31 protein-coding genes and 1 pseudogene (1 of these 32 running past the window's edge) are annotated in these 57,671 nt (G+C 72.7%); 13 read left to right on the top strand and 19 right to left on the bottom strand.

What is annotated here, in order from left to right; translation table 11 throughout:
- The 12 genes from ABD329_RS26225 to ABD329_RS26170 all read right to left on the bottom strand — a co-directional run.
- Positions 1 to 575: the 5' portion of a sirohydrochlorin chelatase gene (locus ABD329_RS26225; protein WP_344316987.1), read on the bottom strand. The gene continues 178 nt to the left of window position 1, outside the view; 575 of the gene's 753 nt are visible here — the first part of the coding sequence; the start codon lies at positions 573 to 575; its stop codon lies off the left edge, out of view.
- A 109-nt stretch (positions 576 to 684) separates the two neighbouring features.
- The gene (locus ABD329_RS26220; RefSeq protein WP_246618777.1) at positions 685 to 1,671 is read right to left on the bottom strand and encodes an ABC transporter permease; all 987 of its coding nucleotides are present in this window, start codon (positions 1,669 to 1,671) and stop codon (positions 685 to 687) included.
- Positions 1,658 to 2,482, bottom strand: a complete 825-nt coding sequence (locus tag ABD329_RS26215) for an ABC transporter ATP-binding protein (protein WP_198279465.1) — start codon at positions 2,480 to 2,482, stop codon at positions 1,658 to 1,660. Before ABD329_RS26215 ends, ABD329_RS26220 begins: the two co-directional genes overlap by 14 nt.
- 72 nt (positions 2,483 to 2,554) lie before the next feature.
- On the bottom strand, positions 2,555 to 3,616 hold the full coding sequence (locus ABD329_RS26210; RefSeq protein WP_246618778.1) for an ABC transporter substrate-binding protein: 1,062 nt from the start codon (positions 3,614 to 3,616) through the stop codon (positions 2,555 to 2,557).
- Positions 3,617 to 3,913: 297 nt separating this feature from the next.
- Positions 3,914 to 5,281 carry a sulfate adenylyltransferase subunit 1 gene (locus tag ABD329_RS26205; RefSeq protein ID WP_198279467.1) on the bottom strand — a complete coding sequence of 456 codons (1,368 nt, stop codon included), beginning with the start codon at positions 5,279 to 5,281 and terminating at the stop codon, positions 3,914 to 3,916.
- A 2-nt stretch (positions 5,282 to 5,283) separates the two neighbouring features.
- Positions 5,284 to 6,222 (bottom strand): sulfate adenylyltransferase subunit CysD, encoded by a 939-nt coding sequence (gene cysD, locus ABD329_RS26200; RefSeq protein WP_198279468.1) that lies wholly within the window; start codon positions 6,220 to 6,222, stop codon positions 5,284 to 5,286.
- Between the two features lie 127 nt (positions 6,223 to 6,349).
- Positions 6,350 to 6,940: an adenylyl-sulfate kinase gene (cysC, locus tag ABD329_RS26195; protein ID WP_198279469.1), complete on the bottom strand. Its 591-nt coding sequence runs from the start codon at positions 6,938 to 6,940 to the stop codon at positions 6,350 to 6,352.
- Positions 6,922 to 7,623: a phosphoadenylyl-sulfate reductase gene (locus ABD329_RS26190; protein WP_198279470.1), complete on the bottom strand. Its 702-nt coding sequence runs from the start codon at positions 7,621 to 7,623 to the stop codon at positions 6,922 to 6,924. The genes cysC and ABD329_RS26190 overlap by 19 nt, the downstream gene beginning before the upstream one ends.
- On the bottom strand, positions 7,620 to 7,805 hold the full coding sequence (locus tag ABD329_RS26185; RefSeq protein ID WP_020867772.1) for a hypothetical protein: 186 nt from the start codon (positions 7,803 to 7,805) through the stop codon (positions 7,620 to 7,622). The genes ABD329_RS26190 and ABD329_RS26185 overlap by 4 nt, the downstream gene beginning before the upstream one ends.
- Positions 7,802 to 9,496 carry a nitrite/sulfite reductase gene (locus tag ABD329_RS26180; RefSeq protein WP_198279471.1) on the bottom strand — a complete coding sequence of 565 codons (1,695 nt, stop codon included), beginning with the start codon at positions 9,494 to 9,496 and terminating at the stop codon, positions 7,802 to 7,804. Before ABD329_RS26180 ends, ABD329_RS26185 begins: the two co-directional genes overlap by 4 nt.
- A gap of 219 nt (positions 9,497 to 9,715) precedes the next feature.
- Positions 9,716 to 9,799 carry a putative leader peptide gene (locus ABD329_RS26175; protein WP_309471194.1) on the bottom strand — a complete coding sequence of 28 codons (84 nt, stop codon included), beginning with the start codon at positions 9,797 to 9,799 and terminating at the stop codon, positions 9,716 to 9,718.
- 92 nt (positions 9,800 to 9,891) lie between these two features.
- Positions 9,892 to 10,425: a GNAT family N-acetyltransferase gene (locus tag ABD329_RS26170; protein WP_198279472.1), complete on the bottom strand. Its 534-nt coding sequence runs from the start codon at positions 10,423 to 10,425 to the stop codon at positions 9,892 to 9,894.
- A 73-nt stretch (positions 10,426 to 10,498) separates the two neighbouring features.
- Between ABD329_RS26170 and ABD329_RS26165 the strand changes: the two genes are divergently transcribed.
- The 3 genes from ABD329_RS26165 (at position 10,499) to ABD329_RS26155 (ending at position 14,046) form a co-directional block, all read left to right on the top strand.
- Entirely contained in the window at positions 10,499 to 11,701 is a 1,203-nt protein-coding gene (locus tag ABD329_RS26165; RefSeq protein ID WP_344316984.1) for a helix-turn-helix domain-containing protein, read from the top strand.
- A 205-nt stretch (positions 11,702 to 11,906) separates the two neighbouring features.
- Positions 11,907 to 12,461 carry a hypothetical protein gene (locus tag ABD329_RS26160; RefSeq protein WP_138917019.1) on the top strand — a complete coding sequence of 185 codons (555 nt, stop codon included), beginning with the start codon at positions 11,907 to 11,909 and terminating at the stop codon, positions 12,459 to 12,461.
- Positions 12,462 to 12,681: 220 nt separating this feature from the next.
- On the top strand, positions 12,682 to 14,046 hold the full coding sequence (locus ABD329_RS26155; protein ID WP_309142809.1) for a YihY/virulence factor BrkB family protein: 1,365 nt from the start codon (positions 12,682 to 12,684) through the stop codon (positions 14,044 to 14,046).
- Between the two features lie 90 nt (positions 14,047 to 14,136).
- Here the strand turns inward: ABD329_RS26155 and ABD329_RS26150 are convergent.
- Together ABD329_RS26150 and ABD329_RS26145 are read right to left on the bottom strand one after the other, a co-directional pair.
- Positions 14,137 to 25,323 (bottom strand): annotated as a pseudogene (locus ABD329_RS26150) (SDR family NAD(P)-dependent oxidoreductase); the annotation flags it as partial.
- Between the two features lie 160 nt (positions 25,324 to 25,483).
- Positions 25,484 to 36,532 carry a type I polyketide synthase gene (locus ABD329_RS26145; protein WP_344316982.1) on the bottom strand — a complete coding sequence of 3,683 codons (11,049 nt, stop codon included), beginning with the start codon at positions 36,530 to 36,532 and terminating at the stop codon, positions 25,484 to 25,486.
- 410 nt (positions 36,533 to 36,942) lie between these two features.
- Here ABD329_RS26145 and rsgA point away from each other — a divergent pair, with 410 nt between their 5' ends.
- The 4 genes from rsgA to ABD329_RS26125 all read left to right on the top strand — a co-directional run bounded on the left by rsgA (position 36,943) and on the right by ABD329_RS26125 (position 44,041).
- On the top strand, positions 36,943 to 38,073 hold the full coding sequence (gene rsgA / locus ABD329_RS26140; protein WP_344316981.1) for a ribosome small subunit-dependent GTPase A: 1,131 nt from the start codon (positions 36,943 to 36,945) through the stop codon (positions 38,071 to 38,073).
- Between the two features lie 247 nt (positions 38,074 to 38,320).
- Positions 38,321 to 39,772 carry a dihydrolipoyl dehydrogenase family protein gene (locus tag ABD329_RS26135; RefSeq protein ID WP_198281993.1) on the top strand — a complete coding sequence of 484 codons (1,452 nt, stop codon included), beginning with the start codon at positions 38,321 to 38,323 and terminating at the stop codon, positions 39,770 to 39,772.
- Between the two features lie 1,391 nt (positions 39,773 to 41,163).
- Positions 41,164 to 42,189, top strand: coding sequence for a protein phosphatase 2C domain-containing protein (locus ABD329_RS26130; RefSeq protein ID WP_198278768.1), 1,026 nt, complete (start codon positions 41,164 to 41,166; stop codon positions 42,187 to 42,189).
- A gap of 109 nt (positions 42,190 to 42,298) precedes the next feature.
- Positions 42,299 to 44,041, top strand: coding sequence for a pyruvate dehydrogenase (locus tag ABD329_RS26125; protein WP_198278767.1), 1,743 nt, complete (start codon positions 42,299 to 42,301; stop codon positions 44,039 to 44,041).
- Positions 44,042 to 44,124: 83 nt separating this feature from the next.
- On the opposite strand, the gene ABD329_RS26120 is transcribed toward ABD329_RS26125, so the two are convergent.
- Positions 44,125 to 44,802, bottom strand: a complete 678-nt coding sequence (locus ABD329_RS26120; protein WP_344316996.1) for a hypothetical protein — start codon at positions 44,800 to 44,802, stop codon at positions 44,125 to 44,127.
- A gap of 171 nt (positions 44,803 to 44,973) precedes the next feature.
- Between ABD329_RS26120 and ABD329_RS26115 the strand changes: the two genes are divergently transcribed.
- The 4 genes from ABD329_RS26115 to ABD329_RS26100 all read left to right on the top strand — a co-directional run bounded on the left by ABD329_RS26115 (position 44,974) and on the right by ABD329_RS26100 (position 47,939).
- Positions 44,974 to 45,423, top strand: coding sequence for a hypothetical protein (locus ABD329_RS26115; protein WP_198278766.1), 450 nt, complete (start codon positions 44,974 to 44,976; stop codon positions 45,421 to 45,423).
- Positions 45,420 to 45,725 (top strand): hypothetical protein, encoded by a 306-nt coding sequence (locus ABD329_RS26110; protein WP_198278765.1) that lies wholly within the window; start codon positions 45,420 to 45,422, stop codon positions 45,723 to 45,725. The genes ABD329_RS26115 and ABD329_RS26110 overlap by 4 nt, the downstream gene beginning before the upstream one ends.
- A 373-nt stretch (positions 45,726 to 46,098) precedes the next feature.
- Positions 46,099 to 46,509: a glycine-rich domain-containing protein gene (locus ABD329_RS26105; protein ID WP_306420146.1), complete on the top strand. Its 411-nt coding sequence runs from the start codon at positions 46,099 to 46,101 to the stop codon at positions 46,507 to 46,509.
- Between the two features lie 545 nt (positions 46,510 to 47,054).
- The gene (locus tag ABD329_RS26100; RefSeq protein ID WP_198278763.1) at positions 47,055 to 47,939 is read left to right on the top strand and encodes a glycosyltransferase family 2 protein; all 885 of its coding nucleotides are present in this window, start codon (positions 47,055 to 47,057) and stop codon (positions 47,937 to 47,939) included.
- Between the two features lie 21 nt (positions 47,940 to 47,960).
- Here ABD329_RS26100 and ABD329_RS26095 read toward each other — a convergent pair whose 3' ends face one another.
- Entirely contained in the window at positions 47,961 to 51,158 is a 3,198-nt protein-coding gene (locus ABD329_RS26095) for an alpha-mannosidase (protein ID WP_198278762.1), read from the bottom strand.
- A 265-nt stretch (positions 51,159 to 51,423) separates the two neighbouring features.
- Between ABD329_RS26095 and ABD329_RS26090 the strand changes: the two genes are divergently transcribed.
- A complete protein-coding gene (locus ABD329_RS26090) occupies positions 51,424 to 51,840 on the top strand; it encodes an ATP-binding protein (RefSeq protein WP_198278761.1) in 417 nt (138 codons plus the stop codon).
- A 118-nt stretch (positions 51,841 to 51,958) separates the two neighbouring features.
- Here the strand turns inward: ABD329_RS26090 and ABD329_RS26085 are convergent, their stop codons facing one another.
- Complete coding sequence (locus ABD329_RS26085; RefSeq protein WP_198278760.1) at positions 51,959 to 53,119, bottom strand: DUF2637 domain-containing protein; 1,161 nt, start codon at positions 53,117 to 53,119, stop codon at positions 51,959 to 51,961.
- 347 nt (positions 53,120 to 53,466) lie between these two features.
- Between ABD329_RS26085 and ABD329_RS26080 the strand changes: the two genes are divergently transcribed.
- On the top strand, positions 53,467 to 54,159 hold the full coding sequence (locus ABD329_RS26080; RefSeq protein ID WP_198278759.1) for a GntR family transcriptional regulator: 693 nt from the start codon (positions 53,467 to 53,469) through the stop codon (positions 54,157 to 54,159).
- A 970-nt stretch (positions 54,160 to 55,129) separates the two neighbouring features.
- Here the strand turns inward: ABD329_RS26080 and ABD329_RS26075 are convergent.
- Together ABD329_RS26075 and ABD329_RS26070 are read right to left on the bottom strand one after the other, a co-directional pair.
- Entirely contained in the window at positions 55,130 to 56,011 is an 882-nt protein-coding gene (locus tag ABD329_RS26075) for a hypothetical protein (RefSeq protein WP_198281199.1), read from the bottom strand.
- Between the two features lie 217 nt (positions 56,012 to 56,228).
- Positions 56,229 to 57,671 (bottom strand): PucR family transcriptional regulator (locus tag ABD329_RS26070; protein WP_344316978.1); only part of this gene is annotated, 1,443 nt, incomplete at its 5' end.

Raw genomic sequence — 57,671 nt, 5'->3', positions numbered from 1 at the left:
GCCACCCGGGCGACGCCCTCCGCGCGCAGGGCGCGGACGGCGTCCTCGGTGCGGGGAAGAGAGGCGGAGGCGAACGCGGGTCGCACGGCGCACCATCCGGTGTGCCGCCACTCCCGCGCGATTTCAGCGATCACCGCGATCGCCTCCGGGTCGGTGGACCCCGCCGAGGCCAGGACGACCCCGGTCGAGGAGCGGTCGGCGGGGCGCAGCCCCGCCTCGTGCAGGCGGCGTTCCAGGGCGTCCACCAGCAGCGGGGACGGGCCCAGGACCTCGGCCTGGCGGACGGAGAGGCGGGGATGGCGGGCCGTGGCCTCGCGCAGCACCGCCGGGATGTCGGTCTTCGCGTGGAAGGCGCGGGTCAGCAGCAGCGGGAGAGCGATCACCTCGGTGGCGTCCTCCGCGGCGAGCCGGGCCAGCACCTGCGGTACGCGCGGCGCGTTGAACTCCAGGAACGCCGCCTCCACCCGCAGCCCCGGCCGCAGCGACCGCACCCGCGCGCGCAGCGCGTCGACGGTCGCCGCGTGGCGGGGGTCGCGGCTGCCGTGGGCGATGATCAGCAGGGTCGGGGCAGACATGGCGATGGCTTTCCGTGGCCTTCCGTTCGGTGGTCTTCGTTCAGAGCGGGTTTCGTTCAGCGTGGGTTTCGTTCAGCCGGAGTGGTTTCGTTCAGCGGGTTCGGTCCGGTCAGCGCGTGCTCGCCAGCAGGCCGCGGCTGCGCAGCACCCGGCGCTCGATCGGGGCGAAGATCAGCAGCTCGATGGCGATGCCGACGACGAGGATCAGGAGGATGCCGAGGAGCACCCCCGCCATATCGGAGTTGTTGCGCTGGTTCTCCAGGTACTGGCCAAGACCCAGGCCCAGGTCCGGGGACTTGGCGATGATCTCCGCGGCCATCAGCGAGCGCCAGGAGAAGGCCCAGCCCTGCTTGAGCCCGGCGACGTAACCCGGCAGCGCGGCGGGCAGCAGGATGTGCCGGGCGCTGACCAGGCCGCGGGCGCCGAGGGTGCGTCCGGCGCGGAGGAACAGCGGGGGCACCTGGTCGATGCCGGCCACCAGCCCGTTGGCGATGGAGGGGACCGCGCCCAGCAGGATGACGGTGTACATCATCTGGTCGTTCAGGCCCAGCCAGATCACCGCGGGCGGCACCCAGGCGACCGACGGCAGCGACTGGAGCCCGGACAGGATCGGGCCGAGCCCGGCGCGGATGAACTTCACCCGCGCGACGACCAGACCCAGCGGGGTCGCGATCGCCAGCGCGATGAGGAAGCCGAACAGACCGCGCGAGACGCTGGTCCAGATGATGTCGAGCAGCTCGCCCTGGAGCCACAGCTGGCGCAGCGAGTCCCAGACCAGCCCCGGGTCGGGGAGCTTGTAGTCGGGGGTGATCTTCGCGACGACGAGCACCTTCCACAGGGCCAGTACGAAGGCGACGGCCACGATGGGCGGCAGCACCTTCTGGACCAGCACCTCGGCCGGTGAGACGCGCTTGGTCTGCACGGCGTCCAGGGCGTCCAGACCGGCCTCCAGGCCCGCCAGGTCCTGTCCCGGACCCGCCTGGCCCGTGGACTTCTCCACGGACTTCTCTATGGACGTCCCGATGGGCTGCTTCCCGCCGTTCCCGCCGTCGGCTTCCTCGACCGCGGTGCCGCGGGTGGTCTTACTGCTGGCCATGGCGGCGGATCTCCCCACGCAGTTCTTCGGTGATCTCGACGGACAGGTCGGCGACGGCCGCGTCCTCGATGCGGCGCGGCTGCGGAATGTCCACCGTCCACTCGCGGACGACCCGCCCCGGCCGGGAGGACAGCAGCACCACGCGCTCGGCCAGCCGGACGGCCTCGCGGACGTTGTGGGTCACGAACAGCACCGAGACACCGGTCTCGCTCCAGATCCGGGTCAGCTCCTCGTGCAGCACATCGCGGGTGATGGCGTCGAGCGCGGCGAACGGCTCGTCCATCAGCAGCACGCTGGAGTCCTGTGCCAGCGCGCGGGCCAGCGCCACGCGCTGCCGCATCCCGCCGGAGAGCTCGTGCACCCGCTTGCCGTAGGCGCCGCTGAGCCGCACCAGTTCCAGCAGCCGCTCGGCCCGCGGCCTGCGGTCGGCGCGCGGCACCCCGCGCAGCCGCAGCGCCAGCTCGATGTTCTTCCCCGCGGTCAGCCACGGGAACAGGGCGTGCTCCTGGAACATCAGGGCCGGCCGGCCGCCGGGGACCTCGATGGCCCCCGAGGTCGGCTTGTCCAGGTCGGCGATCAGATTGAGCAGCGTGGACTTACCGCAGCCGGAAGCCCCCAGGATGCAGACGAACTCCCCGGGCCGCACCTGGAGGTTGATGTCCTCGAGCACGGGCTGGGCCGCCCCGGGGCGGCCGAAGGCCTTGTGGACATGGTTGATCGAGACGGATCCGGTGGCGTCGGCGGGGCCGGGGGAGCCCGCCGTCGCGGTGCTCGCCCGGTCGTCCTTCTCGGTGGTCAGTGCCGGGGACATCCGGTCACCTCCTGATGAATGCGTACATGCGTGTACATGAGTACGGTGCGTGCGTACGGGACGGACGGGCGGCTACTGGCTGCCGAGGCCCGCGGCCGAGACCGCCGGCTTGCCCTCGGCCTTCAGGACCTTGTTCAGCGGGCCCAGGTCGTAGATCCCCTTGAGATCGGGCTTCTCCAGAAGCCCCGCCTGGACCGCGTGGTCGGCCTCGGTGTTCAGCGTCGAGGCCAGGGGGTCGTCGGTGACCTGGATGGACTTCCACGCCGGGTCGATCACCTCGGCGGGCAGCGGCTTGCCGGTCTCCTCCTTGAGCGCCGCGTTGGCCGCGTTCTTCGCCTGCTCGGGGTTGGCCTTGATGTAGGCGTTGGTCTTCACCGAGCCGCGCAGCACGGCCTCGACGACCTTCGGGTGCTCCTCGAGGAACGACTGCTTCACGATCAGGTTGGTGATGACGAACTTCTTGTCCGGCCACAGCGAGGACTCGTCCAGCAGCACCTTGCCACCGTCGGCGACCAGCTTGGACGCGGTCGGCTCGGGCACCCACGCGCCGTCGATGGCGCCGGACTTGTACGCGTCGGGCGTCACCTTGTTGTCGCTGCGGACCACCGACACATCGCCCTTGCCGCTCTGGGCGTCGACCTGCCAGCCCTTGCTCTTGATCCAGTTGAGGAACGCCACGTCCTGGGTATTGCCCAGCTGCGGGGTGGCGATCTTCTTGCCCTTGACGTCGTCGAGCGTCTTGATCTTCTTCGGGTTGACCACGAGCTTGACACCGCCCGAGACCGAACCCGAGATGATCTTGAGGTTGGAGCCGTGCGACTTCACATAGCCGTTGATGGACGGCGACGGGCCGATCCAGCCCATGTCGATGGAGCCCGCGTTGAGCGCCTCGATCTCCGAAGGACCGGCGTTGAAGACGTACGGCGCGACCTTCGTGCCCTTGAGCTCCTGCTGGATCGGGCCGCCCTTGCGCAGCCCCACCAGCGCGGTGGCATGGGTGAGGTTGGCGAAGTAGCCGACCTTCACCTTGTCCAGACCGTCGACCTTCGCACCGCCGGCCGCGGGGACCGCTGACGACCCCGAGTCGTCGGACTTCTTCTGCGAGCCGTAGCCGCAGGCGCCCAGCGCGCCCATCAGCAGGGGGAGGGTGGCCGCCGCCGCCAGGATCCGGGTGGTGCGGCGGGGCTTGGCTGGTCGCGGAGTTTTGAGGCGGACGGCAGACGACACGGGGGTGTTCCTCTCGACGGGCCGGGGCGGCGTCAGAGGACGCCCGGCAGTTCAGACGGCTTTCGGCGGCGGTGCTGGTGGACGGGGGCGGACTGCGGCATCAGCGCACACATCGTCCGACCCCGCCCTGCCCGCTGCCGAGCGCCCCGCTGCCCACGCGGCCGCCCTCCTTGGCGAATGTCGAGAACACCTCACCGGCCATCGTCAGAAGTCCCATCCCTCGTCGTCCCGCGCGGCCTCGGCGCCCTTGGCCGGTGCCGCGAAGGAGTCGCCCGCCATTCCGGCGGTGAGCGTGGTGCCGTCGGCCGGGTCGACCAGCAGGAAGGAACCGGTGCGGCGCGAGGCGTCGTACGCGTCCAGCGCCAGCGGCTCGGAGGTACGCAGCACGATCCGGCCGATGTCATTGGCGGCCAGCTCGCCCGGCGCCGGGTGGTGCGACAGATCGGCCAGCGTCAGCCGGGACGGGATGTCCTTGATGATCGCCTTCACCGTGCGGGTGGTGTGCTTGAGCAGCACCCGGTCGCCCACGCGCAGCGGACGGTCGTGCAGATGGCAGACGGTGGCCTCGACGTCCCTGGTGGTCTCGGGCGCGTGGTCGCTCGGCGCGAGCAGATCCCCGCGCGAGATGTCCAGGTCGTCGGCGAGGGTGAGGGTCACCGACTGCGGGGCCCACGCCACGTCCACCATGGTGCCCAGCGCGTCGATCCCGGTGATGGTGGACGTCCGGCCGGACGGCAGCACGGTGACGGCGTCGCCGACGCGCAGCACACCGGAGGCGATCTGGCCCGCGTAGCCCCGGTAGTCGGGGTGCTCGGCGGTCTGCGGACGGATCACGTACTGCACCGGGAAGCGCGCCGGGTCCTGGGACGGGTCGGTGCCCACCGGCACGGTCTCCAGGTGCTCCAGCACGGTCGGGCCGCCGTACCAGTCCATGTTCGCCGACGCGGTCACCACATTGTCCCCGGCCAGCGCCGAGATCGGGATGGCGGTGATCTCCGGGACGCCCAGCGAGGCCGCGTAGGTGGTGAACTCCTCGGCGATGGCCGCGAAGACCGGCTCCGCGTAGTCCACCAGGTCCATCTTGTTGACGGCGAGGACCACATGCGGGACCCGCAGCAGGGCGGCGACCGCGGCATGCCGCCGGGTCTGCTCCACCACGCCGTTGCGCGCGTCCACCAGGACGACCGCGAGCTCGGCGGTGGAGGCGCCGGTGACCATGTTGCGGGTGTACTGCACATGGCCGGGGGTGTCGGCGAGGATGAACCGCCGCTTGGGCGTGGCGAAGTAGCGGTAGGCGACATCGATGGTGATGCCCTGCTCCCGCTCCGCCCGCAGCCCGTCCGTCAGCAGCGCCAGGTCCGGCGCCTCCTGGCCACGGCTGCGCGAGGCGTGCTCCACGGCCTCCAGCTGGTCGGCCAGCACCGACTTGGAGTCGTGCAGCAGCCGCCCGACCAGCGTGGACTTGCCGTCGTCCACCGAACCCGCGGTGGCGAACCGCAGCTGCGAGGTGGCCGCGGACCGCTCCACGGCGGCCGCCGCGGCCTGCTCCTCGGACGTCAGATTGCTCGTCATCGTTAGAAGTACCCCTCGCGCTTGCGGTCCTCCATCGCGGCCTCCGACAGCTTGTCGTCGGCGCGGGTCGCACCCCGCTCGGTCAGCCGGGAGGCGGCTATCTCGTCGATGACCTGCTCGATGGCCACCGCGTCCGACTCCACGGCACCGGTGCAGGACATGTCGCCCACGGTGCGGTAGCGCACCATGCGCCGCTCGACGGTCTCGCCGTCCTTCGGACCGCCCCACTCACCGGGCGCCAGCCACATGCCGCCGCGCCGGAAGACCTCGCGCTCGTGCGCGTAGTAGATCCGCGGCAGGTCGATCTTCTCCCGGGCGATGTACTGCCACACGTCCAGCTCGGTCCAGTTGGACAGCGGGAAGACCCGGACGTGCTCACCGGGGGAGTGGCGGCCGTTGTAGAGCTGCCACAGCTCGGGGCGCTGCCGCCGGGGGTCCCAGCCGCCGAACTCGTCCCGCAGGGAGAACACCCGCTCCTTGGCGCGGGCCTTCTCCTCGTCCCGGCGGCCACCGCCGAAGACCGCGTCGAAGCGGTTCTTCTCGATGGCGTCCAGCAGCGGCACGGTCTGGAGCGGATTGCGGGTGCCGTCCGGGCGCTCGCGCAGCCGGCCGTCGTCGATGAACTCCTGGACCGAGGCCACGTGCAGCCGCAGCCCGTGCCGGGCGACGGTGGCGTCCCGATAGGCGATGACCTCGGGGAAGTTGTGCCCGGTGTCCACGTGGAGCAGCGAGAACGGAACCGTCGCCGGGGCGAACGCCTTGAGCGCGAGATGCAGCATCACGATGGAGTCCTTGCCGCCGGAGAACAGGATCACCGGCCGCTCGAACTCGCCCGCCACCTCGCGGAAGATGTGCACCGCCTCGGACTCCAACGCGTCCAGGTGCGCGAGCGCGTACAGGCCCGCGCCCTCGTCCGCGTTGATCGCCGTCACGGTCGTCATGCCGCGCCCCTTTCGTTCGCTCGGCTGCGGTAGTAGCTTCCCGTCATATCGGCCGATTCGCTGTGGGTACGCCGCCCCGGTGCGGGGAGCGCCATCGCCCGTGACGCGGTGGCCGCGCGTGGGTGGCTCACAGCAGTCCCCTTTCACTCAACAGCAACCGCACCTCGGCCGCCGACTCCTGCACGCTGTTCCTGTGGGTTTCGATGCGCAGATCCGGGTCGGCAGGGGCCTCGTAGGGGTCGTCCACACCGGTCAGACCCGAAAGCTCGCCCGCCGCCTGCTTCGCGTACAGCCCCTTGACGTCCCGCTCGGAGCACACCTCGACGGGCGTGGCCACGTGGACCTCCAGATACGGGGTGCCCTCGCGCTGGTGGCGCTTGCGCACCGCCTCGCGGCTGTCCGCGTACGGCGCGATGACCGGCACCAGCACCGTGACCCCGTGGGAGGCCAGCAGCTCGGCCACGAAGCCGATCCGCTGGACGTTGGTGTGCCGGTCCTCGCGGGAGAAGCCGAGGCCCGAGGAGAGGAACTCGCGGATCTCGTCCCCGTCGAGCACCTCCGCCCGGCGGCCCTCGCCGCGCAGCCGCTCGGCCAGCGCATAGGCGATCGTGGTCTTTCCCGCGCTCGGCAGACCGGTCAGCCACACCGTGGCACCGGTGGTCGTGGGGGCGCTCATCTCGTTCTCCTGGTCGACAGCCATCAGCCGTGCAGCCCGCATTCGGTCTTGTTGCTACCCGCCCAGCGGCCGGACCGGTTGTCCTCGCCCTCCAGAACCCGACGGGTGCAGGGCGCGCAGCCTATCGACGGATAGCCGTCCATCAGCAGGGGGTTGGTCAGCACGCCGTGCTCGGCGACATAGGCCTCGACATCCGCCTGCGTCCAGCGGGCGATCGGGGAGATCTTCACCTTGCGGCGCCGGGCGTCCCAGCCAACGACCGGGGTGTTGGCGCGCGTTGGCGATTCGTCCCGGCGCAGTCCCGTGGCCCAGGCGTCGTACTCCCGCAACCCCTCCTCGAGCGGCCGCACCTTCCGCAGGGCGCAGCACAGATCGGGGTCGCGGTCGTGCAGCCGGGGGCCGTACTCGGCGTCCTGCTCGGCCACCGTCTGGCGCGGGGTCAGGGTGATGACATTGACGTCCATCACGGCCGCCACCGCGTCACGGGTGCCGATGGTCTCGGGGAAGTGGTAGCCGGTGTCGAGGAAGACCACATCGACACCGGGGAAGACGCGGGAGGCGAGGTGTGCCACCACCGCGTCCTCCATCGAGGAGGTGACGCAGAAACGCGATCCGAAGGTGTCCGCCGCCCAGCGCAGGATGTCCAGCGCCGGGGCGTCCTCGAGCTCGTGGCCCGCCTTCTCGGCGAGTCCTTCGAGATCGGTGTCCTCAAGCCGGGTCGTCATATCGCCGTGCCCCCTTCATCGATCGGGTCGCGCCGCAGGCCCTTGGCCAGCAGCCCGAGGAACGACAGGCGGAACGCGCGGTTGCAGGACGCGCATTCCCACGCGCCGTGGCCCTCCTCCGAGGGACGCAGATCCTCGTCCCCGCAGTAGGGGCAGTAGAACGGCGCGGCACGCTCGGTCATGTGAGGGCCTCCTCCTCGGCCCGCGCGGCCCAGGTGGCGAAGCGCTCGCCGTCCTCGCGCTCCTCCTGGAAGCGGCGCAGCAGCCGCTCCACATAGTCCGGGAGCTCGGCGGCGGTGACCTTCAGCCCGCGCACCTTGCGGCCGAAGCCCGGCTCCAGGCCCAGGGCGCCGCCCAGGTGCACCTGGTAGCCCTCGACCTGCTGGCCGTCGTCGTCCATGACCAGCTGGCCCTTGAGACCGATGTCCGCCACCTGGATACGGGCGCAGGCGTTCGGGCAGCCGTTGAGGTTGATGGTGATCGGCTCGTTGAACTCGGGCAGCCGGCGCTCCAGTTCATCGATGAGCCAGGAGCCGCGCGCCTTGGTCTCGACGATGGCCAGCTTGCAGAACTCGATACCGGTGCAGGCCATCGTGCCGCGCCGGAACGGGGACGGCTTGACCTGGAGGTCCAGCGCCTCCAGCCCGGCGACCAGCGACTCCACCTGGTCCTCGGTCACATCGAGCACGATCATCTTCTGCTCGACGGTGGTGGTCAGCCGCCCGGAGCCATGGGCCTCGGCCAGGTCGGCGATCTTGGTGAGGGTGGCGCCGTCCACCCGGCCGACGCGCGGTGCGAAGCCCACGTAGTAGCGGCCGTCCCGCTGGCGGTGGACGCCGATGTGGTCACGCCACTGCTGGACGGGCTGCTCGGGCGCCGGGCCGTCGGACAGCGGGCGCCCCAGGTACTCGTCCTCCAGCACCTGGCGGAACTTTTCCGGGCCCCAGTCGGCGACCAGGAACTTCAGCCGGGCGCGGTTGCGCAGCCGCCGGTAGCCGTAGTCGCGGAAGATCGAGGTGACCCCGGCCCAGACCTCCGGGACCTCCTCCAGCGGGACCCAGGCGCCGAGCCGGACGCCGATCTTGGGGTTGGTGGAAAGCCCGCCGCCGACCCACAGGTCGAAGCCGGGGCCGTGCTCGGGGTGGCGGACGCCGACGAACGCGACGTCGTTGATCTCGTGCACCACGTCGAGCACCGGCGAGCCGGAGACCGCGGTCTTGAACTTCCGCGGCAGGTTGGAGAACTCCTTGCTGCCGATGTAGCGCTGGTGGATCTCCTCGATGGCGGGGGTGCCGTCGATGATCTCGTCCTCGGCGATCCCCGCCACCGGCGAGCCGATGATCACACGCGGGGTGTCACCGCACGCCTCGGTGGTGGACAGCCCGACGGCCTCCAGCCGCTTCCAGATCTCGGGCACGTCCTCGATCCGGATCCAGTGGTACTGGATGTTCTGCCGGTCGGTGATGTCGGCGGTGCCGCGGGCGAACTCCTCCGAGATCTCGCCGACGACCCGCAGCTGCTCGGTGGTCAGCCGGCCGCCGTCCACCCGGACGCGCATCATGAAGTGCTCGTCGTCCAGCTCCTCCGGCTCCAGGATCGCGGTCTTGCCGCCGTCGATCCCGGGCTTGCGCTGGGTGTACAGACCCCACCAGCGCATCCGGCCGCGCAGATCGGCGCCGTCGATGGAGTCGAAGCCTCGGTGGGCGTAGATCGTCTCAATGCGTGTCCGCACATTGAGACCGTCATCGTCCTTCTTGGTCTGCTCGTTGCCGTTGAGGGGGGTGAAGTGCCCCGCGGCCCACTGGCCTTCGCCGCGGTGGCGTCCGGCCTTGCGGCGGGGCGTAGCGCTTGCGCGTTCCGGGGTGGCAGCCATGGCGGTGTGTGTCCTTCTGAGCGGCTCAGGTGCGGCGGGTCGTACGAGCGCGCACCGTCTGACCTGCGCATGCGCAGGCGGGCAGGGTGTACGGCGGTGACCGGTGCGACATGCGGCGGGGAGTGTCGAGACGTGCGCGCTCGCCCACGTCGTCGGGGGCGTGCGGAAGATGTGGTGGTGCTGCCCGGGGCCTTCGTGACGGCCCTGTCGAAGTGCGGGTCAGCCCGCCGGACAGATCGCGCTGGACATGCGGCCGAGGTCGACGTGGCGTCGACTCACCAAGGCAATTCCAGCTCGAGACATGAGGGAAGCGTCGCATGGTGGTCTCTGACGAGTCCACCTTAATCCACTATGCGGACGAATCTGTCTCGAGATTCAAGACGTTGTGGTGTTGGTCACTCCTCGTCCGACGTCTTGACGTCGAACACCCGGAAGCCCCGGCGGCGGTAGTTGTCCAGCGCGTACGGCCCGTCCTTGCTACAGGTGTGCAGCCACACCCGCTTGGTCGGCACCCGGCCCGGCCAGCGGTCGGCCATGTCCCAGGCGCGGGAGGTCCCCCAGGTCAGCAGATGCCCGCCGATGCGGCGGCCCCGGAAGGCGGGCAGCAGGCCGAAGTACACGATCTCCACCACGCCCTCGTCCTGGCCCTCCAGCTCGATGTACCCGGCCGGGGTCCCGCGCTCGTACGCCACCCAGGTCTCCACGCCGGGCCGGTGCAGATGCTCCTCCCACGCCTCCCGCGACCACACCAGCCGGTCGGTCCACGACACATCGGAGCCCACCGCCGTGAACAGGAAGTGGCTGAACTCGGGGCTCGGCACCTCGGCCCGGGCAATCCGCACCCCCGCCGTGGCGGGCGGCTCCTGCGCCGGGCTGAGATCGGAGGGAGCGGTCTGCTCCAGGTGCCAGGTGGTCACGGTGGTAGTCACGGTGGACAGATAACCATGGACGCCGTTGACTCGCCTTGACGGGTATCGCTCAAGCGGGGAGGGCGGGGTCGGGGTGTCCGGGAACGGGGCCAACGGGGACATGGAGGAGTTCGCGGAGCTGTTGCGCGAGCTCAAGGGGAGGACGAACCGCAGCTACGCGGCGCTGGCGGCGCGCAGCGGGGTGAGCGCGTCGGCGCTGCACCGCTACTGCTCGGGGGCGAGCGTGCCCGGCGACTACGACGTGCTCGCGCGGTTCGGCAAGGTGTGCGGGGCCAGCGGTGAGGAGCTGCTGGAGCTGCATCGGCGGTGGGTGCTGGCGGATGCGGAGCGCAAACGGGCCGGGTCGCGGGCGCCGGCCGCGGTGTCGGCGGGCCGGGCCGGGGCTGCCGGGGCTGTCACGGAGGGTGTCTCACGGGTTGAGACGGCGGGTGGGCCGGATGCCGAGACGGGGGCGGGGCCGGGGCCCGGCGTGGCCACGGAACCGGAGCCCCTGCGCACTGCTCAGGACCCGGACCCGGACCTGGACCCGGACCTGAACCCGGGCCCGGACCCGGACCCAGCCCCGGAGCCCGGCTCCGCCGTGTCGCCGCCGCGTCTCCGGCCACTGCTCGCCGTGCTCGCCCTGGCCGTTTTCGCCGCCGCCGGGGTAGCCGCCGCGCTGTTAGGGAAGGCGTTGACGTCATCGGGCGGGTCGAACGGGCCGGGCGGGTCATCGGGCGACCGGCTGCTGCTGTCCTCCCGCTGTCCGGTCGTGGTGAGCATGGGGCAGTCGGACGCGTGTGTGCACGAACTCCAGTCGCTGCTCGCCCGCGCGGGCGGCAGGCTCGACGTCGACGGGGCGTTCGGGCCGGTCACCCAGATGCGTGTCGTGGTGTTCCAGCTCCGCAGTGGGCTGACGCCCGACGGATCGGTGGACGAGCGGACCAAGCGGGCGCTGTACGAGAACGAGGGCAAGCCGCTCGACAGCTGGACACCGGACCGGGTCACCCGGCGCATCCGCGAGGTCTTCACCGAGGACCCCGAGCGCGCGGTCGGCATCGCGGACTGCGCCTCGTACCTCGATCCCCTCTATACGCTGCCCAACTCCAACGCCACCCGGAACTGGGGCGTCTTCCAGCTGTACGACGGCACGCTGCGCAAGCTGGGCGGCACCCGGGAGCAGGCGCTGGACCCGGACTGGAACATCCGCGCGGCCCATCGGCTGTGGGCGCTCACCCATGACTTCAGCGCCTGGAGGGCCTGTGACCGCGCCTACCGCGCCGGATCGAAGGGCTGATCACCGCATGCCGCGCCGCTCGGCATCCCGCCCGGCATCCCACCGGGCGTCCCAGCCCCCGCCGTCCCCGCAGCTCAAGGACGGTTTCCGATCCCGCTGTCCCGATTTCCCCGGTGAGTCGCCCGCCCGACCCGGAGGGCTGGGATCGTGCTGCCGCCGTCCTCGACGGTCCACGGATCCGCAGACGAAGGAGACGAAGACGACCATGGCTGTGACCAGCACCCGGATCAGACTCGGCGCCCTGCTCGGTGGCGCGGTCCTCGCCGCCACCGGCGTGTCCACCGCCCAGAGCGCGGCTGCCGCCCCCAGCGCCCCCGTGGCCGCCGACGCGCCCTCCGCCGCCGCGGTGACCAAGCTCAGCCACTCCGACGCGGCGAACCGGCTGCGCGGCGCCGGGATCTCCTGGACGTCCAGCGGGGGCTGCTCGGACCGCAACAACCCCACCTGTACCTCGTTCGAGCAGATCAACCTGACCACCGTCCAGGGTGCCATCACCCTGAAGGGGGCCACCGGCTGCGCGCTCACCATCACCGGTGGCACGGAGACCGGGCACGCCTCCGGTACGTACAGCCACTGGAACGGCTACAAGCTGGACTTCAGCCCCACCAGCTGCCTCAGCAACTACATCACCGGCACCTTCACCAACATCGGCCCGCGCCCCGGTGACGGCGCCCAGCAGTACAAGTCCGGCTCGGGCAACGTCTACGCCCGCGAGAGCAACCACTGGGACGTGACCTACTACAACTGCGGAGGCTGCTGACCCCGCGGCCCCAGCGCTCCCACCGACCGTCCGGCCGGCTGCAACGCGGCGCAACCTTTGCGCTTCGCTGTACCCGGCACGGACAGTGGGCCCGGCGGGCGGAGGGTGGTGCCGAGTCGGCGCGGCATCCCCTCCGCCAATGCCTGTGCGGCGGCTTTTTGCGTCGATTCGGCCTGGTCACCGGATGAGCGGTGGTGAAAGCGCCGGATACGGTGAGAAGGTGCAGCCAGCAGAAGAAACATCGAAGCCGTCCGGCCGGCTCCGCAAGGCCCGCGCCCTGTACCGCAATGTGTCCAAGCGCAGGATGGCCTGGCTGCTGCTGAAGGACACGATCAATTCCTGTATGGAGTACCGGGTCACCGGGCTCGCCGCCGAAGCGGCCTTCTTCACCCTGCTGTCGCTGCCGCCCCTGCTGCTCGCCCTGATCGGACTGCTCGGCTACTTCGACGCCTGGACCAGCACCGACACGGTGGCCACCATCCGGCAGAACATCCTCGACGCCTCCGCGACCGTACTGTCCGACCGGGGCGTCAAGGAGATCGCCCGGCCGCTGCTGGACGATGTGATCAAGGGCGGCCGTCCCGATGTGATCTCGCTGGGCTTCGCCATCGCGCTGTGGTCCGGCTCCCGCGCGGTGAACGTGTTCGTGGACACCATCACGATCATGTACGGGCTGGAGGGGAAGCGCGGGATCGTCAGGACCCGTCTGCTGTCCTTCCTGCTCTATCTGGTGGCGCTCGTGATCGGGGCGGTGGCGCTGCCGCTGATGGTGATCGGGCCGGAGGCGGTGGTGGACCTGCTGCCGTCCAGCGGGGATCTCGTACCGGTCCTGTACTGGCCGGTGGTGATCCTGCTCTCCATCGCCTTCCTCACCACGCTCTACCACGTGTCCGTACCGGTGCGCTCGCCGTGGCCGGAGGACATCCCGGGGGCGCTGGTGGCCCTCGCGATATGGGTGCTGGGCAGCTTTCTGCTGCGGATCTACCTGGTGCATACGGTCGAGGGCCCGACGATCTACGGCTCGCTGGCCGCCCCCGTCGCGGTGCTGCTGTGGATCGGGGTGTCCGCCTTCGCCGTGCTGGTCGGGGCGGCGGTCAACGCCGCGATCGACCGGGTCTGGCCCTCGGTGGCCACGGCCGCCGGACGTGCGGAGCGCGCCGCCCGGGCCCGGGAGGAGACGGCCCGGCTGCGGGCGAAGGATCAGCGCACGGCGGACGACGGCGCGGCGGAGATCACCCCGCCGTCGGAGTTCCCCGAGCGCTGGGCCCAGTTCCTGCCGCACGGCGACATACGCTCCCGGCTGCACACGAAGCGCGAGGCGGGCGAGAAGCCGGGGGAGAAGCCGGGGGAGAAGGCCACCGGGAAGGCAGGGAAGGCCGGGGAACCCGCCGGTCGGCCCGCCGATCAGCCCTCGGGCCCGGCACGGCCCCCGGAGACGGCACGGCCCTCGGGTCCGGCTCAGCCCTCGGGGAAGGCGGCCGGGGAGCCCCGGACGCCCCGGCAGGGTCCGAGGCGTCCGGAGGTACGGTCCGCGGCGGACGGCGCGGACGACACCGCGGCGGACGACGACCACCCGGTGCGCTGACCGCGCGCTGACCGCGCGCTGACCTCGCCGCGCCCGCCCGCCGCGGGCGCCGCGAGGTCACAGACCGCGTTCGGTGAGCCAGTTCTCGATGGCCTCGGTGGTCTCGGGAAGGTGGTGCTCCATGATGGTGAAGTGATCTCCCGGGGTGGCCCGGGCGGTGTGCGGGAAGGGCCAGACCGCGCGCCACGCATCGCCCTCGAACCCCTCGTCCTGGTGGGGCATGGGCTCGGCCGCGCTGAGGAAGAACGTCGGGCTCTGGACGGGCCGAAGGGCGCACTCCTCCATGAGCAGCGCGTTGTAGCGACCGCTCGCCGAGAGCTTCGCGCCGGTCAGCGCGAAGTCGCCGAGCAGCTGCTCCCGGGAGTCCAGGCCCTCGTTCAGCGCGATGTGGGTCTTCTCGGAGAACTGGTGGGTGGCCTCGAAGGTGTCGAGCAGTACGACCGCGGCGGGCGGCAGCCCCGCCCGCTCGGCCCGCTCCGCCAGGGCGTAGGCGAGCAGCCCGCCCATGGAGTGGCCCACCACGACGTAGCGCTCGGCGCCGATGGCCGCGCGCAGCTGGTGGAGGTGCAGTTCGATCAGGGCGTCGAAGCTGTCGGCCACCAACTCGCCTTCGAGGTAACCGGGGTTGACCAGCGAGAGCACATCCCGCCTGCCCTCGAACATCTGCGCCATCATCCCGTACTGGATCGGCCCGGCGGTGGCGGTGATGGCGGGCAGACACACCAGCGTGGCCCGGGTGCCGTCGCCACTGGCCATCTTCACCGGCGGGAGGATGTGGTCGGCGGCGCCCTCGGCGGTGAAGGACGGCCGGAGCCGGCCCGCGGCCTGGATGAGCGCCATGCCAACCGACTGGGCCCGGCCGCTGGCGTACGCCTGGTGGTACAGGGTGGTGAGGCTGTCGTAGGGGTCCGACTCCGGGGCCGCGGTGGCCTTCGCCAGCTCCAGCTCGATGGCGGACGGCGGCGGCGCGGAGCCGTCCGGCTCGGTCGCGGGCGCGGTCTGCTCCTGGATCTCCTCCGGCACGGGCGCGCTCGGCCGGGTGGCGGCCCGGCTGTCCACCAGCGTGGCCAGGTGCCCGGCGAGCCGGTCCACGGTCGAGTGCTCGAACGTCGCCGTGACCGACAGCCGGATCCCGAGCAGCGTGGCGAGCCGGTCGCGCAGATCGATCCCGCGCACCGAGTCCATGCCGAGCGCCAGGAATTCGGTGTCCGGGCCGATCTCCGCGTTCGCCTCGTGGTGGAGCACCGCGCGCAGCTGTTCCCGGACGAGGCCCGCCAGCAGCCGCTCCCGGTCCTCGGGCGCGGCGTCCAGGACGCGCTCGGCGGCGGCGGTGTCCTGCGGCCGGGCGCCCGGCCGTGCGCGCCGTACGGGACGGGCCGCACGTTCCTCCGCGGCCGCCTGCAACCGGTCCGCGGACACCGCCCGCAGCGTCAACTCAGCGACGTGCGCGAGCGGATGACCGCCGTCGTCCGTGAGATGGACACCGATGGCATCCGGGCCGACGGCGGACAGCCGCACCCGTACGGTGGCGGGCGGGGTGATGTCCGGGGCGGTGTCCGGGGTGGAGTACAGCCGGACACCGGTCCAGGAGAACGGCATCCGGATCGGCGCGCCCGACGACTCCGCCCGGTCGAAGAACCCGCCGAGGCCGATCGCGTGCAGGGCGGTGTCGAGCAGCGCGGGGTGCAGCGCGAAGCCGTCCACCGGGCCACCACCGGACCCCTCGCCCAGTTCCACCTCGGCGAAGACCTCCCCGTCGCGCCGCCAGGCCGACCGCAGACCGCGGAAGGCCGGGCCGTAGTCGAAGCCGTCGGACGCCAGCCGGTCGTAGAAGCCCGTCAGGTCGACGGCACGGGCACCGGGCGGCGGCCAGACGCCCGCCATCTCGGCGAACGCGGCCGTGGCCCCGCCGTCCTGACCCTGCTCCGGGCCCGCCGGATCCGGTGCCACGACGGCCCGCACATGGCAGGCCCATCCCGCTGCCAGGTCCTCGGCCGACTCGCGGCGGGAGTGCACGGTGAGCTCCCGTCGACCCGCCGCATCGGGCTCGCCCACCTGGATCTGGAGGTGCGCCGCCTCGGTGGCGGGGAGGAACAGCGGTTCCCGGAGGGTGAGTTCGGGCAGGCGCGGGCAGCCGACCGTACGCCCCGCGTACAGCGCCCAGTCGAGGAACACACTGCCCGGCAGCACCACACCGCCCAGCACCGCGTGGTCGGCGAGCCAGCGGTGAGTGGTCTGCGACAGCCGCGCGGTGAACAGCACCGTGTCGCTCCCGGCCGGGGCCACCGCCCCCGCCAGCAGCGGATGGGCCACTGCCGTGAGCCCGGCGCCGCCCACGTCCCCGGTGCGCTCGGGCGCGTCCAGCCAGTACCGCCGCGCGCGGAACGCGTACGTCGGCAGATCGACGGGCCGTCCGCCCTCGAACGCGGTCGCCCACGCCACCGCGCCGCCGGCCACGAACAGCTCCGCGAGCGCCGTGAGCAGCCGCTCCCGGCCGCCCTCGGCCCGCCGCAGCGTGCCCACCACCACAGCTGTCGAGGTGTCGCGCGGAGTCCGCCCGATCCGCTCCTCGACCGTCTGCTCGATCCCGGGGATCAGCACCGGGTGCGGGCTCACCTCGATGAACACCGTGTGTCCGGCGTCGGCCAGGGCGCGGGTCGCCTGCTCGAACCGTACGGTCTCGCGGAGGTTCCGGTACCAGTACTCCGCGTCGGCACTCGCGCCGTCGAGGAGGGCGCCGGTCACCGTCGAGTACATCGGCACCTCGCCGGGGCGGGGTGTGATGGGCGCGGCCAGCTCCAGCAGCCGCTCACGGATCCGTTCGACCTGCGGGGTGTGCGAGGCGTAGTCCACCGGGACGCGGCGCGCCCGCACCCCGTCCCGCTCACACGCCGCCATCAGCTCGTCCAGCGCCGCCGCGCCCCCGGCGACCACGGTCGAACCGGGCCCGTTCACGGTGGCCACGCAGAGCCGCTCGCCCCAGGGCGCCACCAGCTTCCCGGCCTCGTCCACCGGCACGGACAGCGAGACCATGCCGCCCCGCCCGGCCAGTTCACCGCCGATCAGCCGGCTGCGCAGCGCGACGACACGGGCGGCGTCCTCCAGCGAGAGCACTCCCGCGACACACGCCGCCGCCAGCTCGCCCTGCGAATGCCCCACCACCGCGGCGGGCTCGACCCCATGGGACCGCCACACCCGCGCCAGGGACACCATGACCGCCCACAGCACCGGCTGCACCACATCGACGCGGTCCAGCGACGGCGCGCCGGGGCGCCCGCGCACCACGTCGAGTGGCGACCACTCCACATACGGGGCCAGTGCCCGGGCGCACTCGCCGAACGCGTCGGCGAACTCCGTTGACGCGTCGAGGAGTTCGGCCGCCATCCCGGCCCACTGCGAGCCCTGCCCGGGGAAGACGAACACCGGCCCCGACCGGTCGGTGGCCACGGACCGGTCCATGGACACACTCCGCACCACACCGGTGGCCGGTTCGCCACGGCCGAGCGCCGCCAGCCGGTCCAGGAACTCCTCCCGGGTGCGGCCGATCACCACGGCGCGCCGGCCGAAGACGGCCCGGGACAGCAGTGAGCGGGCCACATCGGCGGGCGCCAGGTCCGGATCGGCGGCCAGCCGCTCCCACAGCCTGCGGGCCTGGTCACGCAGGCTGTCGGCGCTCTTCGCCGAGAGCACCCATGGCACCGCCACCGCCCCGGGCGCCGGTTCGGCGGCGATGGCGGCGTCCGGCGCCTCCTCCAGGATCACATGGGCGTTGGTGCCGCTGATCCCGAACGACGACACCGCGCCACGCCGCGGCGCATCGGCCGCGGGCCACTCCTCGTGCTCCGTGGCCAGCCGCAGCGCACCGGCCGTCCAGTCCACCCGCTCGGTGGGGCGTTCGACGTGCAGGGTGCGGGGTACGACGCCGTGGCGCAGGGCCAGCACCATCTTGATGACGCCCGCGACCCCGGCCGCCGCCTGGGTGTGGCCGAGGTTGGACTTCACCGAGCCCAGCACCACCGGCCGGTCGGCGGGCCGGTCCCGGCCGTACGTGGCGAGCAGCGCCCGCGCCTCGATCGGGTCGCCCAGCGACGTCCCCGTGCCATGTGCCTCGACCACGTCCACATCGGCCGCCGTGAGCCCCGCGTTCGCCAACGCCTTCCGGATCACGCGCTGTTGGGCCGGGCCGCTGGGCGCGGTGAGGCCGTTGGACGCGCCGTCCTGGTTGAGCGCGGAGCCCCGGAGCAGCGCCAGCACCCGGTGGCCGTGGCGGCGGGCGTCGGACAGCCGCTCGACCACCAGCATGCCGACGCCCTCGGCGAAGCCCATCCCGTCGGCCTCGGCGGCGAACGCCTTGGAGCGCCCGTCGGGAGCGAGCCCGCCGACCCGGCTGAACTCCACGATCGGCCGCGGGGTCGACATGACCGTCACCCCACCGGCCACCGCGAGGCCGCATTCGCCCTGCCGTACCGCCCGCGCGGCCAGGTGCAGCGCCACCAGCGATGAGGAGCACGCGGTGTCCACGGTGACGGCCGGGCCCTCGAGCCCGAGGGTGTAGGCCACCCGGCCGGTGGCCACGCTGCCCGCGCTGCCGTTGCCGAGATAGCCCTCGAAGCCGTCGGCCAACTGCTCGGGGAAGCGCGTGGCGTAGTCGTGGTAGATCAGCCCCGCGAAGATCCCGGTCGGGGTGGCGCGCAGCGCGGTGGGGTCGATGCCCGCGTGTTCGAACGCCTCCCAGGTGGTCTCCAGCAGTAGCCGCTGCTGGGGGTCGGTGGCCAGTGCCTCCCGGGGCGAGATGCCGAAGAACTCGGCGTCGAAGTCGGCCGCGTCGTACAGGAAGCCACCGGCCGGCGCATGGGTCCCGGGCGCGCCGGGGCGACCCAGCTCGGCGTGCCAGCCGCGGTCGTCGGGGAAGGGGCCGATGGCGTCCCGCCCCTCGGCGAGCAGCCGCCACAGCTCCTCGGGCGAGCGCACCCCGCCGGGGAAGCGGCAGCTCATCCCGACGATCGCGATCGGGTCGTCGTCATCCGCGGCCACCGCCGCGGAGGTGGGTGCGACAGCGGCCGCACGCTCCGGCACCAGCAGCCGCAGCAGCTCGGCCACCAGCGCGGCCGGGGTCGGATGGTCGAAGACGGCGGTCACCGGAAGCCGCAGCCCGGTGGCCGTGCCCAGCCGGTTGCGCAGCTCCACGGCGGTCAGAGAGTCAAAGCCCAGGTCCCTGAAGGAGCGGTCCCCGGCCACCGCGCCACCGTCCGTATGCCCGAGCACCACGGCGGCCTGGACCCGTACGAGGTCGCTCAGCGCGCGTTCGCGGTCCGCCGGGGGCAGCGCCGCCAGGCGATCCCCCAGTCCGCCGCCGGTGGCCGTGCTGGCGGCGCCGCGCCGGACCGCCGTCGTACGGACCAGCCCGCGCAGCAGCGGCGCGGGCTCGCCGTGGCGGCGCAGGGCGGCCACGTCCAGCCGCACCGGAACGGTGAGCGCGCGGGGCGCCCGTATGGCCGCGTCGAAGAGCGCCAGCCCCTGGCCGGTGGTGAGCGGCCGTACGCCCTGACGGCGCATCCGGTCCAGGTCGGTGGCGCCCAGGCCACCGGTCATCGCACCGCGTTCGCCCCACAGGCCCCAGGCGAGGGCGTGTGCGGGCAGGCCCTGGTCGCGGCGGTGCCGGGCGAGGGCGTCCAGAAACGCGTTGGCGGCCGCGTAGTTGCCCTGGCCCGCCGGGCCCAGCACCCCGGCGGCGGAGGAGAAGAGCGCGAACAGCGCCAGATCCCGGTCCCGGGTCAGCTCATGCAGATACCAGGCCGCGTCCGCCTTGGGGCGCAGCACGGTGTCCAGCCGCTCGGGGGTCAGCGCGGAGACCACACCGTCGTCCAGCACCCCGGCCGCGTGCACCACACCGCGCAGCTCCGGCAGGCCGTCCAGCAGCGCGCCCAGCGCGGCGCGGTCGGACACATCACACGCCACCACCCGGGCCGTGGCGCCCAACTCCGCTAGCTCGGCAATGAGTTCGCGAGCACCAAGGGCCTCCGGGCCACGGCGGCCGACGAGGACGAGGTCGGTGACGCCATGGCGGGTGACCAGATGCCGGGCCACCGCCGAGCCGATGACCCCCGTGCCACCGGTGATCAGCACGGTCCCGTCGATCGCGTCCCGGGGCGGGATGAGCACCACCTTCCCGGTGTGGCGCGCCTGGCTGACGTGGCGGAACGCCTCCCGCGCCCGGCGGGTGTCCCACGCCGTCACCGGCAGCGGCGCCAGCACACCCGCCTCGAACAGCTCGGCGAGATGCGCCAGCATCGCGCCCAGCCGCTCCGCCCCGGCCTCGGAGAGGTCGAACGCCCGATAGCCGACGCCCGGCCATCGCGCGGCCACCTCATCGGCGTCCCGGACATCCGTCTTGCCCATCTCGATGAACCGGCCGCCGCGCGGCAGCAGCGTCAGCGAGGCGTCGATGAACTCCCCGGCCAGACAGTTCAGTACGACATCGACGCCCCGGCCATCGGTCGCGGTCAGGAAGCGGTCGGCGAACTCCAGGGTGCGCGAGGACGCCACCCGCTCGGCCGGAACGCCCATGCCGTGCACCACGGGCCACTTCGGCTCGCTCGCGGTGGCGTACACCTCGACCCCGAGATGGCGCGCCAGCCGTACGGCCGCCATCCCCACGCCACCCGCGGCGGCGTGCACCAGAACCGACTCGCCCGCACGCACCCGGGCCAGCTCGACCAGGGCGTAGTACGCGGTCAGGGACACGGCGGGCACCGAGGCCGCCTGCGGAAACGTCCAGCCGTGGGGCATCCGCACGACCATCCGGGCGTCGGCCACCGCCACGGGGCCCGCATACGCGCCCGACACCAGCCCCATCACCCGGTCGCCCACCGCGAGCCCGTCGACACCGGGGCCGACCTCCAGGACCACACCGGCGCCCTCGGCCGCGAAGAGCCTTTCGCCGCCGGACACCACTCCCAACGAGGCAAGGACGTCACGGAAGTTGACGCCCGTGGCGCGTACCGCGATCCGCACCCGGCCTGGGGCCAGGGGCTCCTCGACACCCGGAGCGGGCACGAGCCGCAGCCCTTCCACGGTGCCCCCGGTGTCCAGGTCCAGGCTCCAGGCCCCTGCGGGGGCCGTCAGCATTCCGGCGTCCGACGGCGAGACCCGGCCCAGCCGGGGTACGGACACCGCTCCGGCGCGCACCACGAGTTCGGGCTCACCGGTGGCGAGGGCGGCGGTCAGCGCGGCCATGGACTCGGGCGCACCGTCCAGATCCACCTGCGCGAACCGGCCCGGGTGCTCCGAGCACACCGAACGCCACAGCCCCCGCACCCCCGCCGACGCCAGCTCGGCCCGCTCACCCGGGAAAGCGGCCACCGCGCCCCGGGTCAGCAACGCGAGCCGGACGCCGTCGAGTTCGGGGTGGCTCAGCCACTCCCGTACCGTCTCCAGCACGGCAGCCAGCCGGTCCCGGCCGACGGCGGGCACATCGGCCACCCCGTCCGGGGCCTGTGCCGGGAGAACGGGCAGCACCACCAGCTGGGGCAGGGGTACGCCGGTGCGTACGGCGGCGAGGAGCGCGGCCACATCGGCGTGGACGGGTGCGCCGGGGGCGTCGGGGGCGTCGGGCAGGGGGGACCCGAGCACCGCCATGGGCTCCGTGGCCTCGGACGGCCGGAGGGGCAGCGGCGTCCACGTGACCTCGAAGAGCGAGTCCGGGGCCGTCCCGGTGGCGATCGTCAGCGCGTCGGCCGTCAGCGGCCGTGAGACCACCTCGTCGACGGTGAGGATCGGCAGACCGGCGAGGTCCGTCATCCGCACCGAGATCCCGCCCGGCCCCGTGGGCGCCGTCCGTACCCGGGCGACGGTCGCGCCCGTGGCACGCAGCCGCGCCCCGGAGAACGACAGCGGCATCATCCGCTCCGTCTCGCCCTCCAGGAGCCCCACCAGCCGCGTCTGCAACGCCGCGTCCACCAGCGCCGGATGCACACCGAACCGGTCCGCGTCACCGGTGGCCGACTCCGGCAGCCGCACCTCGGCGAACAGCTCCTCGCCCCGGCGCCATACGGCACCCACGCCCTGGAACACCGGGCCGTAGCCGTAGCCGTGGTCCGCCAGCCGCTCGTAGAACGCGTCGGTGTCCACCGGCTCCGCACCGGTGGGCGGCCACTGGGCGTCGGCCTCCGGCCCCGCGTCCGCGTCCATGTGCTCGTCGCCGGGCGACGACGCGGACGCCGTCAGCGTCCCCGTGGCATGACACACCCAGTCCGCCGGATCGTCGTCCTGCTCCGGGCGGTGCGGCCGGGAGTGCAGCCGTACGGCGTACCCGCCCCGCTCGTCCGAGGCGTCGATGCCCACCTGGATGTCGAGGGCGGTGCCATCGGACGGCACGGTCAGCGGGGTGTGCAGGACCAGCTCGTCCAGCCGTTCGGCGCCCATGTGCTGCCCGGCACCCAGCACGAGCTCCAGCAGGGCCGCACCCGGGACCAGGACCCGGTCCAGCACCATGTGGTCGGCCAGCCATGGGTGGGTACGGGTGGAGACCCGGCCCGTGAACACGAACCCGCCGCCCTCGGCCATGCTCACCCCGGCAGCCACCAGCGGATGCCCCACCACGGACAGCCCGGCGCCCGCGAGATCCCCGACCCGCTCGGCCGCCGAAAGCCAGTAGTGGTGGCGTTGGAAGGGGTAGGTGGGGAGGTTGGTGGGGGTGCTGTGCGGGAGGATTGCGGGCCAGTTGGGGGTGAGGCCGTGGGTCCAGAGGGTGGCGAGGGTGGTGAGGAGTTGTTGGACGCCACCGTGGTCGCGGCGGAGGGTGCCGGTGGCGTGGGCGTTGGTTTCTTGGATGGCGGTGGTGAGGACGGGGTGGGGGCTGGTTTCGAGGTAGAGGGTGTGGCCGTCGGCCTGGAGAATCCGCAGTGTGTCGTGGAAGCGGACGGGTTCGCGGAGGTTGCGGTACCAGTACTCGGCGTTGAGGGTGTCGCCGTCGAGGGGGGTGGCGGTGACGGTGGAGTACAAGGGGATGTCGCCGGTGCGGGGGGTGATGGGTGCGGCGAGCTGGAGGAGCTGGTCCCGGATGCGTTCGACGTGGGGCGTGTGGGAGGCGTAGTCGACCGGGATGGTGCGGGTGCGCAGCCCGGCGCTCTCGGCAGCGGCGGCCACCTCGGCGAGCCCGCTCGGGCTTCCGGCGATGACGGTGGAGGTGGGCCCGTTGACGGTGGCGATCCAGACGTCGTCGCGGCCGGTCAGCAGCTCGCGCGCCTGGTCGGCGGAGGTGGCGAGGGAGACCATGCCGCCGTGTCCGGCCAGTTCCTGGGCGCTGAGGCGGCTGCGCAGTGCCACGAGTCGTGCGCCGTCTTCCAAGGTCAGCACACCGGCGACGCACGCTGCGGCGATCTCGCCTTGTGAGTGGCCGATGACGGCGGAGGGCTCGATGCCGTAGGAGCGCCACACCTGGGCCAGGGACACCATGACGGCCCAGAGGGCGGGCTGGACCACATCCACCCGCTCCAGCACGCCGTCGTCCGAGGTCTCGCGCAGGACGTCGAGAAGATTCCACTCGATGTGCGGGGCGAGGGCCTGGGCGCACCTGTCGATGGACTCGGCGAACACCGCCGATGATGCGAGCAGTTCTGCGGCCATGCCGACCCACTGCGACCCCTGTCCCGGAAAGACGAAGACCGCACCGGACGGTGGCTCTTCCGGGGCCACGCCGCTGACCACATGGACGGCGGGCTCGCCGGTGGCGATGGCGTCCAGCCCGGCCAGAAAGGTGTCCCGGTCGGCGGCCACGACCACCGCGCGGTGTTCGAGCGCCGCCCGGTGCCGCGCGAGCGTCCAGCCGATGTCGGCGAGGTGCCGGTCGCTCGTGGCCGCGAACGTCAGCAATTGCGCTGCGTGGGCCCGTAGCGCGGTCTCGGAGCGTGCCGAGATCACCCACGGCAGCAGACCCTCCGTGGGTGGTGATGCGGGTGCGGTGTCGGCCGTCGGGGCCGCTTCGAGGATCACATGGGCGTTGGTGCCGCTGACGCCGAACGACGACACCGCCGCGCGGCGTGCCCGTTCCGCCTCGGGCCACGGCGCGTTCTCCGTGACCAGCTCCAGCGCACCGGAGTCCCAGTCCACATGCGGCGTCGGCTCGTCCACATGAAGGGTGCGCGGCACCACGTCATGGCGCATCGCCATGACCATCTTGATCACACCGGCCACGCCCGCCGCGGCCTGGGTGTGACCGAGGTTGGATTTCACCGAGCCCAGCAGCGCGGGGCGTTCGGCGGACCGGTCCCGGCCGTAGGTGGCGAGCAACGCCTGTGCCTCGATCGGGTCGCCCAGCGCCGTACCGGTCCCGTGCGCCTCGATCACATCCACCTCGGACGAGGCCACGCCCGCGTCGGCCAGCGCGTCCTGGATCACCCGCCGTTGGGCGGGGCCGTTGGGCGCGGTGAGGCCGTTGGAGGCGCCGTCCTGGTTGACCGCGGTGCCCCGGATCACGCCGAGCACCTGGTGGCCGTTGCGGCGGGCGTCGGACAGCCGTTCCACCAGCAGCAGCCCCACGCCCTCCGCCGCGCCCATGCCGTCGGCCGCGGCGGAGAACGCCTTGCACCGGCCGTCCCGGGCCAGCCCCCGCTGCCTGCTGAACTCGGTGAACAGATCGGGTGTGGACATCACGGCGACACCGCCGACGATCGCCATCCCGCACTCGCCGCCGCGCAGCGCCCGCACTCCCAGATGCATCGCCACCAGCGAGGACGAACACGCGGTGTCCACGGTGAGGGCCGGGCCGTTCAACCCGTAGGTGTAGGCGATGCGCCCGGAGACGACACTGCCCGCGACACCGGTCATGGCATGGCCCTCGACCTCCTCCGGGATCGCGGGCAGCCTGCTGCCGTAGTCATGGAAGCTGGCACCGATGAACACCCCGGTCCGGCTGGAGCGCAGCGACGCCGGATCGATGCCCGCTCGCTCGAACAGCTCCCAGGAGGTCTCCAGCAGCAGCCGCTGCTGGGGATCCATCGCCAGCGCCTCGCGCGGTGAGATGCCGAAGAAGGAGGCGTCGAACTCGCCCGCGGTGTGCAGGAATCCACCCTCGGCGGTGTACGACGTACCCGGCCGTTCGCCGTCCGGGTCCACCAGCCCCGCCAGATCCCAGCCGCGGTCGACCGGGAACCCGGAAATGGCGTCCCCGCCGCCCTCGACGAGCTCCCACAGCGCCTCGGGCGAGGCCACTCCGCCGGGATAGCGGCAGCTCATCCCCACGATCGCCACCGGCTCGGCGGCCGCCGACTCCGCCACCCGCAGTTGCGCCCGCGTCTCCTTGAGCTCCGCGGTGACCCGGGTCAGATAGTGGCGGAGCTTGTGCGCATCGTCCATGTCGGGGCTCCATGCGAAGAGTCGGCGGTGGGAGGGGGTATGGCGGAAGGACCGGCTGGTCAGCGGGGTGGGCGAAACGGGATCAGGAGATCCCGAACTCCTTCTCGATGTAGTCGAAGAGCTCGTCGTTGGTGGCCGCTTCGAGGTCGTCGGAGGTCACCGGCCCGTCGGTGGTGTCCACGGTGTCCACGGTGGCTACGGAGTCCACGGCGTCCACGGCGTCCACGGCGGACCGGAGCAGCCGGCGCAGCCGGTCGGCGATCTCGGAACGGGCGGGGGCGTCGCTCGGCAGCGACACCACCAGCTGTTCCAGGCGGTCGAGTTCGGGGGTGCCGTCACCCGTGGCAGCTCGACCGGTGGGGTTCGGGTCGCCGTCGATGCCGGTGAAGAGCTGTGCGTACAGATAGTCAACGAGCTCGGTCACGGTCGGGAAGTCGAAGATCACGGTGGCGGGCAGCCGGAGCCCCGTGACGTTCCCGAGCCGATTGCGCAGCTCCACCGCCGTCACCGAGTCCAGACCGAGCTCCAGGAACGGCCGCCTGGTGCCCACGGCCTCGGCCGAGTCATGGCCGAGGACGGCGGCCACCTGGCCGCGTACGGCATCGAGGAGCCGCCGTTCGCGCTCCTCGGGCTTGGCGTCGGCGAGCGGGTCGCGCAGGGCCGCCACCGTACCGCCCGTACCGCCGCCCGGCGCCGGGGCCGTCGCAGCGTCGACCTGGCCGAGCGCCCGCCGGGCCTCGGGGATCTCATCGAGGAGGTGGCTGGGGCGGGCGGCGGTGTAGGCGTGGGCGAAGCGGTCCCAGTCGATATCGGCGATCACCAGGGCCGTTTCGTCATCCGCCAGTGCCGCCTCCAGCGCGAGGAGTGCCGACTCCGGCGGCAGCAGCGGTACGCCATGGCGCAGCCGCAGTTCGGTGACCGCGTCCCGTTCGGCCATACCGCCCTGCGCCCAGGAGCCCCAGGCCACGGAGGTGGCCACCAGCCCCCGTGCGCGACGGTGGCGAGCCAGGGCATCCATATAGGCGTTGGCGGGCGCGTAGTTGCCCTGACCCACCATGCCCACGGTGCCCGCCAGGGAGGAGAACAGCACGAACGCGGAGAGCTCCAGGTCCCGGGTCAGCTCGTGCAGCCGCCACGCCGCATCCGCCTTGACCCGCAGCACGCGGTCCACCTGCTCGGGGGTGAGCGCGGTGATCGCGGCGTCGTCCAGGACGGCCGCCGTGTGGAACACCGAGGTCAGCGGGTACGCGGCCGGAATCGACGCCAGAAGCGCGCGGAGCGCGCCGGCGTCCCCGACATCGCAGGCCGCCACGGTCGCCCTGGCCCCCGAGGTGGTCAGCTCGGCCACCAGCTCGTCCGCTCCTGGCGCGGCGTCCCCGCGACGGCTGACGAGCAGCAGATGCTCGGCGCCACGGGCCGCGAGCCGACGGGCCACCTGACTGCCGAGGGCGCCGGTGCCACCGGTGATCAGGACCGTGCCCGGGCCGGGCGTCCAGCCGTCGTCGAGCACATCGCCGAGACGGGGCGCCCTGACGATACGGCGCCCGAGGGCCCCGGTGGCGCGGACCGCGACCTGGTCCTCGTGGCCATCGGCGGCCAGTACGGCACACAGCCGGGCTGTCGCTCGTTCGTCCAGCTCCTGGGGCAGATCCACCAACCCGCCCCAGCGGGTGGCGAGTTCCTGCGCCGCCACCCGGCCCAGACCCCACACCAGCGCCTGCGCCGGACCGGTCAACGGATCGTGGTCGCTGGCGGACACCGCGCCCTGGGTGACACACCACAGCGGTGCGAACAGCCCCGCCGCCTCCAGGCCCTGGATCAGCCGCAGGGTGCGGTGCGGCCCGGCGGCCTCGTCGCAGGCGAGCAGCGACAGTACGCCGACGACGGGCGCGGTGGTGTGTGCGGTGAGGGCGGCGAGGGTGTCGGCCCAGCGGCGCGGATCGTCAGGCGCCACGACCGCCGTCTCCACCGTGGCCCCGTGTCGGCTGAGGGCGGTGGCGATCGCCTCGTACGGCGCACGGCCCTTCTGATCGGGTGCGAGGACCACAAGCCAGGTGCCGGACAGCGCGGGCGCGGTGGTGTCGGGCAGCGGCCTCCAGCCCTCGCGATACCGCCACGCGTCCGTCGTGGACGCCACGCTCTGCCGTCGATGCCACGCCGACAGCGCGGGCAGCAGGGTCGTCAACTCCGCCTGCGATTCCTCCAGCCGCAGAGTCCGCGCCAGCCCTTCCAGGTCCTCGCGCTCCACGGCCTCCCAGAAGCCGGTGTGCGGATCCGGTCCCGTCGTCGCGTTGGCGCGGGATCGGGCCGGGGCGGCGGCGTCCAGCCAGTAGCGGTGGCGTTGGAAGGGGTAGGTGGGGAGGTTGGTGGGGGTGCTGTGGGGGAGGATGGTTGGCCAGTTGGGGGTGAGGCCGTGGGTCCAGAGGGTGGCGAGGGTGGTGAGGAGTTGTTGGGTGTCGCCGTGGTTGCGGCGGAGGGTGCCGGTGGCGTGGGCGTTGGTTTCTTGGATGGCGGTGGTGAGGACGGGGTGGGGGCTGGTTTCGAGGTAGAGGGTGTGGCCGTCGGCCTGGAGGGTGTGGAGGGTGTCGTGGAAGCGGACGGGTTCGCGGAGGTTGCGGTACCAGTACTCGGCGTCGAGGGTGTCGCCGTCGATGGGGGTGGCGGTGACGGTGGAGTACATGGGCACGTGCCCGGTGTGGGGGGTGATGGGTGCGGCGAGTTGGAGGAGCTGGTCCCGGATGCGTTCGACGTGCGGGGTGTGGGACGCGTAGTCGACGGCGATCGCACGGGCCCGGATCCCGGTGGCTTCCGCTTGTGCCATGACATCGGTGAGCGCGGTGGGGCTCCCGGCGATGACGGTGGAGGTCGGGCCGTTGACGGTGGCGATCCAGACGTCGTCGTGGCCGGTCAGCAGGTCGTGTGCCTCGTCGGCGGAGGCCGTGAGAGACACCATGCCGCCGTGTCCGGCGAGTTCTCGGGCGATGAGGCGGCTGCGCAGCGCCACGAGTCGTGCGCCGTCTTCCAAGGTCAGCACACCGGCGACGCACGCTGCGGCGATCTCGCCCTGGGAGTGGCCGATGACGGCGGAGGGCTCGATGCCGTACGAGCGCCACACCTGGGCCAGGGACACCATGACGGCCCAGAGGGCGGGCTGGACCACATCCACCCGCTCCAGCACCGCATCATCCCCGGTCGCCCGCAGCACATCGAGAAGATCCCAGTCGATATGCGGAGCGAGAGCTTGGGCGCACCTGTCGATGGACTCGGCGAACACCGCCGATGATGCGAGCAGTTCTGCGGCCATGCCGACCCACTGCGACCCCTGTCCCGGAAAGACGAAGACCGCACCGGAGGGCGGCTCGCCCGAAACCGCTCCGCTGACCACATGGGCGGCGGACTCGCCGGTGGCGATGGCGTCCAATCCGGCCAGGAAGGTGTCCCGGTCGGCGGCCACGACCACCGCGCGATGCTCCAGCGCGGCCCGGTGCAGTGCCAGCGTCGAGCCGATATCGGCGAGATGCCGATCGCTCGTGGCCACGAAAGCGCGCAACTGCGCTGCCTGGGCCCGTAGCGCGGCCTCCGAACGAGCCGAGATCGCCCACGGCAGCACACCCTCCGTGGGTGGTGATGCGGGTGCGGTGTCGGCCGTCGGGGCCGCTTCGAGGATCACATGGGCGTTGGTGCCGCTGACGCCGAACGACGACACCGCCGCGCGGCGCGCCCGTTCGGCCTCGGGCCAGCTCGTGGTCTCCGTCACCAGCCGTACCGCACCGGAGTCCCAGTCCACCTGCGGCGTCGGTTCGTCCACATGCAGGGTGCGCGGCACCACACCGTGGCGCAGGGCCAGCACCATCTTGATGATGCCCGCGACTCCGGCCGCCGCGCCGGTGTGGCCGACATGGGCCTTCATCGAGCCCAGCAGCACCGGGTGTGCGGCGGATCGGCCCTGGCCGTACGTGGCGAGCAGCGCCTGTGCCTCGATGGGGTCGCCCAGCGCCGTACCCGTCCCATGTGCCTCGATCACATCGACATCGGATGGCGTGAGACGTGCGTTCGCCAACGCCTGGCGGATGACGGCCTGTTGGGACGGCCCATTGGGCGCGGTGAGGCCATTGGAGGCGCCGTCCTGGTTGATCGCCGAGCCACGGATGACGGCCATCACCTGGTGTCCGTTGCGGCGCGCCTCCGACAGCCGTTCTACCAGCAGCACGCCCACGCCCTCCGCCCACGCGGTGCCGTCCGCCGCCGCCGCGAAGGGCTTGCAGCGGCCGTCGGGGGCGAGTCCGCGCTGATGGCTGAACTCGGTGAACACACCGGGTGTGGAGATCACCGAGACGCCGCCCACGAGCGCCGTCCCGCAGTCGCCGTTGCGCAGCGCCTGTACGGCGAGGTGCAGCGCCAACAGCGAGGACGAACACGCCGTGTCCACCGTGACGGCCGGTCCGGTCAGCCCGAAGCTGTAGGCGATCCGGCCCGATGCCACGCTTCCGGCGGCCCCGGTGAAGAGGTAGCCCTCGGACCCCTCGGTATCGGCGCCCGCGCCGCCGTAGCCGTGCGGTACGAGGCCGATGAACACCCCGGTGCGGCTGCCGCGCAGCGACAGCGGGTCGATGCCCGCGTGTTCCAGGGCCTCCCAGCAGGTCTCCAGCAGCAGCCGCTGCTGAGGGTCCATCGCCACCGCCTCGCGCGGCGAGATGCCGAAGAAGTCGGCATCGAAGTCGGCGGCGTCCGGGAGGAATCCACCCTGGTGGACATAGCTGCTGCCGGGGCGTTCGGGGTCGGGGTGGCGCAGCGTGCCGAGATCCCAGCCACGGTCCGCCGGGAACGCGGAGAGCGTGTCCTGGTCGGACAGCAGCAGCCGCCAAAGGTCCTCGGGCGACCGTACGCCCGTGGGGAAACGGCAGCTCGTGGCCACGATCGCGATGGGCTCGTCCAGGGCGGCCGCCCTCGCCCCAACCGTCCCAACCGGCCCAACCGGCCCAACCGGCCCGACCGGCCCAACCGGCGCAACCGACCCAACGGCGCCCGGCGCGTACGAGCCCGCTCCGGCGGCGTGCCCGCCCGTGATCCGGTCCAGCAGATGCCGGGCCAGCGTCAGGGGCGTCGGATAGTCGAAGACGACGGACGGCGCGAGCGCCGCGCCCGTGGCCACGGCCAGCCGGTTCCGCAGCTCCACGGCGGTCAGCGAGTCGAAGCCGAGGTCCCGGAAGACCTTCCGCGTCTCCACCTCGTCCACCGACGACAGCCCCAGCACGGCCGCCGCGTGGCGACACACCTCGTCCAGCACCACCCGCAGCCGGGGCGCGCCCTCGGCGGCGTCGGCCACCCGGCGTGCGAAGCCGTCGAGCGCCTCGGGCCCTTCGGCCGCCACGGTGGCGGACGGCAGATCTACCCGTACGGCGGAGGCGGGGCCGACGGGCGCGAGCCAGTAGCGCTCGCGCTGGAAGGCGTAGGTGGGCAGATCGACGGCTGTGGCGTCGCCCGGTGCGAACACCGCTGCCCAGTCGGGGGCCACTCCGTGGGCCCACAGGGTGGCGAGGGCGTTGAGGAGCTGCCGGACGCCACCCTGGTCACGGCGCAGGGTGCCGCTGGCGAGGAGGTGCTGGTCGGCGGCGTGGCCGGTCTCCTCGACGGCGGTGGTGAGGACCGGGTGAGGGCTGGACTCCAGGTAGAGGGCATGGCCGTCGGCCAGCAGAGTCCGCAGTGTGTCGTGGAAGCGGACGGGCTCGCGGAGGTTGCGGTACCAGTACTCGGCGTCGAGGGTGCCGCCGTCGATGGGGGTGGCGGTGACGGTGGAGTACAGGGGGATGTCGCCGGGGCGGGGGGTGATGGGGGCGGCGAGCTGGAGGAGTTGCTCCCGGATGCGTTCGACGTGCGGGGTGTGGGAGGCGTAGTCGACGGCGATCGCACGGGTCCGGATTCCGCTGGCCTCGGCCTTTGCCGTGGCCTCGGCGAGTCCGGCGGGGCTCCCGGCGATGACCGTGGAGGCGGGCCCGTTGACGGCCGCGATCCAGACGTCGTCGCGGCCGGTCAGCAGCTCGCGCGCCTGGTCGGCGGAGGTCGCGAGGGAGACCATGCCGCCGAGTCCGGCCAGGTCTCGCGCGATGAGGCGGCTGCGCAGCGCCACGAGCCGTGCGCCGTCCTCCAGGGTCAGCACACCGGCCACACACGCGGCCGCGATCTCGCCCTGGGAGTGGCCGATGACGGCGGAGGGCTCGATGCCGAGCGAACGCCACACCTGCGCCAAGGACACCATCACGGCCCAGAGGGCGGGCTGGACCACATCCACCCGTTCCAGCACCGCGTCATCCCCGGTCGCCCGCAGCACATCGAGCAGGTCCCAAGCGATATGCGGGGCCAGCGCCTGGGCGCAGCGGTCGACGGACTCGGCGAACACCGATGAGCTGGAGAGCAGTTCGGCGGCCATGCCGACCCACTGCGACCCCTGCCCTGGGAAGACGAACACCGGACCGGCGGTCGACCCGCCGGACACCCCGGCCACCACCTGGGCGGAGGGCTCCCCGGCGGCGATCGCGTCCAGCCCGGCCAGGAAGTCCTCCCGGTCCCCGGCCACCACCACCGCACGGTGTTCCATGGCGGCCCGCCGCGTCGCCAGCGCCCACCCGATGTCCGACGGCGTGGCGTCGGAGGCGGCGGCGAACGCACCCAGCCGGGCCGCCTGCGCCCGCAGCGCGGCGGGCGACCGGCCCGACACCGCCCACGGCAGCACACCCTCCGCCTCGACGAGCGAGTGGGCGGGATAAGCGACGGGAGCGGGGACGGTGGCCGGTGGGGCCTGTTCCAGCACCACATGGGCGTTGGTCCCGCTGATGCCGAACGACGAGACTCCGGCCCGCCGCGCCCGTCCGGCCTCGGGCCAGCCCATCGCCTCCGTCACCAACTCCACGCCGCCGGACGCCCAGTCCACGTGCGGGGTCGGCTCGTCCACGTGCAGCGTGGCGGGGACGACACCGTGGCGCATCGCCATGACCGCCTTGATGACGCCCGCGACTCCGGCCGCCGCCTGGGTGTGGCCGATGTTGGACTTCACCGACCCCAGCAGCGCGGGCCGGTCGGCGGGCCGGTCCCGGCCGTACGTGGCGAGCAGCGCCTGCGCCTCGATCGGGTCGCCGAGCGCCGTGCCCGTGCCGTGTGCCTCGATCACATCCACGTCGGACGCCGACAGCCCCGCGTCCGCCAGTGCCTGCCGGACCACCTGCTCCTGGGAGAGGCCGTTGGGCGCGGTGAGGCCGTTGGAGGCGCCGTCCTGGTTGACCGCCGTGCCACGGATCACGCCGAGCACCCGATGGCCGTTGCGGCGGGCGTCGGACAGCCGCTCCACCAGCAGCATGCCGACGCCCTCGGCCATTCCGGTGCCATCGGCCCCGGCCGCGAACGCCTTGCACCGGCCGTCGCGGGCCAGCCCGCCCTGGCGGCTGAACTCGGTGAAGATTCCCGGGGTGTTGAGGACGGTGACCCCACCGGCCAGGGCCAGCGAGGACTCTCCCCGGCGCAGCGACTGCACCGCCAGATGCAGGGCCACCAGCGATGACGAGCAGGCGGTGTCCAGGGTGATGGCGGGCCCGGTGAGCCCGAGCAGATAGGCGATACGGCCGGAGGCGACGCTGGCGGTCTTGCCGGTGAGCAGATAGCCGTCCACCGCCTCCGGCGCCTCGTGCAGCCGTGGCCCGTACTCCTGGTCCATGGCGCCGACGAACACACCGGTACGGGTGGCGCGCAGCGCGTCGGGCGCGATGCCCGCCCGTTCCAGCAGTTCCCAGGAGGTCTCCAGCAGCAGCCGCTGCTGGGGGTCCATCGCCAGGGCCTCGCGCGGCGAGATGCCGAAGAAGCGGGCGTCGAAGTCCGCGGCCCCGTCGATGAATCCACCGCTCCGGGCGAAGCTGCTGCCGGCGCCCTCGGTGCCGTGCAGCCTCTCCAGATCCCATTCGCGGTCGTCCGGGAACGGCGAAATGGCGTCCCGTCCGTCCGCCACCAGCCGCCACAGGTCCTCAGGGGAGCGCACCCCACCGGGGAGGCGGCAGCTCATCCCGATGATGGCGATCGGCTCGTCGGCGTCGGTGGCGGCCTCCGGGGTGGGTGCGGAGGAGGGGGCGGCGGCGAGGTGTTCCGCCAGCCGGGCCGGGGTCGGGTGGCTGAAGAGCGCGGCGGGGGAGAGGCGGGTGCCCAGCGTGGCGTTGACGCGGTTGCACAGATCGCTGAGCGAGATCGAGTCGAACCCGAGGTCCTTGAAGGTGCGTCCGGTGTCGAGTTCGGCCACCGTCGTATGTCCGAGGACGGCGGCGGCCTGGGCCCGCACCTGATGAACCACATCGAGGCTCGTGGCGCCCGCGGTGGCCGCCGGGGAGGCCACGGTGCCGAACCAGTGGCGCCGCCGCAGGAAGGCGCGGCCGGGCAGCTCGGCCCGGCGGGCGCCGGTCCCGGCGAACACCCGCGCCCAGTCCGGGGCGGCTCCACGCACCCACAGCTCGGCCAGCGAGAGCAGCAGCCGCCGCGTGCCGCCCTCGCCCCGCCGCAGGGTGCCGACGGCGAGGCCGCCGGTGTCCTGGACGGCGGTGGTGAGCACGGGGTGTGAACTGCTCTCCAGGAAGAGGGAGTTGCCGTCGGCGATCAGGTTCTGGACGGTGTCGTGGAAGCGGACCTGTTCGCGGAGGTTGCGGTACCAGTACTCGGCGTCCAGCGCCTCGCCCGCGACGGGGGCGGTGGTGACGGTCGAGTACATCGGTACGTCCCCGGCGCGCGGCGCGACCGGCGCGGCGAGCCGCAGGAACTCCTCGCGGATCGCCTCGACATGCGGGGTGTGCGAGGCATACGCCGTGGCCACCGCGCGATGGCGCAGCCCGGCGGCCTCCGCCCGGGCCGTGACCTCGGCCAGCCCCTCCAGGCTGCCCCCGACCACCGTCGCCCCGGGGCCGTTGACCGCGGCGATCCATACGTCGTCCCGGGCCGCGAGCAGTTCGGCCGCCCGCTCCTCCGACGCGCCGATGGACGCGAGGCCGCCCCGGCCGATCAGCGCCGCCGCGAGTCGGCTGCGTACGGCGATCAGCCGGGCACCGTCCTCCAGGGAGAGCGCTCCGGCCACGCACGCGGCCGCGATCTCGCCCTGCGAGTGGCCCACGACGGCCGACGGGACGACGCCGAGCGAACGCCACACCCGCGCCAGCGAGACCATCACGGCCCAGAGCGCGGGTTGCAGCACCTCCGCCCGCTCCAGCACGGTGCCGTCCTCGGTGTCCCGCAGTACGTCGACGAGGTCCCAGTCGGTGTGGGGGGCCAAGGCCCGGGCGCAGCGGTCGATGGATTCGGCGAACACGGGTGAGGCGTCGAGCAGTTCGGCGGCCATGCCCAGCCACTGCGAGCCCTGCCCCGGGAAGACGAACACCGGACCGGCGGCCGACTCGCCGGCCACCCCGGCCACCCCGGCCACCACCTGGGCGGAGGGCTCACCGGAGGCCAGTGCGTCCAGCCCGGCCAGGTACGCATCGCGGTCCCCGGCGACCACCACGGCACGGTGCTCCAGGGCGGCCCGGTGCTCGGCGAGCGACCATCCGATGTCGGCGGGGGAGACGCCACCTTCCGCCGAACCACTGGCCCAACCACTGGCCGAACCGGCCGCCGCGAACGACCGCAACCGTGCCGCCTGCGCCCGCACCCCGGCCGGAGTCCGGCCCGAGAGCACCCACGGCAGCACCTCACCAGCCCACGCGCCCGCAACGCCTTCGTCCGCACTCGTGGCGGGTGAGACCACCGGGGCCCGCTCCACGACGACATGGGCGTTGGTCCCGCCGACGCCGAAGGACGACACCCCGGCGATCAGCGGCGCGTCCGGGCGCGGCCATGCCGACAGCTCGGTCTGCACCCGCAGATTCCACTCCTCCAGCGGAATCGCGAGGTTGGGGGAGCGGAAGTTGCGGCTGGGCGGGAGATGTGCAGCCTTCAGGGAGAGCAGGACCTTGATCAGGCCGGTGATCCCCGCGGCCCCTTCCAGATGGCCCACGTTCGTCTTGGCGGACCCCACCAGCAGCGGACGGTCCTTCGTCCGCGCGGCGCCGATCGCCTCGGCCAGCGCCGCCGCCTCGACGGGGTCGCCGACGGGCGTGCCGGTGCCGTGCAGTTCGACGTACTGCACCTCGTCGGGGGCGACCCCGGCCGCGGCGTACGCCCGGCGCAACACCTCCGCCTGGGCGGTCCGGCTGGGGGTGGTGAGGCTGTCCCCGCCGCCGTCGTTGTTGACCGCGCCGCCGCGCAGCACCCCGTGGATCCGGTCGCCGTCGGCGAGCGCGTGGGCGAGGGGTTTGAGCAGCACCAGACCGCCGCCCTCGCCGCGGACGAAGCCGTTGGCCCGGGCGTCGAAGGTGTAGCAGGTGCCGTCGGGGGAGAGCCCGCCCGAGCGTGCGGCGCTCAGCGCGCCGTCGTAGGCGAGATTGAGGTGGACCCCGCCCGCGAGCGCGGTGTCGCATTCGCCGTCGCGCAGGTTCTGGCAGGCCGTGTGCACCGCGACCAGCGAGGACGACTGCCCCGAGTCCACCACCATGCTGGGGCCGCGGGTGTCCAGCAGATAGGAGAGCCGGTTGGCGATCATGCCGCGCTGGAGGCCGGTCAGGGTGTGATGGGTGACCGCGGAGTCGCCGCCGTGCCGCCGCAGCAGCGTGGCGTAGTCGTCGTTGATGGCTCCGACGAACACCCCCGTCCGTCCTTGGGCGAGCCGGGCCGGTGTGAGGCCCGCGTCCTCCAGGGTTTCCCAGCCCAGTTCGAGCATCAGCCGCTGCTGCGGGTCCATGGCGGCGGCCTCGCGCGGCGATATGCCGAAGAAGTCGGCGTCGAAGTGGTCGACCTCGTCGAGGAACGCGCCGAATTCAGTTCCCGCTTCGGCTTCCGCTTCGGTCTCAGCTTCTGCTCGGGCCCCGTACTCGCCGTCGGATTGCCGCGGGGCGTCCGATTGCCGCGGGGTCCATCGATCTTCCGGTACGGAAGTGACCGCGTCCGCGCCCTCGCTGAGCAGCCGCCAGAATTCCTCGGGCGTCCGGGCCCCCGGTAAACGACAGGAGAAACCGATGACCGCTACCGAATCATGGACATCGTGATGCCATGCCGAATCGGCGACTGTGGACAACTAGGTACACTCCCCCGTGACCTGGTGACCTGGTGATCTGACCCGTTTATCGCGCGTGAAAACAAAGATCAACTGCCGCGAAGGTACCTCAGCCTCCGGCGGGTGCGCAAGCATGTTCGGTGGCCGTTGCTCGGGGTCATGTTCCCCTGGTCACAGGGCGGTTGATTGCGGCCCTTCGTTTTTCAACGAAGGAAAAATGGATGGCGCCCCGTGCGGGGATGGGCTACGGTTTCTCCGTTCCGTGCGGGCCGTGTTGGTCCGTGTTGCCGCGCGTTGAGGAAAGCAGGAGGTGAGGACATTGATGACGGTCTCGGTGGCGAGCGCCGCTCGCGTTCAGGAGTTCCTCATTTCCACTCCCGCGGTCTCCGGCTGACACCTCTTCGGAGGCCGCCCCTCGAAGGGTTTCCTCCGTGTTCAACACTTCTTCCGGCTCTTCCGGCTCTTCCGACTCCTCTGGCTCCACCTCTCCGTACTCCCTCGCCGCCTATGGCTGGGACGACGGCTGGGCGGAGACGTTCGCCCCGTACGCCGCGCGGGGACTGGTGCCCGGCCGGGTGATCCGGGTGGACCGTGGCCAGTGCGATCTGGTCACGCCGAGCGGCCTGGCACGGGCCGACACCGAGCTGGTGACACCGCGCGATCCGATGCGGATCGTGTGCACCGGCGACTGGACCGCCGTGGACGCCGAGGGCGATCCGCGTTATGTCCGTACGCTGCTGCCGCGCCGTACCGCCCTCGTACGGTCCACGTCCTCCAAGCGGTCGGACGGCCAGGTGCTTGCCGCCAACGCCGACCACGCCGTCATCGCCGTCTCCCTCGCCGCCGAGCTGGACCTGGGGCGGGTGGAGCGGTTCACCGCGCTGGCCTGGGAGAGCGGCGCCCAGCCACTGCTCGTCCTCACCAAGGCCGATCTGGTGCCCGACCCGGACACCCTCGCCCATCTGGTGTCCGACACCGAGACGGCGGCGCCCGGCGTACGGGTGCTGCCGGTCAGCTCCGCGACGGGGGAGGGGGTGGACGAGCTCGGCGCCGTGCTCGCCTCCGGCACCGCCGTGCTGCTCGGCCAGTCCGGTGCGGGCAAGTCCACGCTGGCGAACGCGCTGGTGGGCGAGGCCGTCCAGGACGTGCGGGCGATCCGCGACAGCGACGGCAAGGGGCGGCACACCACGACCACCCGCGATCTGCTGCCCCTGCCCTCGGGCGGGGTGCTGATCGACACCCCGGGGCTGCGCGGGGTGGGGCTGTGGGACGCCGAGGGTGGTGTCGCACAGGCGTTCGCCGAGATCGAGGAGCTCGCCGAGCGGTGCCGCTTCCCCGACTGCGCCCACGAGGTCGAGCCGGGGTGCGCGGTGCTCGCCGCGATCGACGACGGTTCGCTGCCGGAGCGGCGGCTGGAGAGCTACCGCAAGCTGCTCCGCGAGAACGAGCGGCTCGCGGCCCGTACGGACGCGCGGCTCCGCGCCGAGCTGCGGCGGGACTGGAAGCAGCGGCAGGCGCTCGGCCGTCACATGATGGAACGCAAGCGGGGGCCGAAGCGGTAGCGGTGGCGGTGTGCCCGGGGCCGGGCCGGGGCGGGGCGAGCCTGTCCGGTCCCGGTCCCGGTCCTGGTCCGGTCCCGGTCCCGTCCCGGAAACGCGGCGTGCCGCGCACACCGTCCACAGCTGGAGCGCCCGGCCGAAACGCCGATTGGGGTGGCTGTGCGCGGTAACTCGACGCCACGATGACCCTGCGGGCCCCCGGAGGCCCTGCGACGGTGCGACGGTGAGACGAGCGAGAGAGCGGGTTGCGATGAATCAGGCCACGGACGAGTACGACGTCATCGTGCTGGGCGCGGGCCCGGTCGGTGAGAATCTGGCCGACCGGACCCGCGCCGCCGGGCTCTCCACGGCGATCGTGGAGCGTGAGCTGGTCGGCGGTGAGTGTTCGTACTGGGCCTGCGTCCCCAGTAAGGCGCTGCTGCGCCCGGTGCTCGCGCGGGCCGAGGCGCGCCAGGTGCCGGGGCTGCGGGAGGCGGTCGGGGGGTCGCTGGCGGCGGCCGATGTCTTCGCCCACCGCGACAAGCAGGTTGGCAACTGGAAGGACGACGGTGCGCTCACCTGGCTGGAGTCGGCCGGGATCGACCTGGTGCGCGGCCATGGGCGGCTGGTCGGGCCGCGGCGGGTCGCGGTGACACCACCGGACGGGTCCGGCGGCGGGGAGCGGGCCCTCACCGCCCGCCACGCCGTGGCCGTCTGCACCGGCACCCGGGCCGCGCTGCCCGACATGCCCGGGATCGCCGAGGCCCGGCCCTGGACCAGCCGGGAGGCCACCAGCGCCGGCGCGGTGCCGGACCGGCTGATCATCGTGGGCGGAGGTGTGGTGGCCGCCGAGATGGCCACGGCCTGGTGCGGCCTCGGCTCGCGCGTCACCGTACTGGTACGCGGCTCCGGCCTGCTGAACCGGATCGAGCCGTTCGCGGGCGAGCTGGTCGCCGAGACGCTGCGGGAGGCCGGGGCGGAGATCCGCACCGGTACGTCGGTGAAGGGGCTCGCCCGGCCGGGCGGGGTGGAGGGACCGGTCACGGTGACCCTGGAGAGCGGGGAACAGCTCGAGGCGGACGAGGTGCTCTTCGCCACCGGGCGCGCCCCGCACACCGCGGACGTGGGCCTGGAGACGGTCGGGCTCGAACCGGGCGGCTGGCTGACGGTCGACGAGACCTGCCGCGTGACGGACGTCCCCGACGGCTGGCTGTACGCGGCGGGCGACGTCAACCACCGAGCGCTCCTCACCCACCAGGGCAAATACCAGGCGCGCATCGCGGGCGCGGCGATCGCGGCACGCGCGCGGGGCATCGAGCGGCTGGACACGGGCCGCTGGGGCGAGTACGCGACGACCGCGGACGAGGCGGCCGTACCGCAGGTCGTCTTCACCGACCCCGAGGTCGCCGCGGTCGGGCTGACCGCGGAGCAGGCCGAGTCCGAGGGCCGCGACATCCGAGTCGTCGACTACGACATGGGCCAGGTCGAGGGCGCGGCCCTCTACGCGGACGGCTACCGCGGCCGCGCCCGCATGGTCGTCGACCTGGACCGGGGCCACCTGATCGGCGTCACCTTCGTGGGCCCCGGGGTCAGCGAACTGCTCCACTCGGCGACGGTGGCGGTAGCGGGCGAGGTCCCCGTCGACCGCCTGTGGCACGCGGTGCCGTCGTTCCCCACGATCAGCGAGATCTGGCTGCGGCTGCTGGAGGCGTACAGGGGGTGAGGGCGCGGGGTTGATTGGGCCGGGGCCGCCTGGTCGCCCTGGGCCCGGCCCGGGCCCGCCCCGGCCGCCCTCGGCTCGCGGGGTCCCACTGCCCACTCCCTGCTCACTGCTCGGGTTCGCCGTCCGGCCATGTGCACGGCTGACCCCGGGGGCGAGCAGCGGCTCGTCCCCGGCGCGCCGCCTCGGGCTCAGGCGCGGCGCTTGAGGGGATCTTGGGCGGGCCTCGGGCCGGTCATCGCGTGGTGTTCCCGCGGAGCCTCCCTGTGGACAATGTGGGGATGAGCCAGCAGGGCGACCGATGCCGTCATGAGGACGACTGGTGGGGCGAGTTGTACGACCCGCGTCGTGCCGACGCGGGGCCCACGACGGCCTCCGACTCCGTGGACGAGCGGTTCGATTCGGCCTCCCGCACGCTCGCCGGCGACGAGGACGCCGGTAACCAGAGACCGGCCGCGGGCGCCCCCTGGGGCCCGCGGACGGGGGAGCCGGGCGGTGCCGCCCCGGGCTCCGACGCCGACGCCGGAGGTGGCCCGCAGGGGTGGCGATCTCCCGCCGACGAGGAGCCCGGTGCCGCATTGCCCTCGGCGGGCGGCAACGCGGGTTCGGGCGCCGCGCAGGGTGACAACGCGGGGCCCCGCGCGGCCCCGCCTTCCCAGGGCGGTGCGGGATCCGGCGCCGAGCCGGGACGTACGGAACCGGGTACCCCATGGGGCGGCGCGGGCTCGGGGACCGAGCAGCGCGCCGAGGGGCCCGGTGCCCCATCGCCCTCGCGGGGCGGCGACGCGGGATCTGGAGCGGTCCCGCCCTCCGACGCCCGACTGGGACGTACGGAACCGGGTGCCCCATGGGGCGGCAAGGGAGCCGGTGCCGCACGGGGCGGCGCGGGCTCCGGGGACGCCCCCGGCCCCGCGGATCCAAGCGACGCATCGGGACGCAGCGGCCCGGCAAGCGCACCCGGACGTACCGAGCCGGGAAGCGAGCCGGGGCCCACGAGCCGGGGCAGCGCACTGGGACCGGCGAGGCCGGGGAGTCCGCCCGGATCCGCGAGCGGGGGAAGCTCCCCTGGATCCGCGAACCGGTCGGGTGCGCCCGGACCCGCAAGCCCGGCGGGTGCGCCTGGGTCCACGGGCCGGTCGGGCGGGCCCGGATCCGCGAACCCGGCGGGCGCGCCGGGACCCGCGAGCCGGGGTAGTGCGCCGGGACCGGCGAGGCCGGGGAGTCCGCCCGGATCCGCGAACCCGGCGGGTGCGCCTCGCCCCGCCACCCCGGTGAGCGAGCCCCGGCGCACCGGCCCCACAGGCGCGCCCGGGCCCACCACCCCCGGCGGCCCGCCCAGGCGGGCCACCGTGTCCGGGCCGCCCTCGCCGTCGTCGGGGCCGCGTGGGGCCGGGGTGCCGCCTCCGCCGGAGGCCGCGTTGCGGGCCGATCCGGCGCGGCCCTGGCGGGCCGCGGCCGCCTCGTACGTCGGGAACGAGCCGCCCACGTACGAGGCCGAGCCGACCACGCTTCCCCTCACCGATCCGGAGGATCTCCGGGACGTGGTGCCCGACACCGTGCTGGAGGGCGCCCGGTACGGCACGCTGACGCTGCGGGCCGTCTCCCTGCGCGGGGACGCGGCCCGCTACCGGGGCGAGCCGCGGCGCGACGCGCTGCTCGCCGTGCGGTTCGGGACCGGGGACAGCGCCCTGCTCCTCGTGGCCGTGGCGAGCGGGCAGCACGCGGCCCCGGGGGCGCATCGGGTGGCGCGTGAGCTGTGCGAGTGGATCGCCGGGGCGGTCGGCGGCAATCAGGCCCGGCTGACGGAGGATATCCACACCGCCAACCGCGGCGCCCTCAGCTCCGGGCTGCACCGGCTCACCGACCGTGCCTACGGGCGGCTGCGCGCCGGTGCGACCGTACGCGGCCTCGCCCCCGCCGACCACACCGCCTCGGTGCGCTGCCTGCTGCTCCCGGCGCATCCGGCCTGCCGTACCCGGGTGTTCTTCGGCGTCGGCGACGGCGGGCTCTTCCGGCTGCGGGACGGCGTCTGGCAGGACCTGGAACCCGAAGGCGGTGAGCGCGACACCGTCGGCGGCCCCGTCATCGGTTACGGGAGCGGTCGCCCGCCCGTCCAGCGGCCGGGCCAGGAGCCCGGCCCCGGCCCCGGCCCCGACGCCGGCCCACCACCCGAATCCGACGAGCCCGTGCACGGGCCCTTCCGGTTCCGGGCCTCCGTAGCCCGGCCGGGCGACACCCTTCTGCTGTGCAGCGCGGGCCTGTCCGACCCCCTGCGCGGCGAGGCCGCCCTCGCCGATCGGCTGGCCGAGCGCTGGGACACCGGGGAGGCGCCGGGTCTCGCCGCGTTCCTCGCCGATGCCCAGACCGGGGTGAAGGGCTACGCCGACGACCGTACGGCGGCCGCCGTCTGGGAGGCGTAAGCGCGCCGTCCATGGGTTGATGGACGAAAGTCGATGGACGAAAGGTGCGAGGTGGCGCACAACCGTCACCCACCCCATCGACCCTGGACGAAAGGGATGAGGGCGCGCGATGGCCAAGCAGACCGTGGCTGAGCAATACGTGGACATCCTGGTGCGCGCCGGTGTGCGGCGGCTGTACGGCGTGGTCGGCGACAGCCTCAACCCCGTGGTGGACGCGGTCCGCCGCAATGCCGCGATCGACTGGATCCAGGTGCGGCACGAGGAGACCGCGGCCTTCGCCGCCGGTGCCGAGGCGCAGCTCACCGGGTCCCTCGCCGCCTGCGCGGGCTCCTGCGGCCCCGGGCACGTCCATCTGGTCAACGGGCTCTACGACGCCCACCGCTCCATGGCCCCGGTCATCGCGCTCGCCTCGCACATCCCCAGCAGCGAGATCGGCACCAGCTACTTCCAGGAGACCCACCCCGAGCGGCTGTTCCAGGAGTGCAGCCACTACTGCGAGCTGATCTCCCACCCCCAGCAGATGCCCCGCGTCCTCCAGACCGCCGTCCAGCACGCGATCGGCCGCAGCGGGGTCAGCGTGGTGGCACTCCCCGGCGACATCGCCGCCCGCCCGGCGCCCGAGCGCGCCGAGGAGCACGCCCTGGTGACGTCCCGGCCCACCGTGCGTCCGGGTGACGCGGAGATCGACCGGTTCGCCCGTATGGTCAACGAGGCGGAGCGGGTGACGCTCTTCTGCGGCCGGGGCTGTGCCGGGGCGCACGAGGAGGTGATGGCCTTCGCCGAGCTGCTGAAGGCACCGGTGGGGCACGCCCTGCGCGGCAAGGAGTGGATCCAGTACGACAACCCGTACGACGTCGGCATGAGCGGTCTGCTCGGCTACGGCGCGGCGTACGAGGCCACCCACGAATGCGATCTGCTGATCCTGCTCGGCACCGACTTCCCGTACGGCGCCTTCCTGCCCGCCGATGTGCGGACCGTGCAGGTGGACGTCCGCGCCGAACACCTGGGCCGCCGCTCCAAGCTGGACCTCGCCGTCTGGGGCGACGTCCGGGAGACGCTGAGCTGTCTGACGCCGAAGGTGCGCCCCAAGACCGACCGCCGCTTCCTCGACCGCATGCTGAAGAAGCACGCCGACGCGCTGGAAGGCGTGGTCAAGGCGTACACCCGCCGGGTCGACAAGCACATCCCGATCCACCCGGAGTTCGTGGCGTCGGTGCTGGACGAGGAGGCCGCCGACGACGCGATCTTCACCGTGGACACCGGGATGTGCAACGTCTGGGCCGCACGCTATCTGTCCCCCAACGGCCGCCGCCGGATGATCGGCTCCTTCACCCACGGCTCGATGGCCAACGCGCTGCCGCAGGCGATCGGCGCCCAGTTCATGGACCGCCGCCGCCAGGTGATCTCGATGTCCGGCGACGGCGGATTCACCATGCTGATGGGCGACTTCCTCACCCTCGTCCAGTACGACCTGCCGGTGAAGGTGATCCTCTTCAACAACTCCGCGCTGGGCATGGTCGAGCTGGAGATGCTGGTCTCGGGCCTGCCCGCGCACGGCACCGGCTACCACAACCCGGACTTCGCGCAGATCGCCCGCGCCGCCGGGGTGTACGGCGAGCGGGTGGAGAAGCCCAAGCGGTTGCGGTCCGCGCTGCGCGCCGCGCTGCACCACAGGGGGCCCGCGCTCCTGGACATCGTCACGGACCCCAACGCGCTGTCCATCCCGCCCAAGATCAAGGCGGAGATGGTGACCGGCTTCGCGCTCTCGGCCAGCAAGATGGTGCTGGACGGGGGCGTCGGCAAGATGCTCCAGATGGCCCGCTCAAACCTCCGAAACGTACCGCGCCCCTGATCGGGCCGCCCGCCAGCTGAAATGACCAGTAACACAGCAGCCCCGTCGAGATCATCCGGCGGGGCTGTTTGCGTTCCGGATGGCTACTCCCAGACGGGCCGTCCGCTCTCCCAGAGTGAGGACACGTGGCCGGCGAACCGGTCGTACAGCCCATCGTCGCCCATCCGATGCAGGTGGAACATCGGTGACTCATGGCCGAGCAGACTCGACAGGTGCGGAGTCACCAGCATTTCGGAATCGAAGCTGAACACCGACAGGGCGATGTGATCATCACTGAACCGAGCGTCGACGCCGTCAATGCGCTTCAGCTTCGACAGCGCATCAAGGGTGATCCGAATGCGCGTGCTGACGGTGAGTGGGACGCCCTCGATCTCCTCTCGACGCCGAGTCACCTCTGATTCCGGGTCGCCGATGAGGAAGCGCACAGTACAACCAGCCGCCGCCTTGGCTGCCAACCGGTCGACGAGACGTGATTGCTCCTGCCAGACAAAGTAGTTGGTGTATCCAGCAAAGGTGATGCAGTGTGTCGCGGCGTCGATCAACTGCCCCCACACGGTCGTGGGGCAGGCATTGCGGTATGGATAGGCTTGGATGATTTCGCGGCTCGCCCCCGTCTTGACAACCGATCTGGCTGCCCTTGGCCACAGCATGCCCTCATCTGCTCCTAACGCCTTAGCGACGGCGATCCTCGTGTCGGGATGTGGAGCCCGACTGGGGTCCTTCAACCATCGTTCCGCTGTCTTGGTGGACACTCCCACCATACGAGCGAGGCGGCTAGTACTTACCTCCGCCTGCGCCATAGCATTTCGAAGGGCTTCGTTCAAGATGCCTCCCCCAGACGTTTGGGACACTTGGGACCATAGCGTGAAGCTGTCCTGGCTGTCCCGTCCCGAGAGGTTCAAACGTCCTGTCAAGGCGGCGACAGTATGTGCATGGACAGCGACGCAACGAAGCCGATCCTCGCATTCATCTACGACCGTGAGGTCACGGCAGAGGATTCAGCGGGTGATCGGATCCTCACCTGTCGTCAGTTCGCCCGCGAATTGGGGTGGACGGTCTCGGGGCAGTGGGTAGACCGCGGGTCCAACGCTGTAGCCCTGCGACGGACGTTCTGGACGGGCATGGTCGCCGCAATGGAGCACGAGGGCCGGGATCGGCGAATCATCTGTCTCGTCGCCGACTGGCACCGGATCGCGTTCGACGAGGCAGCGCGTAACACACTGCGGCAGACGGTCAGCGAGGTTGGGGGCGTGTGCGTAGCCGTCAGTGATGAGCAAGCCCCTGGGAATTCGCGAGATGTGGCTATGCGTCGGCTTCGCGCTAGTGGGAAGCAGATCGGCCCGGGTGCGACGCTGGTCCGGCATGACGGGGCGACGGCATGAGCTGGTTCCCTGGTCGGGGCGTCGACTACCTGTCCCGGCGAGAAGTGGTCAGGCGCGTCGCGACCATGGCACCCCGTGAGGCTGCGGTGTCGTTCGAGGACCGGGGGCGCGCGGCCATCAGGGCATCGTCGTGGTATCTGGCGGACTCGTCGACGAGCCTCGAAGACGCGCATGCCGTGATCAAGCTGCTTCAATTCGCACTCTCCGACCTGATCATGGTGGCTGAGGCTCGGCAGCGTCTGCTGCGACGGTACAGCCGGCCATCCGACAGCGAAGAGCAGCCGCCTTCGCATCCCGCCTGATGACTTCCTCGTCTTCCCCTGACCCAGCGGCAGAGGGGACGAGGAGCGGTGAGGGTCTCCGAAATCATGGGAGTACATCTCGGAGGCTCCGGCAGAGAGCCCCTGCCGGTTGGGTGCTGGAACGCCTGGCAGGTAGGAAGCGGTCCGGAAGTGCCCTGGTCGGCTCCTTTCGGATCGTGGTCCCTGCTCCGAGTCCCGGTGACGTGCGACGGGATGAGGGGCAGGGCCGCACACAACCTCGCCCCGGTCGGATGGTTGGTGGCCAGTGACCGGGACGAGGGCAGCGCACCACTCACAGAGAAGAGGCACGCGTATGAGCAACGTTACTGCGTTACTGGAACGACCCAAGCGGGCCAGAGTGATCCGGACTGTCTTGGACAACAACCCCGGCATGGAGCCGGGTATGGCCGAGCGGATCGTCGACGAGGCCGTCAAGTTCACCGCGACCTGCGCCGCCTTCCCGGACGCCCGGCTTCGCCCGTCCCGGGTGGTCGACGAGGGCTGGCACGCCCTCATCCTTCACACCCGCGTCTACAGCGAGCTGTGCGAGGGGTTGGGCCATTTCGTGCATCACATGCCGGAGCCGCCGAACCCGTCCCGCCATGACGCGGGCGAGCTGACGCGCACCCAGGAGATGATCGCCCAGGCGGGGTTCACCGTGGATGACGCGCTGTGGCTGGCGCCGACCGACCGGAGCATCCTGGTCGCGGCCGGATGTGAGCACAGTGAGCCCGGAGGTGAGGGCACATGCACCGGCGACTGTAGCAACACGGGCCCGAACTGAGTTGACGCGCTGACAGCCCGACGCGCGGCACGTACTCTCGGCTACAGGAGGTGGTCGTTTTGTCGCAATGGGTGAATCCTCGTGCGGTCGACGTAGTCCGGTTCGCGAGTCGGTTCCAGGCGCCGTCGGCACTCCCGGACGATGCCTGTGGCTGCTGGGCCGGACGCAGACGCCGGTGGGGACCGCCTCATCGATCTCGGCGCCGATTCTCGGCGACCGTGCTTGTCGGTGAGGATGGCGCGATGTATGCCGTCCCGTGTAGCAGGTGCAGTGGAACGGGCGTCGTTTCGTAGGTCAGCCAGCACCCGTCAATGGCCCCGTCCGCCCGCTTCTCTGTGGCGCCGGGCGGGGCTTCCTCATGGCATCGAGATACGCACCTTCGTCCAGTACGGCTGCCGCCGGATGATTGGCTCCTTCACCTACGGCTCGATGGCCAACGCGCTGCCGCAGGCGATCGGCGCCCAGTAGGCTGCATGAGCTGACAGTGACGCCCTGGTGACTGTCAGGCGAACACGAGGTGACCCGTACGTAGTGAGGACCCTTCTGTGACGGCTGGCGCCCCGCGCCCCAAGGTCGGCGCGGTGGTGCTGACCATGAACGACCGGCCCGAGGAGTTCCCTCGGGCCATGGCCTCCCTGCTGGCTCAGCAGGGCGTCGATCTCGACGTGGTGGTCGTCGGCAACGGCTGCTGCCCTGCCCAGGTCCCCGCTGGGGTGCGCACCATCGAACTGCCGGAGAACGTCGGAATCCCCGAGGGCCGCAACGTTGGTGCCGCCGCTGTCACCGACGACCGCGACTACCTGTTCTTCTTCGACAACGACGCCGTCCTCCCAGCCGCCGACGCCCTGGCCCGGCTCGCCACCGAGTTCGACGACGACGCCCGGCTCGCTTATGTACAGCCCCGCATCATCGACCCCAACAGCGGCGTCACCCAGCGCCGCTGGGTGCCCCGGCTGAAGGCCTCCGACCCCACTCGGCCCGGCACCGTGACCGTCATGGCCGAAGGCGTCGTTCTGATCCGCCGCTCCGCCTTTCAGGCCGTCGGGGGATGGCCCGGCCACTTCTTCCTCTTCCACGAGGGCATCGATCTGGCCTGGCGACTGTGGGACCGCGGCTACACCGGCCGGTACCTGCCCGCCGTCACCGTCCACCACCCGGCGACCAACCCGGCCCGCCATGTCACCTTCTACCGGCTCAACGCCCGCAACCGTGTCTGGCTCGCCCGGCGTAACCTCCCCCGGGTTCTCATCCCCTTCAACCTCGCCACCTGGCTCGCCCTGACCCTGTGGCGGTTCCGCGACCGCGCGGCCCTCCGCGCTTCTCTGAGCGGGCTACGCGAAGGGCTGCGCGGAGGGCACGGCACCCGGGCGCCGATGAGTTGGCGGACGGTCGTCCAGCTGACTCGTTGCGGACGACCGCCCGTCGTATAGCCGTCAGACCGTATGCGCCGGTCAGCCGCTCACCGGCCGCAGCCGCAGCGTCAGGATCTGGTGCGGACGCAGTGCCAGGGTCAGCCCGCCCGGGCCCGTGGCCGCCTCGTGCAGCGGACGCTCCAGCAGGTCCGTCACCTCCGCCCCGAGCACCGGGAAGCCGGTGACCAGCGTGCCCGCCGCCCGGCCGCCCTGCGACTCGTACAGCCGCACCACCACATCGCCGCTGCGGTCCTCCGCGAGCTTGACCGACTCGACCGTGATCGCGGGGTTGTCCACGGACACCAGCGGCGCCCGCTCGGCCGGTCCGGCGGGGAGGGTGCGCAGCGGCAGGTTGAGGGCGAGCCCCTCGGCGACCGCCTCGGCGACGCCCGCGCCCGGCAGCAGGGCGTAGCGGAAGCGGTGGACGCCCAGGTCGGTCTCGGGGTCGGGACTGTGCGGGGCGCGCAGCAGGGTGAGCCGCACGGTGGTGCCCAGCACCTCGCCCTCGCCCGTGTCCCCGTCCGCACCCGTGTCCGTGCCCCCGCCCCCGTTGTGCGCCGTACGGGTCACATCGTGGCCGTACGTGGAGTCGTTGAGCACCGCCGCCCCGTACCCGGGCTCGGCGACCCGCAGCCAGCGGTGGGCGCAGATCTCGAACCGGGCCGCGTCCCAGCTGGTGTTGGTGTGGGTGGCGCGGTCCACATGGCCGAACTGGATCTCCGCCGTGGACACCTTGGCGTGGATGTCCAGCGGGAACGCCGCCTTGAGGACCTTCTCCGACTCCTGCCAGTCCACCTCGGTGGCGATGTCGAGGCGGCGGTTGCCCGCGGCCAGCGTCAGCTCCTGGGTGATGCGGGAGGCGCCGAAGGACCGTATGACCCGGACCGTGGCGCGCAGCGGACCGGACTCGATCAGCTCCACGGACTCGGCGTCGGTCAGATCGGTGTGGCTGCGGAGGTAGTGCCGGTCGATGTCCCAGGCGTCCCAGTGGTTGGGGTGGTCGGGGTGGAGCTGGAGGAGGTTGCCGCGGGCGCCGGGGGCCAGCACCTCACGGCTCGCGTCCAGGTCCAGCACCGAGGTGAGCAGCCCCTCGGCGTCGATGGTCACCCGCAGCCGGTCGTTGTCGAGGACGATGGACTGGCCGTCGCTCAGGGCGGTCACCGGCGGTGCCCCATGGGGTGCGCCGCTGGCGGCGGCGGGCGCCTGCGGGGCGGTCCCCAGGGGTGCCGCGCCCAGCCCGGCGACCCGCACCGCGACCGCCGTACGGCCCTCGTCCAGCGGCTGGACCGGGGCCCCGGCGGGCAGGGCGGCCGCCGTCCGCGCGTCCAGGACGGCGATCTCCTCGCGCTCGTACGGCGAGGCGTTGAGCACGGCGGGCCCGCCGCCGCCCAGCGCGGCCACCGCACCCGCGATGATCTCCTCCAGCTCGGCGAACACCATCTCGTAGGTGTCCCGCGCCTCGCGGTGCACCCAGGCGATCGACGAGCCGGGCAGGATGTCGTGGAACTGGTGCAGCAGCACCGTCTTCCAGATCCGGTCCAGCTCGTCGTACGGATAGGCGTAGCCGGGCGCGTGGAGCGCCGCGGCCGTGGCCCACAGCTCGGCCTCGCGCAGCAGATGCTCACCGCGCCGGTTGCCCTGCTTGGTCTTGGCCTGGGTGGTGTACGTGGCCCGGTGCAGCTCCAGATACAGCTCGCCCGACCACACCGGCGCCTTGGCCCCGTACTCCCGCTCGGCCTCGGTGAAGAACGCCGAAGGTGGCTGGATCTCGACGGTCGGCGAGCCCTCCAGGGAGGCCAGCCGCCGCGCCTTCTCCAGCATCTCGCGGGTGGGGCCGCCCCCGCCGTCGCCGTAGCCGAAGGGCACCAGCGAGCGCGTGGCCAGCCCCTTGTCGGCGAAGTTCTTCTCGGCGTGGGCGAGTTCGGCGGCGCTGAACCGGGCGTTGTAGGTGTCCACCGGCGGGAAGTGGGTGAAGACCCGGGTGCCGTCGATGCCCTCCCACCAGAAGGTGTGGTGCGGCATCTTGTTGGCCTGGTTCCACGACAGCTTCTGGGTGAGGAACCACCTCACCCCCGCCAACTTGGCGAGCTGCGGGAAGGCGGCCGTGTAGCCGAAGGAGTCCGGCAGCCAGATCTCCTCGGTGTCCACCCCCAGCTCCTCCAGGAAGAACCGCTTGCCGTGCACGATCTGCCGGGCCAGCGCCTCACCACCGGGCATATTGGCGTCCGACTCGACCCACATCGAGCCCACCGGCGCCCAGTTGCCGTCCGCCACCGCCTTCTTGATCCGCTCCCAGATATGCGGCTGGTGCTCCTTGACCCAGGCGTACTGCTGCGCCTGTGAGCAGGCGAAGACCAGCTCCGGGTACTCGCCCGCGAGCGCGGTGACATTGGCGAAGGTACGGGACGCCTTGCGCACCGTCTCGCGCAGCGGCCACAGCCACGCCGAGTCGATATGGGCGTGCCCGGCCGCCGAGACCCGGTGCGCGCTGGAGTGCGCGGGACGGCCGAGCGCGTCGGTCAGCTCGGCGCGGGCGGCGGCCGCGGTGCCGGGGACGTCGTGCAGGTCGAGCGCGTCCAGCGCGTTCTCCAGGGCGCGCAGGATCTCATGGCGGCGCGGCCGGTCCTCCGGCAGCTCGTGCATCAGCTCCGAGAGCACCTCGATGTCCAGGACCAGATGCCAGACGGTCTCGTCGAGGACGGCCAGCTCGGCCGAGGCGAAACGGTACAGCGGCTCGTCCCCGGCGGTCAGCACATCGCCGAGCCGGGTGGGAACGAAGCCGTCGCGCAGCACGGACGGGTTGGCGGCGGCCTCCAGCAGCAGCCGTACGGGCTCGCCACCGGCGGCGGGGGCCGCTACGGGGATGTGGCGGTTGCGCGGATGGATGCCCTTGATCGGCACCCCCTCCGCGTCGTACACCAGCCCCTCGGCCTGGAACCCCGGGGCGTCGTCGGTGAAGCCCGGGTCGATCACGGCCTCCACCCGCCGCCCCGCCCAGCCCTCGGGCACCGCGCCCTCCAGCCGGAACCACCAGGTGGACCACGGACTGCCCCAGTCCGTGCCGGTGGTGAACGGCTCGTAGGTGCCGGTCAGCGCCTCCGCGACCGGCACCGGCTCACCGGGGGTGCGCCACGCGGAGAGGGTGAGCGGCACCCGGGCCGTGTACTGGGCGGGCCTGATGAACTGGCGCAGCGCGCGGTCCAGGCGCCCCTCCACCAGTGGTCGGTCGTCGTGCATCACGGCTCCTCGGCTCGAGCTCGGGGGATCACTCAGCGGATCACTCCCAGCATTTCCCTCGGTGTGTGGGAGGCAACACCCGGGCATGCATTTCCGTGAGCGTGTTCGACGACATTCGACGCTGGCCGCCGTCATGGGGCGGCCGGGGCGGGGGAGGATGAAGCGTCAGCCTGTACGGCCGGGCCGGGGGCGTGGACAGGGTCGGCCGGATGCGCGGCCGGATGCGCGGCCGGAGGCTGCCGAGGCCGTTCCGGAGGGTGTTCCGGTGGAGCGTGGCCTGTTCCTGACCAAGCGATTGGCACCCGACGATCTCGCGGCGGTGGCGCGGGTCCGCGCGGAGCTGCGGGAGCTGCTGCGGCACTGGGGAGGGCCCGGCCGGACCGATCTCGCCGAGCTGCTCACCAGCGAGCTGGTGACCAACGCGCTGGTGCACACCGACCGCGGTGCGCAGGTCACGGCCTCATTGGGGGACGGGCCGGGCGCGCGCGTCACCGGGCGATTACGGGTGGAGGTGCGGGACTTCGTGTCCCGGCACCCGACGCTGCGCGACCGGCCCGCCGAGGACAGCACGTCCGGGCGCGGACTGCTGCTGGTGCATACGCTCGCGGACGCCTGGGGCGTGCGGGCGCACGGGGTGGGCAAGGTCCTGTGGTTCGAACTCGAAGCCGAGGGCGTTCCGTAGCCGCGTCCCGTCGATGCGTGGCGCGGACGTCGTGCGCGCCGGCGCGTCGCGCGGTACGGAGCCGCCGGGCGGCGGGCGGGGATCCGTACCCCCGCCCTGGCCGCCGCCTCAGCCCCGCTCAGCCGAAGGCGCGCTCGATCTGCGCCAGCTTCTCCTCGAGGGAGTCCAGCCGCGGGATGGTGAGGGTGTCGTCCTCGGCAGTGAGGTCGATGGTGTGGGGACGGTCGGCCTCGGCGCCCTTGTCCTTCTCACCGAAGCCGAAGCTGAAATCCCGGTCGCGGTCCTTGTCCCGGTCGTGGCCCAGGTCGCCGGTCGCGGACTCGGCGCCGCCCGCGGAGCGCAGGGCGGGCCGGGCGGAGGCGGCGGCCAGCTGACCCTGCTCGGGGGCCCCGGCGGTCTCCAGCACCTTCTCGCCTATGGCGGGCTCCGAACTGAGCTGCGCGGGCGGCGGGGTGGCGGCGGTGACCTCCACCTGACGGCCGCCGCGGCGGCCCCACATCCGGTGCTGCCGGTTGATCGCCCGGATCCGGGCCCGGTCCAGCTTCTCCTGGTCGCGGCGGCGGGCGCGGTTCTGCTCCTTCTCGCGCCGGTCCTCACGGACCTCCTCGACCGCCTCGTCCAGCGTCCGCACGCCCTCGAGCAGCATCAGCGACCAGGCGGCGAAGGTCTCGCGCGGAGCGCGCAGCCAGCGCACGACGCGGATCTGCGGCAGTGGCCGCGGCACCAGGCCCTGCTCGCGCAGCGCGGCCCGGCGGGTCTGCTTCAGGGCCCGGTCGAACAGGACCGCCGCCGAGAGCGACATGCCCGCGAAGAACTGCGGGGCGCCCGCGTGGCCCATGCCGCGCGGCGCGTGCACCCAGTTGAACCAGGCCGCGGCGCCCGCGAACAGCCACACCAGCATGCGCGAGCCGAGTGCGGCGTCACCGTGGCTGGCCTCCCGCACCGCCAGCACCGAGCAGAACATCGCCGCGCCGTCGAGCCCGAACGGCACCAGGTACTCCCAGCCGTTGGTCAGCGCCAGGTTCTCCCGCCCGAAGCCCACCAGGCCCTGGAAGGAGAGCGCGGCGGCCACCCCGGCGCAGCAGAACAGCAGAATGTAGGCGGCCATCCCGTAGATGGCCTCCTTACGGCGCCGACGCTCCTCGCTGCGCTCCCAGGAGTCGGTGATGACGCTCTCGTCCTTCTTCCGTCGGCCGCGCGCGAGGACAACCGCCGCCCCCACGACGCCGGCGAGCGCCACGACGACTGGCAGAACCAGCGATATGTCGGTCAGTCTCATCCGGTGCCCCTTGATTGGCTTCATGAAGTTCTGGCCGCAGAACGGCCTACCGCGCGCGACATCCTGGCGGAATCCTGCCGGGCCTCGAGCGGTTTTGGGACAAGAGGCCGCCAAGTAGGCGGGGGGGACACGCGGATAGGTGCGATGCGATCCGAACACTCGCGCTGTGCAAGCGGCTTGATTCTATTCACGGAACCCGATCGCGGGTAATCCGACCGACCGGCTTGCCGGTCGGTCTGCGGTCCGTGTACGTGGCGCAACGTTACTGCGACCTTAAATGATGTTTACGGGCTTTGCCCGGGGGCGGCCTCCGCATATCGTTTCGATGGGATGTCAGGAGGATCGGAGTGGAGCAGTCCGAAGCACGGGCGGCGATGGAGCCGCTGATGCCCTCCTGCGGCGCGCCCGCACCCCGCAGGTCCCCGCGCCGGCACTCGGTGCGCGGCCAGATCCTGGACGCCCTGCGGGACGCGCTGGCCGGCGGTGAGCTGACCCCGGGCGAGGTGTACTCCGCGCCGGTGCTCGCCGAGCGCTTCGGCGTCTCTCCCACCCCCGTACGGGAGGCCATGCAGCAGCTCGCGGGCGAGGGCGCCGTCGAGGTGGTGCCCAACCGGGGCTTCCGGGTCGCCCGCCGCAGCGAGCGCGAGCTGGCCGAGCTCGCGGAGGTGCGGGCGCTGCTGGAGGTTCCGGTGATGCTCAGCCTGGCGGAGGCGGTCGCGCCCGAGCGCTGGGCCGGGCTGCGGCCCTTCGCCGAGGCGACGGCGGCGGCCGCCGTAAGGGGCGACCGGGCCGCCTATCTGGAGTCGGACCGCACCTTCCACCAGACGGTGCTCGGCTTGGCCGGAAACCAGCAGCTCGTGATCGTGGCCGACGATCTGCACCGCCGCGCGCAGTGGCCGCTGGCCTGCGGCCGTGCCACCCGCACTGCCGACCTCGTCGCCGATGCGGAGGAGCATATGGCCCTCCTCGACGCCCTGGCCGCCCGCGACCTCGACACGGTCGAATCGCTCACCAGGGCCCACTTCGCTCCCACGGTCTGAGGGCTGGGTCTGAGGTCTGAGGTCTAGGGCTGAGGTCTGGGTCTGGGGCTGGGGTCCGGGGCCGGCTGGGGTCCGGGGGCTGGTAGGGGGCGTCCGACGGGTCTTGGCGCCTGCGGCGGGCTGTTCCCCTCCCCGCCCCTTCCCGAAACTGGGGCTCCGCCCCAGACCCCGCTCCTCAAGCGCCGGAGGGGCTGGAAGGCGGGGCTCCGCCCCGGGCCCCGCTCCTCAATCTCCCCCAGCTACCGCTGGGAGGTGCCCCCTGGAGGGGCTGGAAGGCGAGGCTCCGGGGCTGGAAGGCGGGGCTCCGCCCTGGACCCCGGGTTCGGGGCGGAGCCCCGGCCACATGCGGTGGTGTCCCGGGCATGCGGCGGAGCCCCGGCCACATGCGGCGGAGCCCCGGGCATGCGGCGGAGTGCCGGCCACGCGGTGGTGTCCCGGCCACGCGGTGGTGTCCCGGGCATGCGGTGGTGTCCCGGGCATGCGGTGGTGTCCCGGCCACGCGGCGGAGCCCCAGCCATGCGGCGGAGTGCCGGCCACGCGGCGGTGTCCCGGGCATGTGGCGGTGTCCCGGGCATGCGGTGGTGTCCCGGGCATGCGGTGGTGTCCCGGGCATGCGGCGGAGTGCCGGCCACGCGGCGGTGTCCCGGGCATGTGGCGGTGTCACGGGCATGCGGTGGTGTCACGGGCATGCGGCGGTGTCCCGGGCATGCGGCGGAGCCCCAGCCATGTGGCGGTGCCCCCGGACCGGGGCGGTGTCCCGGCCATGTGGCGGTGCCCCCAGCCACGCGGCTGTGCCCCGGGCATGTGGCGGTTTCCCGGCCACGCGGTGGTGTCCCGGCCATGCGGAGGTGCCCCCGGTCCGGGGCCGTGCCCCGGCCACGCGGCGGGGGCCGCATATCGGTACGTCCGCACTCCCGGCCGGGTTCGCCCCGGGGCGGGCCGTGCTTCTCCCGGGGCGTGCCGTGGCCGGTCAGTCTGCGGGCTCCTCGGTGGAGAGTTGTTCCGCGAGCCAGACGGGGACGCCGCCCAGGAGGCGGACCAGGCGGCCGGCCTCGGTGCGGAGGCGGGTGGCCTCGTCGGGGTCGGGTTCCACGTCGGCCAGGGCGGCCAACGCGGGGGCGATGCCGACCAGGTAGCCCAGCTCCTCACGGATCCGCAGTGACTCCGCGAAGCCGTGCCGTGCGTCGGGCAGGTCGCCGTCCGCCTCCGCCATGGCGGCCAGATGGCGCCAGGTGAACGAGCGCAGCAGGGTGTCGCCGTGCGCCGCCGCGCCCGCGTGGGCGCGCTGGAAGGCGGCCAGGGCGCCGGTCGGGTTGTGGGCCAGGTGCTGGGAGATCAGCCCGCGCCGGAAGTCCAGCACCGGCCGGATCGGGGAGCCGGGCGAGAGCAGCGCGGCGGCGCGGCCGAGCGCGGTCCGCGCCTCGTCGGCCCGGTCCCGCACCCCGAGCAGCGTCGACGCGTACGCCAGATAGCCCCGCTCGCACGCGGTCGCGCCGCGCTCGGTGTCGGTGAGCGCGAGCGCCTCGGCCGCCCGCAGGGCGTCCTCGGCCGCGTCCCAGCCGGTGGAGGTGTACATGCACCGTTCGATCAGGACGACACTGCGCTTGAGCGCGGCCGCGGCGTCGTCCGCCGCTCGCGGGGTGAGCAGCTCGGCGGCGTCCTTCCAGCAGCCGCGTGAGCGCAGCCGCCATACCGCCGTGTCGAGTGGGTCGTCCACGAGCGGGTCGAGCCCGCGCCCCGTTCTTACCTCGGAATGGGAACCTGACGATCCAGGTGGTGACATGGCGGTGTCCGCCACATTGCCCTCCCCAAGCGCGCCATCGAGCCGGAAGCTGTGGGCGAATCTCAGCATGAATGCGCGGGCCCGGCCAAGAGGTTGGTGTGAATGAATTCACAAACCCCTGGCGAGGGTGATGTCGCGGTGGGGCACGGAGGTGCGCTCCGGGCGCTTCCGCAGACGCTGCCGCAGCCGCTTCCGCAGCCGCCTCCACAGACGCTGCCGCAGCCGCCACCGCAGGCGCCTCCGCAGGCGCTCCCACGGGTGCGTCCGCCATCGCCTCCGCGCCGCGTCAGTTCATGCGCAGCGCGAGGAAGAAGTCCAACTTGTCCTCCAGGCGCGACAGCTCGCGCCCGGTCAGCTGCTCGATCCGGCCGATCCGGTAGCGCAACGTGTTGACGTGCAGATGGAGCCGGGCGGCACAGCGCGTCCAGGAGCCGTCGCAGTCCAGGAACGCCTCCAGGGTCGGGATCAGCTCGGCCCGGTGGCGCCGGTCGTACTCGCGCAGCGGATCCAGCAGCCGGGCGGTGAAGGCGCGCCGCACATCGTCCGGGACGAACGGGAGCAGCAGTACGTGCGAGGCCAGCTCCTGATGTCCGGCCGCGCACACCCGCCCGGGGCGCGCGGCGGCCACGCGCCTGGCGTGCCGGGCCTCCTCCAGAGCGCCGCGCAGCCCGTCGGCCGAGTGCACGGCGGCGCTGACGCCGAGGGTCAGCCGCCCGTCGCCGTCCAGGCCCCGGGAGAGCGGCTCCCGGACGGCGGCGAGCAGCGCGTCGGCCTGCACCCCCTCCGTCCGCGGGTGGTCCGTGCCGCCCTCCGACGGGCCGTCGCCGAGCGCCGGGAGCGGTACGAGCGCCACCGCCTCGTCACCGGTGTGCGCCACGGCGATCCGGTCCGAGGGCTCAGGACCGGTCGCGTACGGGTCGACCAGGATTTCCTCGAGCAGCGACTGGGCGACCGGGCCGCCGGGGATGCCACCGGGGACGTCCCTGCCGTCCGGCGAGGAGCCCTCCCGCGCGCCCCGGTCCCGTCCGTCCCGGTCCCGTCCGTCCCGGTCCCGCGCGCTGCCGTCCCAGGTGGCGCCGTCTCGCGCGGTACCCGCACGTGCGCCCTTCCGCGCGCTACCCAGCTGCGCCCCGGCGTCCCCGCCGCCCCGCGTTTCGCCGTCCGCGCCCTTGCCCGCGCCGCCCAGCCGCGTCGCGCCGTCCGCGCCGTACCCCCGCTCCGCCGTGACGCCCCACTCCACCCGGGCCACCACCACCTGCCAGTGCGGCGCGGTGCCGAGACCCGGCAGCAGCACCGGGGCGGCCACCCGCAGCCGGGCCGCGATCTCGGCGGGCGGCGCGCCCGACTGGACCAGCTCCAGCACCTCCTGGGCGAGCCTGCGCCGCACCGTGCGGGAGGCGTTCCGCCGGTCGCGCTCGACCGCGATCAGCTGGGTGACCCCGTAGAGCAGATCCAGCCGCTCCTCGGGCCATTCGTCGGCGTCCGCGCCGACCGCCAGCACCCAGTCGGACAGCACGGTCTCGCGCACATCGTCGCCGGGGTCACCGCTGCGGATGGGGAAGAGGGAGTACGTCATGCCGTCGGCGGCGGTCAGCCGGTGCGGGCCGCGCCGCCCGTCGCGCCGGGCGGCCAGCTGCTCGCCCGCCAGCTGGGCGCGGACCGCCGCGGGCGGCTCCGCGGCCGCCCCGGCGGCGGGCGGGGCCGCGGTCCCGCGGGCGGGGGGGGAGGG

It is taken from the genome of Streptomyces javensis, assembly GCF_039525925.1.
Classification (GTDB): Bacteria; Actinomycetota; Actinomycetes; order Streptomycetales; family Streptomycetaceae; genus Streptomyces; species Streptomyces asiaticus.
Note: the sequence above shows the minus strand (reverse complement) of the source record. Positions and strands in the feature narration are given on the sequence as shown.

Excerpts from the sequence above, each read along its gene's own strand:
- ABD329_RS26220 (WP_246618777.1), bottom strand. The coding sequence starts at position 1,671 with ATGGCCAGCAGTAAGACCACCCGCGGCACCGCGGTCGAGGAAGCCGAC.
- ABD329_RS26215 (WP_198279465.1), bottom strand. The coding sequence starts at position 2,482 with ATGTCCCCGGCACTGACCACCGAGAAGGACGACCGGGCGAGCACCGCG.
- ABD329_RS26210 (WP_246618778.1), bottom strand. The coding sequence starts at position 3,616 with ATGGGCGCGCTGGGCGCCTGCGGCTACGGCTCGCAGAAGAAGTCCGAC.
- ABD329_RS26205 (WP_198279467.1), bottom strand. The coding sequence starts at position 5,281 with ATGACGAGCAATCTGACGTCCGAGGAGCAGGCCGCGGCGGCCGCCGTG.
- cysD (WP_198279468.1), bottom strand. The coding sequence starts at position 6,222 with ATGACGACCGTGACGGCGATCAACGCGGACGAGGGCGCGGGCCTGTAC.
- cysC (WP_198279469.1), bottom strand. The coding sequence starts at position 6,940 with ATGCGGGCTGCACGGCTGATGGCTGTCGACCAGGAGAACGAGATGAGC.
- ABD329_RS26190 (WP_198279470.1), bottom strand. The coding sequence starts at position 7,623 with ATGACGACCCGGCTTGAGGACACCGATCTCGAAGGACTCGCCGAGAAG.
- ABD329_RS26185 (WP_020867772.1), bottom strand. The coding sequence starts at position 7,805 with ATGACCGAGCGTGCCGCGCCGTTCTACTGCCCCTACTGCGGGGACGAG.
- ABD329_RS26180 (WP_198279471.1), bottom strand. The coding sequence starts at position 9,496 with ATGGCTGCCACCCCGGAACGCGCAAGCGCTACGCCCCGCCGCAAGGCC.
- ABD329_RS26175 (WP_309471194.1), bottom strand. The coding sequence starts at position 9,799 with ATGTCTCGAGCTGGAATTGCCTTGGTGAGTCGACGCCACGTCGACCTC.
- ABD329_RS26160 (WP_138917019.1), top strand. The coding sequence starts at position 11,907 with ATGGCTGTGACCAGCACCCGGATCAGACTCGGCGCCCTGCTCGGTGGC.
- ABD329_RS26135 (WP_198281993.1), top strand. The coding sequence starts at position 38,321 with ATGAATCAGGCCACGGACGAGTACGACGTCATCGTGCTGGGCGCGGGC.
- ABD329_RS26125 (WP_198278767.1), top strand. The coding sequence starts at position 42,299 with ATGGCCAAGCAGACCGTGGCTGAGCAATACGTGGACATCCTGGTGCGC.
- ABD329_RS26120 (WP_344316996.1), bottom strand. The coding sequence starts at position 44,802 with ATGGTGGGAGTGTCCACCAAGACAGCGGAACGATGGTTGAAGGACCCC.
- ABD329_RS26115 (WP_198278766.1), top strand. The coding sequence starts at position 44,974 with ATGGACAGCGACGCAACGAAGCCGATCCTCGCATTCATCTACGACCGT.
- ABD329_RS26110 (WP_198278765.1), top strand. The coding sequence starts at position 45,420 with ATGAGCTGGTTCCCTGGTCGGGGCGTCGACTACCTGTCCCGGCGAGAA.
- ABD329_RS26095 (WP_198278762.1), bottom strand. The coding sequence starts at position 51,158 with ATGCACGACGACCGACCACTGGTGGAGGGGCGCCTGGACCGCGCGCTG.
- ABD329_RS26085 (WP_198278760.1), bottom strand. The coding sequence starts at position 53,119 with ATGAGACTGACCGACATATCGCTGGTTCTGCCAGTCGTCGTGGCGCTC.
- ABD329_RS26075 (WP_198281199.1), bottom strand. The coding sequence starts at position 56,011 with ATGCTGAGATTCGCCCACAGCTTCCGGCTCGATGGCGCGCTTGGGGAG.